Annotated in this window: 54 protein-coding genes and 1 pseudogene (2 of these 55 running past the window's edge); 18 read left to right on the top strand and 37 right to left on the bottom strand. The window is 61.7% G+C overall.

Annotated features, from left to right (window positions below):
- Together HX898_RS24030 and HX898_RS24025 are read left to right on the top strand one after the other, a co-directional pair.
- On the top strand, positions 1 to 674 hold the 3' portion of the coding sequence (locus HX898_RS24030; RefSeq protein ID WP_138390129.1) for an LLM class flavin-dependent oxidoreductase. The gene continues 397 nt to the left of window position 1, outside the view; the window shows 674 of its 1,071 coding nt (coding positions 398–1,071); its start codon lies beyond the left edge, outside the window; it ends in the stop codon at positions 672 to 674.
- 503 nt (positions 675 to 1,177) lie between these two features.
- The gene (locus tag HX898_RS24025; RefSeq protein ID WP_138390130.1) at positions 1,178 to 3,139 is read left to right on the top strand and encodes a methyl-accepting chemotaxis protein; all 1,962 of its coding nucleotides are present in this window, start codon (positions 1,178 to 1,180) and stop codon (positions 3,137 to 3,139) included.
- A 148-nt stretch (positions 3,140 to 3,287) separates the two neighbouring features.
- On the opposite strand, the gene mctP is transcribed toward HX898_RS24025, so the two are convergent.
- From mctP to HX898_RS24000, 5 genes and pseudogenes are all read right to left on the bottom strand, one after another.
- Positions 3,288 to 4,763 carry a sodium:solute symporter family monocarboxylate transporter gene (mctP, locus tag HX898_RS24020; RefSeq protein WP_138390131.1) on the bottom strand — a complete coding sequence of 492 codons (1,476 nt, stop codon included), beginning with the start codon at positions 4,761 to 4,763 and terminating at the stop codon, positions 3,288 to 3,290.
- Positions 4,753 to 4,950: a DUF3311 domain-containing protein gene (locus tag HX898_RS24015; protein WP_003555492.1), complete on the bottom strand. Its 198-nt coding sequence runs from the start codon at positions 4,948 to 4,950 to the stop codon at positions 4,753 to 4,755. Before HX898_RS24015 ends, mctP begins: the two co-directional genes overlap by 11 nt.
- Positions 4,951 to 5,221: 271 nt before the next feature.
- Positions 5,222 to 5,866, bottom strand: coding sequence for a two-component system response regulator MctR (gene mctR, locus HX898_RS24010; RefSeq protein ID WP_138390132.1), 645 nt, complete (start codon positions 5,864 to 5,866; stop codon positions 5,222 to 5,224).
- A pseudogene (gene mctS / locus HX898_RS24005) lies at positions 5,863 to 7,249 on the bottom strand (sensor histidine kinase MctS). The gene mctR and the pseudogene mctS overlap by 4 nt, the downstream one beginning before the upstream one ends.
- Before the next feature lie 121 nt (positions 7,250 to 7,370).
- A complete protein-coding gene (locus HX898_RS24000; protein WP_003555489.1) occupies positions 7,371 to 7,835 on the bottom strand; it encodes an Lrp/AsnC family transcriptional regulator in 465 nt (154 codons plus the stop codon).
- A gap of 163 nt (positions 7,836 to 7,998) precedes the next feature.
- On the opposite strand from HX898_RS24000, the gene HX898_RS23995 reads away from it, so the two are divergent.
- The 5 genes from HX898_RS23995 to HX898_RS23975 all read left to right on the top strand — a co-directional run bounded on the left by HX898_RS23995 (position 7,999) and on the right by HX898_RS23975 (position 12,070).
- Positions 7,999 to 8,778: an ATP-binding cassette domain-containing protein gene (locus tag HX898_RS23995; RefSeq protein ID WP_138390134.1), complete on the top strand. Its 780-nt coding sequence runs from the start codon at positions 7,999 to 8,001 to the stop codon at positions 8,776 to 8,778.
- Between the two features lie 47 nt (positions 8,779 to 8,825).
- Positions 8,826 to 9,599, top strand: coding sequence for a transporter substrate-binding domain-containing protein (locus tag HX898_RS23990; RefSeq protein ID WP_180195946.1), 774 nt, complete (start codon positions 8,826 to 8,828; stop codon positions 9,597 to 9,599).
- A 12-nt stretch (positions 9,600 to 9,611) separates the two neighbouring features.
- Complete coding sequence (locus HX898_RS23985) at positions 9,612 to 10,337, top strand: ABC transporter permease subunit (RefSeq protein WP_033184140.1); 726 nt, start codon at positions 9,612 to 9,614, stop codon at positions 10,335 to 10,337.
- Between the two features lie 12 nt (positions 10,338 to 10,349).
- Positions 10,350 to 11,039: an ABC transporter permease gene (locus HX898_RS23980; protein ID WP_138334703.1), complete on the top strand. Its 690-nt coding sequence runs from the start codon at positions 10,350 to 10,352 to the stop codon at positions 11,037 to 11,039.
- 122 nt (positions 11,040 to 11,161) lie between these two features.
- Positions 11,162 to 12,070, top strand: a complete 909-nt coding sequence (locus HX898_RS23975) for a homocysteine S-methyltransferase family protein (protein WP_180195945.1) — start codon at positions 11,162 to 11,164, stop codon at positions 12,068 to 12,070.
- A 29-nt stretch (positions 12,071 to 12,099) separates the two neighbouring features.
- On the opposite strand, the gene HX898_RS23970 is transcribed toward HX898_RS23975, so the two are convergent.
- Entirely contained in the window at positions 12,100 to 12,534 is a 435-nt protein-coding gene (locus HX898_RS23970) for a helix-turn-helix domain-containing protein (protein ID WP_171600046.1), read from the bottom strand.
- Positions 12,535 to 12,735: 201 nt separating this feature from the next.
- Here HX898_RS23970 and HX898_RS23965 point away from each other — a divergent pair, with 201 nt between their 5' ends.
- Positions 12,736 to 14,550 (top strand): chloride channel protein, encoded by a 1,815-nt coding sequence (locus tag HX898_RS23965; RefSeq protein WP_180195944.1) that lies wholly within the window; start codon positions 12,736 to 12,738, stop codon positions 14,548 to 14,550.
- Positions 14,551 to 14,640: 90 nt separating this feature from the next.
- Here the strand turns inward: HX898_RS23965 and HX898_RS23960 are convergent, their stop codons facing one another.
- The 5 genes from HX898_RS23960 to HX898_RS23940 all read right to left on the bottom strand — a co-directional run bounded on the left by HX898_RS23960 (position 14,641) and on the right by HX898_RS23940 (position 19,849).
- Positions 14,641 to 15,411: an ABC transporter ATP-binding protein gene (locus HX898_RS23960; protein WP_138334707.1), complete on the bottom strand. Its 771-nt coding sequence runs from the start codon at positions 15,409 to 15,411 to the stop codon at positions 14,641 to 14,643.
- Positions 15,412 to 15,420: 9 nt separating this feature from the next.
- Positions 15,421 to 16,404: an ABC transporter substrate-binding protein gene (locus tag HX898_RS23955; RefSeq protein WP_113544853.1), complete on the bottom strand. Its 984-nt coding sequence runs from the start codon at positions 16,402 to 16,404 to the stop codon at positions 15,421 to 15,423.
- Between the two features lie 40 nt (positions 16,405 to 16,444).
- Positions 16,445 to 17,296 (bottom strand): ABC transporter permease, encoded by an 852-nt coding sequence (locus tag HX898_RS23950; protein WP_130721200.1) that lies wholly within the window; start codon positions 17,294 to 17,296, stop codon positions 16,445 to 16,447.
- A 10-nt stretch (positions 17,297 to 17,306) separates the two neighbouring features.
- Positions 17,307 to 18,659: an LLM class flavin-dependent oxidoreductase gene (locus HX898_RS23945; RefSeq protein ID WP_180195943.1), complete on the bottom strand. Its 1,353-nt coding sequence runs from the start codon at positions 18,657 to 18,659 to the stop codon at positions 17,307 to 17,309.
- 404 nt (positions 18,660 to 19,063) lie between these two features.
- On the bottom strand, positions 19,064 to 19,849 hold the full coding sequence (locus HX898_RS23940) for an IclR family transcriptional regulator (RefSeq protein ID WP_012760654.1): 786 nt from the start codon (positions 19,847 to 19,849) through the stop codon (positions 19,064 to 19,066).
- 218 nt (positions 19,850 to 20,067) lie between these two features.
- Between HX898_RS23940 and HX898_RS23935 the strand changes: the two genes are divergently transcribed.
- Genes HX898_RS23935 through HX898_RS23900 form a run of 8 tightly spaced genes read left to right on the top strand, consistent with a single transcriptional unit; the run spans position 20,068 to position 28,259 of the window.
- A complete protein-coding gene (locus HX898_RS23935) occupies positions 20,068 to 21,141 on the top strand; it encodes an ABC transporter substrate-binding protein (RefSeq protein WP_032999069.1) in 1,074 nt (357 codons plus the stop codon).
- 23 nt (positions 21,142 to 21,164) lie between these two features.
- Entirely contained in the window at positions 21,165 to 22,679 is a 1,515-nt protein-coding gene (locus HX898_RS23930; RefSeq protein WP_180195942.1) for a sugar ABC transporter ATP-binding protein, read from the top strand.
- Entirely contained in the window at positions 22,676 to 23,638 is a 963-nt protein-coding gene (locus HX898_RS23925; protein WP_180195941.1) for an ABC transporter permease, read from the top strand. The genes HX898_RS23930 and HX898_RS23925 overlap by 4 nt, the downstream gene beginning before the upstream one ends.
- A complete protein-coding gene (locus HX898_RS23920) occupies positions 23,635 to 24,576 on the top strand; it encodes an ABC transporter permease (protein ID WP_180195940.1) in 942 nt (313 codons plus the stop codon). Before HX898_RS23925 ends, HX898_RS23920 begins: the two co-directional genes overlap by 4 nt.
- The gene (locus HX898_RS23915) at positions 24,573 to 25,529 is read left to right on the top strand and encodes an amidohydrolase family protein (RefSeq protein WP_180195939.1); all 957 of its coding nucleotides are present in this window, start codon (positions 24,573 to 24,575) and stop codon (positions 25,527 to 25,529) included. The genes HX898_RS23920 and HX898_RS23915 overlap by 4 nt, the downstream gene beginning before the upstream one ends.
- Positions 25,522 to 26,832, top strand: coding sequence for an alanine racemase (locus HX898_RS23910; protein WP_180195938.1), 1,311 nt, complete (start codon positions 25,522 to 25,524; stop codon positions 26,830 to 26,832). The genes HX898_RS23915 and HX898_RS23910 overlap by 8 nt, the downstream gene beginning before the upstream one ends.
- A gap of 37 nt (positions 26,833 to 26,869) precedes the next feature.
- Entirely contained in the window at positions 26,870 to 27,214 is a 345-nt protein-coding gene (locus HX898_RS23905) for a RidA family protein (RefSeq protein WP_028755790.1), read from the top strand.
- A 31-nt stretch (positions 27,215 to 27,245) separates the two neighbouring features.
- Positions 27,246 to 28,259: a succinylglutamate desuccinylase/aspartoacylase family protein gene (locus HX898_RS23900; RefSeq protein WP_180195937.1), complete on the top strand. Its 1,014-nt coding sequence runs from the start codon at positions 27,246 to 27,248 to the stop codon at positions 28,257 to 28,259.
- Positions 28,260 to 28,274: 15 nt separating this feature from the next.
- Here the strand turns inward: HX898_RS23900 and HX898_RS23895 are convergent, their stop codons facing one another.
- From HX898_RS23895 to HX898_RS23855, 9 genes are all read right to left on the bottom strand, one after another.
- Positions 28,275 to 29,459 carry a hypothetical protein gene (locus HX898_RS23895; protein WP_180195936.1) on the bottom strand — a complete coding sequence of 395 codons (1,185 nt, stop codon included), beginning with the start codon at positions 29,457 to 29,459 and terminating at the stop codon, positions 28,275 to 28,277.
- 110 nt (positions 29,460 to 29,569) lie between these two features.
- A complete protein-coding gene (iolD, locus tag HX898_RS23890; protein WP_180195935.1) occupies positions 29,570 to 31,405 on the bottom strand; it encodes a 3D-(3,5/4)-trihydroxycyclohexane-1,2-dione acylhydrolase (decyclizing) in 1,836 nt (611 codons plus the stop codon).
- Entirely contained in the window at positions 31,402 to 33,315 is a 1,914-nt protein-coding gene (gene iolC / locus HX898_RS23885; RefSeq protein ID WP_180195934.1) for a 5-dehydro-2-deoxygluconokinase, read from the bottom strand. Before iolC ends, iolD begins: the two co-directional genes overlap by 4 nt.
- Before the next feature lie 122 nt (positions 33,316 to 33,437).
- Positions 33,438 to 34,379, bottom strand: coding sequence for a sugar phosphate isomerase/epimerase (locus HX898_RS23880; RefSeq protein WP_138334721.1), 942 nt, complete (start codon positions 34,377 to 34,379; stop codon positions 33,438 to 33,440).
- A 79-nt stretch (positions 34,380 to 34,458) separates the two neighbouring features.
- Positions 34,459 to 35,631 (bottom strand): Gfo/Idh/MocA family oxidoreductase, encoded by a 1,173-nt coding sequence (locus tag HX898_RS23875; protein WP_138334722.1) that lies wholly within the window; start codon positions 35,629 to 35,631, stop codon positions 34,459 to 34,461.
- A gap of 119 nt (positions 35,632 to 35,750) precedes the next feature.
- Positions 35,751 to 36,656: a sugar phosphate isomerase/epimerase gene (locus HX898_RS23870; protein WP_138334723.1), complete on the bottom strand. Its 906-nt coding sequence runs from the start codon at positions 36,654 to 36,656 to the stop codon at positions 35,751 to 35,753.
- Positions 36,657 to 36,748: 92 nt separating this feature from the next.
- Positions 36,749 to 37,561 (bottom strand): ATP-binding cassette domain-containing protein, encoded by an 813-nt coding sequence (locus HX898_RS23865; RefSeq protein WP_018449063.1) that lies wholly within the window; start codon positions 37,559 to 37,561, stop codon positions 36,749 to 36,751.
- A 10-nt stretch (positions 37,562 to 37,571) separates the two neighbouring features.
- Positions 37,572 to 38,570, bottom strand: a complete 999-nt coding sequence (locus tag HX898_RS23860) for an ABC transporter permease (protein WP_028755777.1) — start codon at positions 38,568 to 38,570, stop codon at positions 37,572 to 37,574.
- Between the two features lie 111 nt (positions 38,571 to 38,681).
- Entirely contained in the window at positions 38,682 to 39,656 is a 975-nt protein-coding gene (locus tag HX898_RS23855; RefSeq protein WP_138334724.1) for a substrate-binding domain-containing protein, read from the bottom strand.
- Between the two features lie 163 nt (positions 39,657 to 39,819).
- On the opposite strand from HX898_RS23855, the gene HX898_RS23850 reads away from it, so the two are divergent.
- Entirely contained in the window at positions 39,820 to 40,857 is a 1,038-nt protein-coding gene (locus HX898_RS23850; protein WP_171600096.1) for a LacI family DNA-binding transcriptional regulator, read from the top strand.
- An 84-nt stretch (positions 40,858 to 40,941) separates the two neighbouring features.
- On the opposite strand, the gene HX898_RS23845 is transcribed toward HX898_RS23850, so the two are convergent.
- From HX898_RS23845 to HX898_RS23820, 6 genes are all read right to left on the bottom strand, one after another.
- Positions 40,942 to 41,616 (bottom strand): 4-carboxy-4-hydroxy-2-oxoadipate aldolase/oxaloacetate decarboxylase, encoded by a 675-nt coding sequence (locus HX898_RS23845; protein WP_028755774.1) that lies wholly within the window; start codon positions 41,614 to 41,616, stop codon positions 40,942 to 40,944.
- Between the two features lie 84 nt (positions 41,617 to 41,700).
- Positions 41,701 to 42,537, bottom strand: coding sequence for an ABC transporter substrate-binding protein (locus HX898_RS23840; RefSeq protein WP_047620532.1), 837 nt, complete (start codon positions 42,535 to 42,537; stop codon positions 41,701 to 41,703).
- A 31-nt stretch (positions 42,538 to 42,568) separates the two neighbouring features.
- The gene (locus HX898_RS23835) at positions 42,569 to 43,333 is read right to left on the bottom strand and encodes an amino acid ABC transporter ATP-binding protein (protein ID WP_138334725.1); all 765 of its coding nucleotides are present in this window, start codon (positions 43,331 to 43,333) and stop codon (positions 42,569 to 42,571) included.
- Entirely contained in the window at positions 43,330 to 44,088 is a 759-nt protein-coding gene (locus HX898_RS23830) for an amino acid ABC transporter permease (protein ID WP_138334726.1), read from the bottom strand. The genes HX898_RS23835 and HX898_RS23830 overlap by 4 nt, the downstream gene beginning before the upstream one ends.
- The gene (locus HX898_RS23825; RefSeq protein WP_180195933.1) at positions 44,085 to 44,792 is read right to left on the bottom strand and encodes an amino acid ABC transporter permease; all 708 of its coding nucleotides are present in this window, start codon (positions 44,790 to 44,792) and stop codon (positions 44,085 to 44,087) included. The genes HX898_RS23830 and HX898_RS23825 overlap by 4 nt, the downstream gene beginning before the upstream one ends.
- Entirely contained in the window at positions 44,789 to 45,568 is a 780-nt protein-coding gene (locus tag HX898_RS23820; protein WP_180195932.1) for an SDR family oxidoreductase, read from the bottom strand. The genes HX898_RS23825 and HX898_RS23820 overlap by 4 nt, the downstream gene beginning before the upstream one ends.
- A 246-nt stretch (positions 45,569 to 45,814) precedes the next feature.
- Between HX898_RS23820 and nac the strand changes: the two genes are divergently transcribed.
- Positions 45,815 to 46,720, top strand: a complete 906-nt coding sequence (nac, locus tag HX898_RS23815; protein WP_042954472.1) for a nitrogen assimilation transcriptional regulator NAC — start codon at positions 45,815 to 45,817, stop codon at positions 46,718 to 46,720.
- A gap of 13 nt (positions 46,721 to 46,733) precedes the next feature.
- Here the strand turns inward: nac and HX898_RS23810 are convergent, their stop codons facing one another.
- The 11 genes from HX898_RS23810 to HX898_RS23765 form a co-directional block, all read right to left on the bottom strand.
- Positions 46,734 to 47,936, bottom strand: a complete 1,203-nt coding sequence (locus tag HX898_RS23810; protein ID WP_180195931.1) for a pyridoxal phosphate-dependent aminotransferase — start codon at positions 47,934 to 47,936, stop codon at positions 46,734 to 46,736.
- Positions 47,937 to 47,997: 61 nt separating this feature from the next.
- The gene (locus HX898_RS23805) at positions 47,998 to 48,765 is read right to left on the bottom strand and encodes a 5-oxoprolinase subunit PxpA (RefSeq protein WP_180195930.1); all 768 of its coding nucleotides are present in this window, start codon (positions 48,763 to 48,765) and stop codon (positions 47,998 to 48,000) included.
- 37 nt (positions 48,766 to 48,802) lie between these two features.
- Entirely contained in the window at positions 48,803 to 49,798 is a 996-nt protein-coding gene (locus HX898_RS23800) for a biotin-dependent carboxyltransferase family protein (protein WP_138334732.1), read from the bottom strand.
- Positions 49,795 to 50,502, bottom strand: a complete 708-nt coding sequence (gene pxpB, locus HX898_RS23795) for a 5-oxoprolinase subunit PxpB (protein ID WP_138334526.1) — start codon at positions 50,500 to 50,502, stop codon at positions 49,795 to 49,797. The genes HX898_RS23800 and pxpB overlap by 4 nt, the downstream gene beginning before the upstream one ends.
- On the bottom strand, positions 50,499 to 50,921 hold the full coding sequence (locus tag HX898_RS23790) for an acetyl-CoA carboxylase (RefSeq protein ID WP_180195929.1): 423 nt from the start codon (positions 50,919 to 50,921) through the stop codon (positions 50,499 to 50,501). The genes pxpB and HX898_RS23790 overlap by 4 nt, the downstream gene beginning before the upstream one ends.
- The gene (locus HX898_RS23785; protein ID WP_138334528.1) at positions 50,918 to 52,303 is read right to left on the bottom strand and encodes an acetyl-CoA carboxylase biotin carboxylase subunit; all 1,386 of its coding nucleotides are present in this window, start codon (positions 52,301 to 52,303) and stop codon (positions 50,918 to 50,920) included. Before HX898_RS23785 ends, HX898_RS23790 begins: the two co-directional genes overlap by 4 nt.
- Complete coding sequence (locus HX898_RS23780; RefSeq protein WP_138334529.1) at positions 52,303 to 52,743, bottom strand: biotin/lipoyl-containing protein; 441 nt, start codon at positions 52,741 to 52,743, stop codon at positions 52,303 to 52,305. Before HX898_RS23780 ends, HX898_RS23785 begins: the two co-directional genes overlap by 1 nt.
- A 484-nt stretch (positions 52,744 to 53,227) precedes the next feature.
- On the bottom strand, positions 53,228 to 53,602 hold the full coding sequence (locus HX898_RS23775; protein ID WP_138334530.1) for a hypothetical protein: 375 nt from the start codon (positions 53,600 to 53,602) through the stop codon (positions 53,228 to 53,230).
- A 30-nt stretch (positions 53,603 to 53,632) separates the two neighbouring features.
- Positions 53,633 to 54,238 carry a hypothetical protein gene (locus HX898_RS33050; protein WP_138334531.1) on the bottom strand — a complete coding sequence of 202 codons (606 nt, stop codon included), beginning with the start codon at positions 54,236 to 54,238 and terminating at the stop codon, positions 53,633 to 53,635.
- Between the two features lie 8 nt (positions 54,239 to 54,246).
- The gene (locus HX898_RS23770; protein WP_138334532.1) at positions 54,247 to 55,578 is read right to left on the bottom strand and encodes a hypothetical protein; all 1,332 of its coding nucleotides are present in this window, start codon (positions 55,576 to 55,578) and stop codon (positions 54,247 to 54,249) included.
- A gap of 116 nt (positions 55,579 to 55,694) precedes the next feature.
- Positions 55,695 to 56,612, bottom strand: the 3' end of a protein-coding gene (locus HX898_RS23765; RefSeq protein WP_138334533.1) for an adenylate/guanylate cyclase domain-containing protein. The gene runs 957 nt beyond the window's last position; only the last 918 of its 1,875 coding nucleotides appear in the window; its start codon lies beyond the right edge, outside the window — the gene reads right to left on this strand; the stop codon is at positions 55,695 to 55,697.

Here is a 56,612-nt window from a genome sequence, read left to right as displayed (position 1 = left end):
CCAAGGAGTTCATGCGGTTGGTCCGCAGATTGTGGACCGAAGAAAACGTCACATCCACCGGCGAGAACTTCCGCGTCGCTGAATCCACCGTGGTGCCGCGCATCCAGGTTCGCGGCGACCGTCGGCACCCCAAATTCTATTTCGGCGGTGCCTCGGAGGCGGCCGAACGGGTGGCCGCGACCGAGGCCGATGTCCAACTTTTCTGGGGCGAGCCGCTCGATGGTGTTCGGGAACGGATCGCGCGGCTCAAGGCGTTGAGCCGGGAACTGGACCGCGATCTCCCGCCGCTGGAATTCGGCCTGCGGATCACGACGCTGGTCCGCGACACCACCGAACAGGCCTGGACCGACGCCGAGGCGAAGGTCGCCGAGATGGCGAGAAGCAAGGGCACCGGCTGGCACGATCACCAGCGCGCGCTCGCCGTCGGCCAGCAGCGGCTGCTTGATCTGCATGAGCGCGGCGACGTCCTCGACGACAACCTCTATACCGCGCCGGGCAAGTTCGGCGGTGGCGGCGCCGGCACCACCTGGCTGGTCGGATCGGCGGAAGACGTCGCCCGCTCGCTGCGCAAATATCAGGATCTCGGCATCACCCACTTCGTGCTGTCCGACACGCCCTATCTCTCCGAAATCAAGCGGCAGGGCGATCAGCTTCTTCCGCTGCTGCGCGGCTGAAGCCGGAGCAACGGCGCTCCGGTACCGCAGCTGCAATTCATGCCGATTGCCGAGATCGTTCAGAGCGTCGCGCAGTTCACGGGCAAGCCGCAAAACCTTGCTATGCGGGGGAGGTTGGTGATTTCGCAACCATCGGGAGAGCGCTCGTCGAATTGTCCATCCGAAAAGCGCAAATGCTATCCAGATATGGCGATATAGCAAGCTCCGTCGGCTCCGTTTACACTCTCTAAAATATATTCCTCTAATTTTTTTTAGATATCGGGACGACGTTCTTTAGGTTCGTCACCTCCGCCATGATAGCGGGCCAGGCACCCGAATTTCGCATGAAATCGGCTTTTATTGCTTTGACGGATGTCCCGTATCTCGAGCGCGATTCCGGGCACAGGGGTACCCGTCGGATGCACTCGGAGACACCGAGGCGCTGCATTCGAACGAGATATGACAAGCAATCCTGGCTGCCGAGACATCCTTCCAACAAACCTCACCGCGAGGGGAGAGTGCATATGAAGAATATCATGAGTTTCGGGGTTGTGGCCCGCCTGGCGCTTGGCTTCAGCGTTCTCCTTTTGCTGATGGTTGGCTTGACCATCTATTCGACGGACAAAGTTGCGCAGATCAACGATAAGCTTGGAACCATCAACGACGTCAACAGCGTTAAGCAGCGGTTTGCCATCAACTATCGTGGCAGCGTGCATGATCGGGCGATCGCCATCCGCGACGTCACTCTGGTGACATCGACCGATGAACGGAAGACCGCCGAGGCATTGATCGAAAAGCTGGCGGCCTCTTACGCCGAGAATGAAAAGCGCATGGCGGATATGGTTGCTTCTCCGGCCGGCGCGACGGAACAGGAAAAGACCATTCTCGGTGAGATTGCAGACATCCAGGCGAAGACCAATCCTCTGGTCGCCCAGATCATTGCGCTGCAGGAGAAGGGCGACGGCGAGGCGGCCCGCAAGATCCTGCTCGAACAGGCTCGGCCGGCCTTCGTTGCCTGGCTTGGCGCCATCAACAAATTCATCGACTATCAGGAAGCGCTGAACAAATCTATTGGCGGCGAGGTGCGCAGCACGGCAAGCGGCTTCAAGCCATTGGCCCTGACCGCGCTTGGCATTGCGGCTGTTCTTTCACTCGTTGCCGCCGCCGTGACCGCACGCACGATCGTCGGCCCGCTGGCAAAACTTCAGCTTTCGCTGAAAGCGATGGCCGACGGCAATCTCGACGGCGATCGCCGCCTCGAAGCGCGGGGCGACGAGATCGGCAAGCTTGCACGGGCGGTGGCAGGGCTGCGCGACGCAATTTCGGCAAAGGCCGAACGGGAAGCCGACGCAGAGGCGAAGAGAGCCGTGTCGGAGCGGCATCGGCTCGAGCAGGATGCAGATGAACGCCGCACCCTTGCCGAGCAGACGGACAAGGCTGTCGGCCAGCTTGGCGATGCGCTGCAGGCGCTGGCTGACGGCGATCTTACACAGCAGATCGGCACTCCGTTCATTCCGTCTCTGGAAAAGCTCAGAGCCGACTTCAATTCTGCAGTCGAAAAGCTCCGTGCCGCCATGCAGAAGGTTGCCCAGAACGCCAGCGCCATCGCGGGCGGTGCACAGGAGATCCGCTCCGCCTCGGACGATCTCGCCAAGCGGACCGAACAGCAGGCAGCCTCCGTCGAGGAAACCGCCGCTGCTCTGGAAGAGATTACGACCACCGTTGCCGACTCGAGCAACAAGGCTCAGGAAGCCGGCCAGCTCGTTCGCAAGACGAAGGAGAGTGCGGAGCGCTCGGGCAGCGTCGTTCGGGATGCGGTCGACGCCATGGGCAAGATCGAATCCTCCGCCACCGAAATCGGCAGCATCATCGGCGTCATCGATGAAATCGCGTTCCAGACCAATCTGCTGGCGCTGAATGCCGGCGTCGAAGCCGCCCGTGCCGGTGAGGCAGGCAAGGGCTTTGCAGTCGTCGCTCAGGAAGTGCGCGAGTTGGCGCAACGTTCCGCCAAGGCGGCAAAAGAAATCAAGGAACTGATCAACGCTTCGAATGGCCACGTCAAAAGCGGTGTGGCCCTGGTTGGCGAGACCGGAAAGGCGCTGAAGGAGATTGCCGAGCAGGTGCAGCAGGTCGACGGCAATGTGGGGGCCATCGTCGGCGCTTCGCAAGAGCAGGCGACGGGACTGAAAGAAATCAATACCGCCGTCAACAGGATGGATCAGGGGACGCAGCAGAACGCCGCCATGGTGGAAGAAGCGACAGCGGCCGCTCATAACCTTGCCAAGGAAGCCGACGCGCTGTTCCAGCTTCTGGGCCAGTTCAACATTGGCGGAGTGGTGGCACCGAAGCGCACATCGCAGCCCGCTGCCGCGGCGCCACATGCTCAACCGGCGTCCTCGCCTGCGCGTCAGATGATTGCCAAGGTGGGTAAGTCGTTCCAGACGAACGGGAATGCGGCATTGGCCGGCGATTGGGAAGAGTTTTAAGTCGCCCGGATCTCTTTCCGGCTGACACTGGAAAGCAAAGCCATATGATTCTTGCGAAGGGCAGCATTTGCTGCCCTTCGCATTTTCGGATCAAAGAAGGTGAGCATGATGTTGTCCGAAAACTGCTCACACTTTTCGGCATCATGCTCTAGGCCCGGGCCGGAGCCTTGGCCGGAAGCAAGGCGTTGACCACGACCGCAACGGCGATGTTGGCCGCAAGCGCCAGCAGTCCCGTATAGACGGTGAAGGGTTCGCCGCCGAGGCTGATCAGATGCAGAGGCTTCCAACCGGCATCCCAGACGAGGAAAGTGCCGCCGCCGAAGCCGACGAACCAGCCGGCAAGCAGAGCGGGTGCACGGAACCAGTTGGTGTACAGGCCGAAGACCAGGGCCGGAAGCGTCTGCAGGATCCAGATGCCACCGAGCAGCTGCAGGTCGAGGGCGAATTGTGTCGGCAGGAAGATGATGACGAGAAGCGCGCCAACCTTCACCACGAGCGAGGTGATCTTTGCGACCTTCGCCTCGCCCGCGTCACTGACCTTGGGATCGACATAGGCTTTCCAGAAATTGCGGGTGAAGAGATTGGCGGCGCCGATGCTCATCACCGCTGCCGGAACCAGCGCGCCGATGGCGATCGCCGCAAAGGCAAAGCCGGAGAACCAGCCTGAAAACAGCGTCTTGAACAGCGTCGGAACAACGTCATTGGCGCTGTCGAGCTTCAGGTTGGCGGCATGCCCCATATAGCCGAGCAGCGCCAGAAGGCCGAGCAGCAGCGTATAGGCGGGCAACATGATCGCATTCTTGCGGATCGTCTTGCCGCTGTTGGAGGCAAAGATGCCGGTCAGCGTATGCGGATACATGAAAGCCGCGAGCGCCGAACCCAAAGCGAGTGTTGCATAGGCGACATACTGATTGCCGCCGAGCAGCAGGTTGCCGGAACCCTTGGCCTGGAAGGCCGCATCGGCCGAGGCGAAGACATTGGCGTAACCCCCGAGTTTCGACGGGATCAGTGCGACGGCCGCAATCACGACGATATAGATCATGATGTCCTTGACGAAGGCGATCAGCGCCGGCGCGCGCAGGCCCGCGGAATAAGTGTAGAGCGCCAGCACGATGAAGGCGATCGCCAGCGGCAGTTCGCCATGCAGCCCGAGGGCCTTCAGCACCGCGGTCATGCCGACCAGCTGGAGGGCAATATAGGGCATGGTGGCAATGACTCCGGTTGCCGCCACGGCGAGTTCGAGACCGCGCGATCCGTACTGACCGTGGACGACGTCGCCAGCCGTCACATAGCCGAAATCCTTGGCGCGTTTCCACAGCACAGGCATGACCATGAAGACAAAGGGATAGACGACGATGGTGTAGGGCAGCGCGAAGAAGCCGTAGGCGCCGACCGTGTAGACCAGCGCCGGGACGGCGATCACCGTGTAGGCGGTATAGAAATCGCCGCCGACCAGGAACCAGGTGATCCAGGTGCCGAAGTTGCGTCCGCCGAGGCCCCATTCATCGATATGGGCCAGTGTCTCGGGCTTGCGCCAGCGACTGGCGACGAAGCCCATGACGGTAACGAGCACGAAAAAGAAGATGAAGACGGCAAGCGCCGTGCCGTTGATGTCAGTCGTCATGGCGAGTGCTCCGATAGGCGATCCAGGTCAGCGCTGCGGTGATCGGCACCCAGAGAAGCTGATACCAATAGAAGAAGGGAAAGCCGAAAAGAGATGGCTCGCGGACATTGTAAAATGGTGGCCAGAGCAGACCTAGATAGGGAATGACAAGCAGCCAGAGCGCTGCCTTGCTACGTGGTTTTTCCATGTCGGGATACCTTTCAGGCGCCGCGTCGGCGGTCGCCATGTTCCAGTTGTCGGCGTGGAAGGCAGGTCTGTCAGCCGGCGGCCGCGGCAGGCCCGGCTCGGGTCGCTCGAGGTTTTCCGACCGATCGGAAGCTGATGTAACGCATGTGAATTCCTCCCAACGGCTCGCACTTGGCCAGCCGTGGATGGAGTCCTATGGCGGTGGTTTTGTTCTCACAAGATGGGCGCGGCGCTGAAATGCCGGGGCCTACCCAGAAGTGGGTAGACGCGATTTACCCGACTTTCGAGACGATGCCGTGATCGAGCGCATAGCGGATGAGGCCCGCTGTGGTGGCGATACCGAGCTTCTTCTTGAGGTTCTTGCGATGGGTTTCCGCCGTGGCGGAGGTGATCCCGAGCGTTTCGGCGATCTCCTTGTTGCTTCTGCCGGCAACGATCAGCCCGAGAATGTCGCGTTCGCGCGGGGTCAGGGGGTCGCTACCCTCCTCTGCCCGTTCGCCCATCAGCGCGTCGAAGACGCCGGACGAGAAATATGTCCCCCCGCCCGCCACGGTCTCGATGGCCGAGACGATCTCGTCGGTCGAAACGTCCTTCAGGATGTAACCGGCAGCGCCATGCATGACCGAGGAGGAAATATACTCGCGGCTGTTATGCATGGAGAGCATCACGACCCGCGCCTGGGGAAGTTCGTTCCTGAACAATTCGATCGCATCGATGCCGCTCAGCTTCGGCATGTTGATGTCCATCAGCACGACCTGCGGCAGGACCTGCCGGCCGATCTCGAGCCCCGTTTGCGCGAGGCCGGCCGTGCCGGCGACTTCGATATGGTCGAATGTTTCGAGCACGGCCTTCAACCCGTCCAGCACCAGCGGATGGTTGTCGATCAAGAGCACCCTGATTTTCGGGCGTTCCGTCATGCGGCTTCTGCCTGCTTGCCGGCGGGGAGATTGGCCGATTTCGGCATCATCGCCGTCAGCGTCGTGCCGGCCTCGCTGCTGTTGATCAGCAGCAGGCCGCGGAAGTGAGCCATCCGCTCCTGCATATTGCGCAGGCCGAGACCCGATCTGCCGGATAGGCCGTCCTTGGCGCCGTCGAAGCCAGTGCCATTGTCGGTGACCGTCATGCGGGCGCGGCCGTTGTCGCTCCAGAGCTTGACCGCAAGCTTGGAGGCGCTCGAGTGGCGTTCGACATTGTTGAACGCTTCCTGTGCGACACGATAAAGCGCGGTATTGGCTTCGGCCTTCAGCGTGTCGGTGAAGCTTGAGGCGTCGATCTTCGTCTCGATCCCCGTCCGCTCGGCAAAGTGATAGCAGAGTGCCTCCAGCGCGGCCGTCAGGCCGAGATCGTCGAGCACGCGCGGGCGCAGATCGTGCGACAGCCGTCTGATTTCCTTGATGGCGCCGTTCAGCGCCTCGACACCGCGATCGATGGTCAGTGCGGCATCGTCGACATTGGTCCTGACCTTGCGGCCGGCAAGATCCATCGCATAGCGCACGCCGACGAGATTCTGGGAAATGCCGTCATGCAACTCGCGGGCCAGCCGCGCGCGCTCTTCTTCCTGGGCATCGATGACCCGCTGCGTCAGCGCCTTGAGCCGGCTGTCGGCCATGCGGCGCTCATGGAACGTCAGCAGCATGCAGGTCGTGAAAACGACAAGCACCGAAGGTACGGCGATCAGCGCGACGATGATGAAGGTCCGTCTTATGTTGGCGCGCATTCCGGCGTTGGCGGCGGCACTTTGGGCAAAGACGTCGTCCAGGTAAACGCCGGTGCCGACGACCCAGTGCCATTTGTCGAGACTGACGACGAAGGAGAGCTTGTCGGCGATCTGTCCGGTCGATGGCTTCTGCCATTTGTACTGATGCAGGCCCCCCGCCCGCTCTTGCCGTGGCGATCAGTTCGGCAATGACCTTGTCGCCATCCGGATCGGTGAGGTCGAGCCAATTATGCCCATGGCGGAAACTCTGGCGCGGATGGACGATGTTGTTGCCGTCGTAATCGTAGACGAAGAAATATCCGTCCTTGCCGTAGTCGAGCGAAGTCAGGATCGCCGCCACCTTTTGCTTGGCGGCTTCGTCGTCGGCACCGGCATTGTCATAGATCGTCTGGATGGCGGACAGGGCAAGGTTGGTCAGATTGAGGATCTCGGCTTCCTTGGTCTTCAGCATGTTCTGCTCGAACGTGTCGATGCTGTTCTTGGCGAGGTTTGCCGATTGCCAGGTGATGAAGGTGGTGATCGCAAGGATCGAAATGACGAGCGGAACGATCGCCAATGCGATGATCTGGTGTCGTAACGTCAACGATCATTCCTCCCGAGAATTTGCGCCGGGAATTATGCCCTTTGTCAAATGCGAGTCCAGCGGCTTGTCGGTGCCCGATCTGTGACAGCCGGAACCAATGCCGGCGCGCATCGCGTGCGCGCTAATCCAGCGGAACGAACAGACCGAGCTTGACGTCCCGCAACACGACATTCGTGTGCATGCGGCGGATCTGCGGATTGTCAGCCATGATCAGCGCGGCGATGTCGTCATAATGCTCGACGTCGCGGGCGGTGACGATCGCGATCAGATCGACTGCGCCGGTGACATAATAGACCTGCTGTATGTGATCCTGCTTTTCCGCCCAGAGGCGGAACTTCGCCAACGCGTCGTAATTGTCCCGCTCGATCTCCATCCCGACGATGAACACCATTGCTGTTCCCGTCGCCTTGCGGTCGACGACGGCCACCTCTGCCTTGATGATGCCTTCCTCGCGCAGCCGCTTCAGCCGCCTCTGCACGGCCGAGACCGACAGTCCGATCCGTTCGGCGATCGTTTCGGCTTTCAGCTGGCAATCGCGCTGAACGATATCGAGAATGTCACGGTCAAAACGATCCAGCTGTTCCATTGTCCAATCCTAATTCTCGCCGCAGCAATTCGCGCATTCTGCCGTACTTGCCGCGCGAAGAAGAATATTTTGCATAAAATATGCATAATAGATGAAAACTGCGCGAAAAAACCGCGTTATTTTATCATTATCCTTCGCAAGCTCAATTCACCCGGAACCATGCATGCCAGATCAACCCTTTCCTGCTCTTCGTGTCGATGATCTCCATAAAAGCTTCGGCTCGCAACAGGTTCTCAAGGGTATCTCGACGCAGGCCGAAAAGTCTGACGTGATTTCGATCATCGGCTCGTCGGGCTCCGGCAAGAGCACCTTTCTCAGATGCATCAATTTCCTGGAAACGCCGGATCGCGGCCGCATTGCCGTGAACGGCGAGGAAATCGCGCTGAAGATGGGGCGGGGCGGCCGGCTGCAGCCGCGCAACTGGCGGCAGATCGAACGGATACGGATCGGACTGGGGATGGTCTTCCAGAGTTTCAATCTCTGGGCTCATCGTACAGTGCTGGAGAACGTCATCGAGGCGCCGGTGCACGTCATGGGCATTTCGCGGCGCGAAGCCATCGAAAAGGCCGAGGCCCTCCTCCACAAGGTCGGGCTCTTCGACAAGCGCGATGCCTATCCCGCTTTCCTCTCCGGCGGTCAGCAGCAACGCGCGGCGATTGCGAGAGCCCTCTGCGTCGACCCTGCCGTCATGCTGTTCGACGAGCCGACGTCGGCGCTCGATCCGGAGCTGGTCGGCGAGGTTCTGAAAGTCATCCGTGATCTCGCGGAAGAAGGCCGGACCATGCTGATAGTCACGCATGAAATGCGCTTCGCCCGCGATGTCTCCAGCCGTGTTTTGTTCCTGCATCAGGGACGGATCGAGGAGGAAGGTCCGCCGGAGCAGATATTCGGCGCGCCCGTCAGCGCCCGCTGCCGGGAATTCACCGGCCTCAGCGCCCATTGATGCACTCCGAACTCTCATCGCCAACACAAACCAGGAGAATCCTGCGAATGAAACTGCTCCCCACACTGTTTGCCGGCGCGGCACTCGTGCTTTCTGCCGTCACCGCACAGGCCGAGGTCCGCTTCGGTGTCATGAACGAATCCTATCCGCCCTTCTTCGCCAAGGATGCCTCCGGCCAATGGCAGGGATGGGAGATCGACCTGATGAACGCTGTGTGCGAGGAGATGAAAGAGAAATGCTCGATCGTCGAAATTTCCTGGGATGGTCTCATTCCGGCTCTCCAGAGCAAGAAGTTCGACGTGATCTGGTCGTCGATGTCGAACACCGCGGAACGCTCGAAGGTGATCGACTTCACCGATAAATATTACAACACGCCGAGCACCTTGATCGGCCCCAAGGACCAGAAGCCGGGCGCCACTGCCGAGGACGTGAAAGGCAAGACCATCGGCATCCAGGTGTCGACGATCCAGTCGGAATACTACAAGAAGTATTTCGCCGAGGCTGCCGAGGAAAAGACCTACCAAACGCTCGACGAAGCGTTCCAGGATCTCGCCTCCGGCCGTATCGACTATGTCTTCGGCGATTCACTGGCGCTCGACGCTTTCCTGAAAAGCGAAGGCGGCAAGGATTGCTGCGCCAAGATGGGCGACGTTGCCGACGACAAGGAGATTCTCGGCGCCGGCGTTTCGGGCGGCCTGCGCAAGGAAGACACAGAGCTGAAGGCCAAGCTGAACACGGCGATCGCTGCCGTCCGTGCCAGTGGCCAGTATGACGCCATCAATAAGAAATACTTCGATTTCGACATCTACGGCGCAAAGTAAGCAGCCGCAACGATGGCGACCACGCAACAAGGTATTCTGGACCTGCTGTCTCCCTATCCTCCGGGATGGGGCGGCGTTCTTTTGGCAGGTGCGGTCTCTACGGTTGCCATCTCGGCTTGCGCTTTCGCGATCGGCTTGCTGCTCGGCACGGGCGGCGCGCTGGGAAAGCTTTCGGGCAATCGCATCCTGCGCCTGCTGCTCGATCTCTATACCACGCTGATCCGCGCCGTTCCCGAGCTGATCCTGATCGTCGGGCTCTATTATGCCGGCACCGATGGCCTCAACCGGCTGCTCGCCGCGTTGGAGCTGCCGCCGGTCAATGTGAACGGCTTCGTCGCGGCCGTCGCCGTGCTCGGTTTCGTCCAGGGTGCCTACATGACGGAGGTGCTGCGAGGCGCGATCCTTGCCATTCCCGTCGGTCAGATCGAGGCCGCCAAGGCCTTCGGCATGGGGCCGGTGCTGAGGTTCCGCCGGGTCCTGCTGCCGGCGCTCCTGCCAAACGCGCTGCCGGGTCTTGCCAATCTGTGGATGTCGGTCACCAAGGACAGCGCGCTGGTGGCAGTCGTCGGCTACCAGGAACTGGCGCTCGCCACCCGTCTTGCCGGGGCAAGCACCAAGCATTACTTCGTCTTTTTCCTTGCTTCGGCCCTTCTCTATCTCGCCATCACGCTTGTTTCCAACGTCGTCTTCAAACTGATCGAGGGACGGGTACGGCGGGGGCAGCCGCGTCTTGCCTGAAGAAAGCGCCCCATGAATTTCACCTGGATCTCTTCCTACTGGCCGCTGCTTCTGACCGGCGCCTGGCAGACTGTTTGCCTGCTGGTGATCTCCGTGGTGTTCGGCTTCGTCCTCGCCATAGGCCTCGCCTTTGCGCAGGTCAGCGGCGGCAGACTGACGCGGCTGCTCGCCCGTGGCTACTGCACCTTCTTCCGCGGTACGCCGCTGCTGATACAGCTGTGGCTTCTTTACTACGGGGTGGGTTCGCTGCTGCCGATAGTCCCCGGCATCCGCCAGAGCCTGTTCTGGCCGATTCTGCGCGAGGGCTTCTTCTTCGCCGCCGTCAGTTTTACCCTGAACTACGCAGCCTATGAGGCAGAGGTGTTGCGCGGCGCGCTGCTTGCCGTTCCCAAGGGCGAGCTCGAAGCCGGCCGGGCCTTCGGCCTGTCGCCCGGGATGCTGATCCGTCGCATCTGGCTGCCGCGCGCCATTCGCATCGCCCTGCCGACGATTGCAGGAGAGATCGTCATGCAGCTCAAGGCGACGCCGCTCGCCTTTACGGTGACGGTGATGGATCTCTATGCCGTGGCCAACAAGGTTCGGCAGGACACGCTGCTCGTCTATGAACCGCTGCTGGTCGTCACCTTCTTCTATCTCGCCCTGACCGCCGTCATCGCCCGCGTCTTCCGACGTCTCGAAGCGCAGGTGCCGGTTCGCCGCTAGGCCGACGGGAAAAGAGACTGGTCATGAGTTCCTTCACGCACGAACCACGTACATCTCGCCCACCTTGTTATGCAAAAGCCCGCCGCCGCTGACGGCGCGACAGTATGAATGGAGACCTCTTCATGAGCACGATGCGAATTCTCGATGGCGGCATGAGCCGCGAACTGTTGCGGCTGGGCGCCGAGCTGAAACAACCGGAATGGTCGGCATTGGCGTTGATCAATGCGCCGGATATCGTCCGTAGGGTACACCAGGAATTCATCGTCGCTGGCTCTGAGGTCGTTACGACAAACAGCTATGCGCTCGTGCCCTTTCATATCGGCGAGGACCGGTTCTGGAAGGAGGGAGCGGCGCTGATCCGTCTCGCCGGTCGCCTGGCGCGCGAGGCGGCCGATGCGGCCACGGATCGCAAGGTGCTGGTTGCCGGCTCGCTGCCGCCGATCTTCGGCTCATACGAGCCGCAGAACTTTCAGCCTTCACGGGTGCAGGATTATCTCGATGTGCTTGTCGAAAACCTTTCTCCCTTCGTCGATATATGGCTCGGCGAGACATTGAGCCTGATTGCCGAGGCAGAGGCTGTCCGCAAGGCGGTGGCGACATCAGGCAAACCGTTCTGGATTTCGTTCACCTTGGCCGATGACGAGGCAGCCATAAGGGGCGGCGAACCGAAGCTGCGCTCCGAAGAAAGGGTCGAGGAGGCGGCATCCTGGGTGGCTTCATCGGGCGCCGAAGCCCTCTTGTTCAATTGCAGCAAGCCTGAGGTCATGCAGGCAGCGGTGGAGACGGCAGCGCGGGTGTTCCGGAAAATGGACGCGCGCATCGAAATTGGCGTCTATGCCAATGCCTTCGAAGGGGAGCAAGGCGAGGCAGCCGCCAATGAAGGCCTGCATGAGACCCGCAACGATCTGAATGACGATGCCTATTCGCGCTATGCCTGCTCCTGGGCTGAGGCCGGTGCGACGATCATCGGCGGCTGCTGCGGTATCGGCGCCGCCCATATCCATCGGCTCAAGAAGACGCTTTTGGGTTGAGGCGGCAAGGCGGTTACGCCGCCGCAATGCTATTCAGCTTTCGCCGCCGTATTCTGGAGCTCAAGGAGAAGGTCGATCAACTTCGGGGCCATCTCCCTGATTTCCGAAAGGTGGACGGCGCTCAGTCGCGTCAGAAGCGCATCCGCCTTGTCCGTCAGGAGAACCGTCTGGCGGCGCCTGTCGGCCGGATCGGCATGACGTTCGACCAGTCCGGCATCCGACAGCCGCCCGACAAGCTCGGTCGCCGTATGCGGCGCGATGATCAGCCGCTCGGCCAGCATGCCGATGGTCATGGCTTCGCCGCGTTGTCCCTTGATCGCCAAAAGGGCCTGATGCTGCTGCGGGGGCAATCCTTCCGACTGGGCGGCAGAGGCGCTGAAGTCCATGAACTGGCGAAGGGCGAATCGGAGGTCGGCGAGAGCTTCGTAATCCTCTTGCCTCAGCGGCGGCGCGGTCTTCTTCAAAGCACTTCTCCTCTGCCGCAACGGCTGCCAGGGTCGGCAGCCCATGCCGCCATCATCGAATAGATGGGCAGTCGCCAGCCGGTCAAGTGAGGCATCTTCATGGGACATTTTCGCCTTCATGCTTTCACCCATTGATTTATATCGTATCACGATATATTGACGCGCCTCAAGCGTATCCATTCCGGCGTAGCAGAGGCTTCCATGGCGCAGCATCCACCAAACAACCGGCCGCACGATTTCACCGGCGGTCTTTCCCGGCGCGAGGCCGGCGATTTCACCACCGACAGGCGGGTCCTCCTCCTGGTCGGCATGTCCATCATTGTCGGCACCGCCGGCGCGTTTGCCGCCTGGTGTCTCGTCAGCCTCATCGCGCTGGTGACGAATGTCATCTGGTTCGGGGAGATCGGCATCCAGCCCGCCTCTCTGGCTGCCATGCCACGCTCGCTGTGGGTGGTGCTGGTTCCGCCGCTGGGTGGACTTGTCATCGGACTGATGGCCCGTTTCGGGTCGGAGAAGATCCGCGGCCACGGCATTCCCGAGGCGATCGAGGCCATCCTGATCGGTGGCAGCCGGATGTCGCCGAAGGTCGCGGTCCTCAAGCCGCTGTCGTCGGCAATCTCTATCGGAACCGGCGGCCCGTTTGGCGCCGAGGGGCCGATCATCATGACCGGCGGTGCGATCGGATCGCTGTTCGCGCAATTCTTTCACATGAGCGCTGCCGAGCGGAAGACGCTGCTCGTCGCTGGTGCGGCCGCCGGCATGACGGCCATCTTCGGTTCGCCGATCGCCGCGGTCATGCTGGCGGTCGAACTGCTGTTGTTCGAATGGAAGCCGCGCAGCTTCATTCCGGTCGCCGTTGCCGCCTGCGTGTCGATCTGCTGGCGTCCGCTGCTGTTCGGTGTAGGCCCGCTGTTCCCGACCCACTTCCAGGTGGCCTTGCCCTGGTGGGGTATTTTTGCCTGCGCGGCGATGGGGATCATTTCCGGTCTGCAATCGGGATTGCTGACGACGCTGCTCTACCGGATCGAGGACCTGTTCGAAGCCTTGCCGATCCACTGGATGTGGTGGCCGGCACTCGGCGGTCTCGTCATCGGTCTCGGCGGCCTGATCGAACCGCGGGCAATGGGCGTCGGCTACGACATCATCGATGGCCTGCTCAACAACCGGCTGCTCGCCCCGGCGGTGATGTCGATCCTGCTGGTGAAGACCATCATCTGGCTGTTTGCCCTGTCGTCGGGCACCTCCGGTGGCGTCCTCGCGCCACTTCTCATCTTCGGCGGGGCTCTCGGATGGCTGGTCGGCCTTGTCATGCCGGGCAACGATCCCGGCTTCTGGGCGCTGCTCGGAATGGCGGCGATGATGGGCGGAACCATGCGTGCGCCGCTGACGGGAACCTTCTTTGCGATGGAAATCACTGGTGACGTCAGCACGCTCGTTCCGCTGCTTGCGGCAACCGTGGTGGCCTATGCCGTCACGGTCCTGCTGCTGCGCCGCTCGATCCTCACCGAGAAGATCGCCCGCCGCGGCCAGCACATCACCCGCGAATATGGCGTCGACCCGTTCGAACTGTCGCGCGCAAGGGAGATCATGATCAGCGATGTCGATACGCTTCCCGTCACCATGACTGTGGGAGAAGCGTGCGATTTCTTCGCCTCGCAGCAGAAAACGCACCGGATCTATCCGGTGGTCGATGCAGCAGGCAGGCTAGCCGGCGTCGTATCGAGAGCCGACGCTTTGCTCTGGCAGGGGAATCCGAACCTCGCCAGTCAGACGCTTGCGGAAAACGTGACGGATGATTCCGTTCCGGTGGGGCATCCCGATGATACGGTCGCGTTCATCGCCGATCTGATGCTGTCGACCGGCGACGGACGCATTCCGATCGTCGATCCGACCTCAGGGAAATTGTGCGGCCTGATCGCCCGCAAGGATCTGCTGCGGCTGCGCAGTTCCTACAGGTCGGCGGAACTGGATCGGCGTCCGTATCTCACCGCCGGCTCCAAGAGCAAGTCGCGGTAGCGGTCCGCGGGCGTCCTCCGCATCGCTACTGCTACTGCCGCGCGCCGCATGGATCAGGTCTCATGCGGCGCGCGCTGATGCTTGAAGACTTCAGTGCAGTCCGAACAGGTTCAGCAACTCCTCGCGGTGTCGAACGAATTCCGGTGCGCTGCGGTCGCGAGGACGGGGCAGATCGATTTCGATCAGACGCGGCTCGCCGCCCCTTTCCCGTGGCAGGATCAGGATCCTGTCGGCCAGGTAGATCGCCTCCTCGAGATCATGGGTAACGAGAATGGTCGTCACATCCTCATCGCGCCAGATCCGTGCGAGTTCCTGCTGCATGCCGATCTTGGTCATCGCGTCGAGCGCGCCGAGCGGTTCGTCGAGCAGCAGGATCTCGGGCTGGACGGCCAGAGCCCGGGCGATGCCGACGCGCTGGGCCATGCCGCCCGACAGCTGCCGGGGATAGGCAGCCTCGAACTGCTGCAGGCCGACGAGCTTGACATAATGGCGCGCCCGCCCCCTCGCCTGCTCACGCGACAGGCCGCTAGTTTCCAGCCCGAAGGAGACATTGTCGAGCACGGTCAGCCAGGGCAGAAGGCGCGGTTCCTGAAAGATGACGGCGCGCTCTGTGCCGACGCCTCGCACCGCCTTTCCATCGACGAGAACCTCTCCCGTGTCGGAATCCTCAAGACCTGCCAGAACTCTGAGCAGGGTCGTCTTGCCCGAGCCGCTGGCGCCGACGATGGCGAGGCTTTCGCCGGAGCGGACGTGGAGGTTGATATCCCTGAGAACCTGTAGAGGTGTCCCGTTCAACCTGTAGGATTTGGAAAGGTGACGGATCGTCACCTCCCCGCGACGCGTGTCCTCAGCGATGCTCATCATCATTCCTCAGTTGCTTGCCGGCTTGGCGTCGACGGTCAAGAGGATGTCCTTGGCGGCCAGCTGGCCCTGCTTCAGCTTGCCTTCGCGAACCAGGACGTCGATCCAGAACTGGATGTCGCGCTCGACCGGCAGGCCGCCGGCGCGCACCCCATAACCTCGGAAGTACTGTGCGATATCAGCGTTCTCACCACGCTCGCTGAGCGCCTTGGCCAGGATCTTCTTGGTTTCCTCCGGATGCTCGCGGGCGTAATCGAGAGCACGAGCCGACTGCTCGACGAATATCTTTGCAGCTTCAGGATGCTCGCGAGCGAAATCACGGCGCAAGACCACGAAGCCCCCGGCGATGTCTCCAAGCACGTCGGTATCGTCGAAAATCGGACGCAGGCCGCCATTCTTCAGCGCAGCTCCCTCGAAGGTCGTCTGCCAGTAGCCGAAGGCGGCAATATCGACCTGCTTGGAGCGCAGCACCTGCTCGAGCTGCGGCCCGGGAACGACAAGCTGATTGGCTGCGTCCGCCGGCAGGCCGACGGAATGCAAGGCTTCGCGGATGGTGTAGTCGAGATGCGCGCCGAGTGTATTGACCGCGATGCTCTTGCCGGCAATGTCCTTGATACTCTTGATCGGGCTGTCCTCCAGCACGTAGAAGGTCGACTGCACCTCGTTATTGATGCCGTTTGAGGGATAGGCCGCGACGAAGTCATTGCCGCCGATGATCGAATTCAGGACGGCGGAAGTTGCGGCGCTGCCGATCTCGACATCACCCGATGCCAGAGCGATCAAGGAGGCTGGGCCGCCCTGGGCGTAGCCGACATTTTCGAGCGTGATGCCCGTTCCGTCGAAATAGCCGAGTTCGGCAGCGAGTTCATGGGCGGCAAGACCACCCTGGCTGGCGAGATAGCGCAGCTTCACCGTATCGGCCGCCGCGGCGGGTGAGGTTAGGCCGAGAGCGATCACTGCCGGCAGGAGAAGGTGGCGGGGATGGAATGTCATCTGGTGGGACCTTTCGGAAGAGGAAAATCGGGAAAGCAGGTCAGCGGCTCGGCTGAGACCAGCGGCAGAGACGGCGCTGCAAGAGAACGAGCAAGGCATTGGCGGCAAGCCCGAGGAAGGCGAGCAGAAGGATCGCCGCAAACATCAGCGGGATCTGGAAATTGTACTGGGCATTCATCACCTGGAAGCCGATGCCCTTGTTGGCGCCGATCATCTCGGCGGCAATCAACAGCAGAAGCGCAGTCGTCGCCGAAAGACGCAGGCCGACAAAGATCGCCGGTACCGACGCCGGCAGGATGACGCGGCGGAAGATGGTCAGCGGTCCGGCGCCATAGGTCCGCGCCATCTCGATGAGCTTCTTGTCCACTTCCTTGACGCCGCCGATCGTGGCGAGCAGCACCGGAAACAGTGTGGCCCAGAAGATCACGAAGATCTTCGATGTTTCGCCGAGGCCGAGCAGCAGGATGAAGACCGGGTAGAGCGCCAGCGCCGAGGTCTGGCGGAAGAGCTGCAGGATCGGATCGAGCGCCTGTTCGACCGCACGAACCTGGCCCATGAACAGGCCGAGCGGAATGCCGATCACCACGGCAAAAGCGAAGGCGGTTCCGGATCGCTGCAGACTGATGGCGATATCATCGAGCAGCGCGCCGTTGGCAAGATTGGTCCAAAGAGCGGACAGGATAACGTCCAGGGGCGGGAAGATGGCGGGATTGACCCAGCCTCTGGTGCTCGACACCTGCCAGAACACGAGGAAGCCGATGAGAAGGCCGTAGCGCGGCAAAAGCGATGCGAGCACCCCGCGCAGATGCGAGGCGAGAGTGGAAATATTGCTTTCGCTGCTCTTCAGGCGGCCGAAGCTTCGCGGAAGAACCTGGTTGATTTCATAGGACATCGACCGCTCCTCACTCTGCTGCCTGGAGAGCTGCTTGTCCTGCAGCCCACCGATTGGTCGGGAAAGGCAGGCCGAGGTTTTCCCGAAGCGTCTTGCCCTCATAGGCCGTCCGGAACAGGCCGCGGCGCTGCAGTTCCGGGATGACCAGATCGACGAAATCGTCGAGCGCCGTCGGCAGCCAGGGCGGCAGAATGTTGAAGCCGTCGGCAGCTTCGTTCTCGAACCATTTCTGCAGCGTATCGCCGATCTGTTCGGGGGTTCCGACGATGGTGTAGTGACCGCGGGCGGAGGCGATCCACTGATAGAGCTGGCGGATGGTGAAGTTGTTTTCATCGGCGATCTGACGGATGAGGGCCGGTCGGCTCTTCATGCCTTCCGTCGGCGGCGCCGGCGGCAGAGGCCCGTCGAGGTCATAGCCGTGCAGGTCGAGCGTGCCGCCGGTCAGGCCATTGAGGAGGCCGATCCCGTCCTCTTCGACGATGAGCGAGGTCAGTCGGTCGTATTTCTCGCGTGCCTCCGCCTCGGTCCTGCCGACGAAAGCGGATACGCCGGGCATGACGAGGATATGATCGGGGTTTCGGCCGAGAGCGCGGGCGCGTGCCTTGATATCCCGATAGAACTCCTGGGCAGTTTCAATATGCTGATGGGCGGTGAAGATGACCTCGGCCGTTGCTGCGGCGAGCCCGCGTCCATCTTCGGACTGCCCTGCCTGGACGATGACGGGATGCCCCTGCGGCGATCGGGAGACGTTGAGCGGACCGCGCACGCTGAAGTGTTCGCCGCGATGATCGGTGTCGTGCAGTTTCGCCGGATCGAAGAACACGCCGGATTGCTTGTCCCGAATGAAGGCGTCGTCCTCGAAGCTTTCCCAGAGTTTGCGGACAACATCGACGTGCTCGGCGGCGCGGCGATATCGGTCTGCATGCGGAAGCTGCGTATCGCGGTTGAAGTTCTGCGCCGTTAGGTCGCCCGTCGTGGTGACGACATTCCAGCCGGCACGGCCCTCCGAGATCAGATCCAGCGAGGCGAATTTGCGGGCGGTTGTGTAAGGCTCTTCGTAGGTGGTCGAGGACGTGGCGATAAAGCCGAGATGGGTGGTGAAAGGCGCAAGGGCCGAGAACAACGTCACGGGTTCGAAGCCGGCCACGCGGGCGTTGCCGCCTTCACGCGCACCGCCGAAACCGACAGCCAGCCCGTCGGCGAGGAAATAAGCATCGAAGAGGCCACGCTCAGCTGTGAGGGCAAGACGTTTGTGAAACTCGAAACTGGTCGCGCCGTCGGCCGGCTGGTCGGGATGCCGCCATGACGCAACATGCTGTCCGCCACCGGGAAGAAATGCTCCAAGCCTGATTTTCCGTGTCATTTCGCGTCCTCTCCGGTTTCCGTCAACAGCCCGGTCTTCCCCAGGGCCAAGTATTAAATTGGCTGTTGGGTTGCTAAAATAAGTTCTCCATAGAATTTATAGAGAAACTGAATTTCATAGTTTCGGAGGAAGGGTGAATAGATTTCTCGGTTTGGCGTGAAATCGGAAATCAACGGTCGGGGCGACTATCCCGGGTATGCGGGCGCGGACCGGCAGGTGGGATCTGCGGGCGTGGCGAAGAGCCGGCTGAGACGACAAATAGGAATAGGTCTTCTTAGCGTCCTATGCCCGCCTGCAGCACCGCCGGAGCGAGCAGGATCCGGCTTGACGAGCATGCAACGGAATGGCGGCTTGCGCACGAACGTCCGTGCCACCTGAGATCAATGCCTCCATGTGCTCAGGCATCAGCCTCGTTTTGGCCGGGTCGGAGCGTGGTCGAGGCCGGCGGCGGCCTTTTTCAGGCAGTCGAGGTAGCGGTCGCGGTTGGCGATGCCATCGTCGCGTGGCGTGACGAGGCAGAGCGTTGCGGCTGCATGGCCTTCCTCGCCCCGCACCGGTACGGCAAAACAGTGGGTGAAGCTGTCGACGATGCTGTTGAAGGTGAAGAGACCTTCACGCTCGGCCTGGCGTACCTCGGCGATGAAGGTTTGCGGCTCGAGCCATTCGCCGTTCGGCAGGCGAAAATCCTGCGGCGGAATGAAGTTCAGGATGTCCTGATCCGACAGGTGTGCGACGAGCAGGCGGCCCGACGCCGTCCACGGGATCGGCACCGACTGCCCGACATCCGTCGAAATGCGGAAGGGGCGCGCGCCTTCGCGCATGCGGACGACGGTGTATCTGTTTCCATCCAGCATGCAGAACTGCGCCGTTTCCCGCGTCTCGTCGGCAAGCTGTTCCAGCGCCGCCTCGCATTCGCGGGTGAAGTCGAAATGGTTCTCATAGGCTGCGCCGAGGAAATACAGTTTGCGGCCGAGATAGACACGCCCCTCGCCGCCGGTGAATTCCAGGATGCCATTCTGCAGCAGCAGGTTGACGAGCTCGTAAACCGATGAGCGCGGCGCACCGATCTGCGCGGCGATTTCATTCGGCTTCAGGGCCTGCCGTTTCTGGCGCAGGAAATCGAGGATCTCGAAAGCGCGGTCGAGCCCTCGGGCGCGTTTGCCGGCTGCTTCGTCCTGAACTGCATCCATTGCTATCGATCCCTTTTTGTCCGGCCAAGCTTTTCAAGCCGTCTGCCGCATCTGTCAATCGATCCCGTCATTCGTCGCGAATGAAATTTTTGCACCCCTCTTGCGAGGCAAAAAAATCGGCATAAGATCACCTCGTCCGGTATATAGATCACATGTACGATATATTGGACATTGATGGCAAGCCGTTAACGCTGCCGCACACAAAAAAGGGGATCGACATGAAGAATCTTGAAAACGGCATTTCCGCTTCGCTGCGCCGCCGCCTTCTTGCGGGCGCTGCCGCAGCTGCGGCACTCCTCGTCTTTTCGGCCGGTACGGCCTCGGCCGCCGCCAATTGCATCAAGGGTGACAGGAAGGCGCCCTATACGATTGGCTGGGCGAACATCTATTCGGTGCCGACCTGGATGAAGCAGACCGAAGGCACCATCACGGCTGAAGTGGAGGAGCTGAAGAAGGCGGGCCTGGTGAAGGACCTGATGATCACGGACGCGCAGGGCAACGCCCAGACGCAGATCCAGCATATCCAGTCGATGATCGACGCCAATGTCGACGCCATCGTCGTGATCGCCGGTTCCTCCAACGCGCTCGACCGCGTCATTTCAGATGCCTGCGACAAGGGCATCGCCGTCGTGAACTTCGACAGCCTTGTTAACACCGACAAGGTGACGGCGAAGATCAACACCGATTCCAACGAATGGGGCGCGACCGCTGCCAAGTGGATGGTCAGCCAGCTCGGCGGCAAGGGCAAGATCATCATCATGAACGGCCCGGCCGGCATTTCGGTGAGCGATGACCGCCGCAAGGGCGCCCAGCCGGTCCTCGATGCCAATCCCGGTCTCCAGGTGATCACCGAGACGAACACGGAATATAACGTCGCCCCGGCACAGGAAGCGATGACCAGCCTGCTCTTCGCCAACCCCGAAATCGACGGCGTGCTGTCGCTCGGCGGCGCACTATCGGCTGGCTCGGTGCTGGCCTTCGAGCGCCAGGGCCGCGACCAGGTGCCGACGACAGGCGAAAACGCCAGGCAGTTCCTGGAACTCTGGAAGGAGAAGGGACTGAAGGGCTGGGCGACCATGCAGCCCAACTGGCTCGGCGCGCTTTCCGTTTACACCGCCGTGCAGGCGCTGGAAGGCAAGGACGTTCCGGCCTTCGTCAAGGTGCCGCTGCCTGTCATCGACGACAGCACGATCGGCAGCTATCTCGCCCGCGCCGACAAGTTCCCGGCTGACGGCTATATCTACTCGGACTACGACAAGGCGCTCTTCGACAAGCTGCTTGCCACCAAGTAATCCCCGCGTTGAGGAAAGCCGTCATGACGGAAGAAAGACCCCTGCTGGAAGCCCGGCAGGTGTTCAGGGGATTTTTCGGCAATCCCGTTTTGAAGGGCGTCGATATCGCCCTTCTGCCGGGCAGGGTTCACGCCCTGCTCGGCGAAAACGGCGCCGGTAAGTCCACGCTGATCAACCTCCTGTCCGGCGCTCTCCAGCCGGACTGCGGCTCCATCCTCGTCGACGGCAAGCCCGTCGGGCGTTTCAGCCCGGCGGCTGCGCGCGCGGCCGGTATTGCCGTTGTTCAGCAGGAGCTGAGCCTGACGGCCAGTCTCTCGATTGCCGAAAACATCGGGCTCGGCGCCTTTCCGCGCCGGTTCGGTCTCATCGATTACAGAGCGCTTCATCGCGGCGTTCGGGACGTTTGCGACATGGTGGGGCTCACCGAGCCGCTCGACATGCCGGTCGCCGACCTCGCGCTTGGCCGCCGTCAGATGGTGGAGATCGCCAAGGCGCTGTTCCGCAAGCCACGCGTGCTGATCCTGGACGAGCCGACTTCGTCGCTTTCGGCGCACGAAGCCGGCATCCTTGCCCGCCTGATCGAGACGCTGAGGGACCGCGGCACGGCACTCCTCTATATTTCCCATCGCCTCAATGAGGTGCAGGCGCTCTGCTCGCATGTCACGGTGCTGAAGGACGGCTTGGTCACCACCGACCAGTCGCTGTCCGGCATCGACGGCGAGGGCCTGGTGCGCCTGATGGTCGGCCGCGAGACCGGCGACCTGTTCCCGCCGCGCTCGGTCACGGCACCCGGCGCGATGCGCATCAGCGTCGAAGGTTTTTCCGCCGGCATGGTGCGTGACATCGGCTTCTCCGCCCGTGCCGGCGAGATCGTCGGCATCGGCGGGCTCGTGGGACAAGGGCAGGAAGACCTGCTGCTCGGCCTTTACGGCGCGATTCCAGCCTCGGCCGGTCGGGCGGAGGTATCCGGCAAACCCGCCCTGCCCGCTGATGTCGGCGAAGCGAATGCCGCCGGCATCGTCTATGTCCCAGCCGACCGCAAGCATGAGGGGCTGGTGCTGCCCCACTCCATCGCATCCAATCTCATCCTGCCCTCGCTCGGACGGCTCGCCCGCAAGGGCTTACGCGACCGGCCGGCGGAAAACGGCCTCGTCGCCGATCTCGCGCGCCGGCTGACGATCAAGGGCGACACGGCCCGCGCGGTGCAGGCGCTTTCCGGCGGCAACCAGCAGAAGGTGGCGCTCGCCAAATGGCTGCCGCTCGATCCCTCCGTTCTGCTCCTCAACGATCCGACGCGCGGCGTCGACATTGAGACCAAGCGAGAAATCTATCTCATGCTCCGCGCTTTTGCCGCCGAGGGGCGGCTCGTCATTCTGGCCAGTTCCGATACGCCGGAGCTCGTGCATCTCTGCGACCGTGTCGTGGTTCTGCGCGAGGGACGCGTCGCAGCGTCGCTGTCGCAGGATGAAATCAGCGAAGGAGCGATCGTCGGCGCGGCCATGGGCATCACCACCACGACGCAGGGAGAGGCGGCATGAGCACAAGTTCGTCATCCCGGCTCTACGGCTCGATCCAGCTCCGCCGCAACCGCGGCCTTGCCGGCCTCTATCTGGTCGTTGCCGCCTTTCTCATCCTCTATGCGCTGCTCTTTCCCGGCATCCTTTCCATCACCGGCTTCTCCAAGTTCACGCAGAACTGGTTCCCGCTCGCGCTCGTCACTATGGCGCAGGCGCTGCTCATGCTGAACGGCGGCATCACGCTGGCAATCGGCCCGCTCGTCAGTCTTGGAGCGGTGATCGCCGCGACGACGATGGAAGGCGTGCTCGGCGTGCCGGGCGGCATTCTTGCGGTCTCCCTCGCCGGTCTTTCGATCGGCGCCGTCATCGGCATCATCGTCACCTATCTGAGGCTTCCCGCAATTATCGTCACGCTCGCCGGCTCCTTCATCATCGGCGGGGTCGCGCTCATCCTGCTGCCGCGGCCGGGCGGGTTCATTCCCGACTGGCTATCGACGATGCTGGCCGGCCACACGCCCGTCGCCTTCCTGCTGCTCATCGTGATCCTCCTGCTCTGGAAGGCCTTTCTCGCAACGCCGCTCGGCCTCGGCATCTACGCGGCCGGCGACAATCCGGTCGGCGCATTCCGCTCCGGCGTCCCGGTCGAACGGGTGAAGGTCGCAGCCTTCGCGCTGTCCGGTCTTCTTGCAGCCTTGACCGGTCTCTTCGTCGCCGCGCAGACCGGGTCGGGTGATCCCGTGATCGGCACACCCTTCACGCTGAACTCGATCGCCGCCGCCGTGCTCGGCGGCGTGGGTTTCCTCGGCGGCAAAGGCACGATGCGCGGCGCGATCTGCGGCAGCCTGCTGCTCTCGGTGATGATCAACGTCATGTTCTTCCTGGGCTTCCCGCCGGTTGCCCAATATGTCGCGCAAGGGCTGATCATCGTCGGCGCGGTCGCCGTGCCGGAACTTCTCGGCCAATGGAGGGCAAGGCGATGAACATGATCAGATCCGCGTTCCGCAGCCCGCCGCTGCTGACTTTCCTTCTGGTCGCGCTCGTCTGGATCGTCGCAAGCGTCTCGCTGCGTGGTTTCGGCGCCTATGGCCACCTGCGCTACCTGCTCGAACTCGCCGCGGTGATCGGCATTGCCGCCGCCGGCCAGACGCTCGTTATCCTGATGGGCGGCATCGATCTGTCCGTCGGCGCGGTCATAACAGTCACGGCGATCCTGCTGCCGCTTATTTCGCCCGCCTGGGACCCGACCGGCCTTGCCGGCATCGCGGCCGCCCTTGCCATCGCCACCGGCATCGGCCTGATGAACGGCGCCGGGGCTGCCTATCTTCGCGTGCCGCCGATCATCATGACGCTTGCCATGGCGACCTTCCTGCAGGGGCTACTCGTCATCGTCGCCGGCGGCAGCGCGGTCACCGTCAGCAACCCGGCGGTGATTCTGCTCGGGCAGGCACGGCCGCTCGGCATTCCCTCGGGCATCATTCTGTGGCTCGTCGTCTCGATCGTCGTCCTGCTGCTCGTCCACCGCATGCCGATCGGCGCGCGTTTCCTGGCGCTTGGGGCGAACCCGCTGGCGGCCCGGCTTTCCGGCGTCAGCGTCACGCGCAACACGCTGATCGTCCATACCCTGTCGGGCTTTTTCGCAGGGCTCGCCGGCATTCTCGTGCTCGGCATGAACCGGCAAGGTTATGTCGGCATCGGCGACCCCTATCTGCTGACCTCGATCGCCGCCGTGGTGCTCGGCGGCACCTCCATCCTCGGCGGCCGCGGCACCTATGCCGGGACCATTCCAGGGGCGATCCTGCTTGTGACGACGACGGCGCTGATCACCGTCGTCAATGCATCCCCCGGCTGGCGGTCGATCATGTTCGGCAGCTTGATCCTCGCACTTTTGCTCGTTTCCGGCCGGGAGGCGCGCAGATGACGGAGCTCTATGACGGGCCGGTGATCGACCCGCACCATCACCTCTGGGACCTTAAGCTGGAACGTCATCCCTGGCTGCAGAAGGCGCGGGCATCAGGCGAGGAGATGGTTTTCGGAAGCCTCGCAACGATCCTGCGCGACTATGGCATCGACGATTATCGCGCCGATGCTGCCCACCAGAATGTGGTTGCAACCGTGCATGTGGAGGCCGGCTGGTCCGTTGCCTATCCGCTGGAAGAGAGCCGCTGGCTGGATGGTCTCGACCGCAGCTCCGGCGTGGCGCACCGTTATGTCGCGCGCGTGCCCCTCGACGGGCCGGACGCCATGCGCCTGCTCGAGGCGGAAGCGGAAAATCCCAATATCGTCGGCATCCGCGATATCGTCAGCTGGCATCCGGACGCGGCGAAGAGTTTTGCTCCGCGCGCAGAACGCATGAGCGATCCCGCCTGGCGGGCGGGGCTAGCGCACGCTACGCGGCTCGGGCTGGTCTTCGATCTGATGCTCTATCCCTGGCAGATGAGCGAGGCACTCGACCTGGTGCGCGCTTTTCCGCAAACGCTTTTCGTGCTCAACCACGCCGGCAGCCCGGCCGATCGGACGGCAGATGGCATGGCGCTCTGGCGCCGCGGTCTGCGGGAGCTCGGCAACGAGCCGAACGTGCGCCTGAAGATCTCCGACCTCGTCGCTTACGACAACCAATGGACGATCAAAAGCTTGCAGCCGGTGATCGAGCATTGCCTCGATTGTTTTGGCCCGGCCCGCGCCATGTTCGCGAGCGACTTTCCGGTTGCGGGCCTGCATGCCTCTTTCGACGAGGTCTACCAGGTTTTCCGAGCGGTCGCCTCAAAGCTCTCTTACGACGAGCAGCGCGCCCTGTTCTTTGCCACCGCCAATGACACATACCGGCTCGGCATCGCCGACTTGGCCGACATCAGCAGGGGTCGCCATGTCTGATCTTCATACCGCGACGGAAAACGTGCTGATCGACGAACGGGTGCGCGGCTTTCCGCCGGGCAATCCGCCGCTCCCGCTGGATGCAATCGGCAAGCAGGGATGGAAGCCCTATGACGGCAGGATGGCCCTGCCGCTGATCTCGCTCGACCGGCAGGCTTTCTCCGACAATGCCGAACTGATGATGATCTATGTGAAGAGCCATGGTGCCGACATCGCGCCGCACGCCAAGACGCCGATGTCGACGGCGCTGTCGGAGGCGCTTCTGGCAGCAGGCGCCTGGGGCACGACGGTCGCCGATATCCGTCAGGCGGCCGTTCTGCTCAAGGCCGGACAGCGCCGGCTGATCCTCGCCAACGAGATCGGCGGGGCCGCCGCTGCCCGCCGGCTCGCGGCCCTGCTTGCCGACTATCCCGATGCGGAACTCCATGTCTTCGTGGATTCGATGGCGCTGGTCGATGCTCTTCGCTCCGCATGGCAGGAGCGTGTCGATCTGCCGCCCCTCGGCCTGCTGGTGGAGTTCGGCGCCGGCCGCGCCGGTGCCCGCAGCGCCGCCGCCGCCGAGGCAATTCTCGAGGCGATCCTTGCCGTGGAGACTCCGACCTTCCGGCTGACCGGCATCGCCGCCTATGAGGGAGCGGCGGCGACCGCCGACGCGGAAGAGACGATGCGTCGCATCGACTCGTTGATGGCGGTGACATCCGATTTCCTGCCGAAGCTGCGCGCCCGCATCGGCGACGAGCGACCGCTCCTCGTCACGGCCGGCGGCTCGGTCTTTTTCGACCTTGTGGTTGCCAGGCTTTCAGCCGCCGTTGCGGCCGATCCCGCCTGCCGGCTGGTGCTGCGCAGCGGCGCAATCTTCTTCCACGATCACGGCATCTACGAGCGCGGCCTTGCCGGCCTCGATGCACGCGGCGGCTTGCGCATCGGCGGCGAGATGGTTTCGGCGGCCGCAGGTTTCCGTCCGGCGCTGCGGGTCTGGGCCGAGGTGCTATCGCGGCCGGAGCCGCGGCTGGCGATCTGCGGCATGGGCATGCGCGACGTGGCGATGGACCAAGGCCTGCCGCGGCCGCTGGCGCTCTATCGCAATGGGGTGTATCTCGCCGATCTCATGGGCGCCGACGTCTTTCGCCTCAACGATCAGCACGCCTTCGTGGCCCTTGCCGATGGCAGCGACGTCATGGTGGGCGACGTTATCGAGTACGGCATCTCGCATCCCTGCACCTGCCTCGACCGGCATGCCATCCTTTACGGCCTCGATCCGGACCATTCGGTGACAACAGCCTATCTGACCAGCTTCGGCTGACCTCTCCCTCCAAAAGCAAGAAAAGGAAAACCCGCTTATGATCCAGCGTTATCAGAAAGGTTCGCGTATGAGCCAAGCCGTCAGCTACGGCGGCCTCGTCTATATTGCCGGCCAGGTCGCGGAAAATCGCAAGGCGGGCATCGAGGATCAGACCCGCGACGTGCTCGGCAAGATCGACGCCCTTTTAAAAGAAGCCGGTATCGATCGCTCGCGCCTCATCGCCGTCAATGTCTTCCTGCCGGCGATCGTTGATTTCGAGGCGATGAACAGCGTCTATGACAGCTGGATCGACATCGAAAACCCGCCGGCCCGCGCCTGCACCGAAGCTCGTCTTGCCGATCCCGATCTGCGTGTCGAAATGACCGCGATCGCCGCCCTTTGACGGCATTGCAACTGCCCGCACTGGAGACATCATGCATAGCGGTCTCGTCAATCCGATCGACTTTTCGCGCGAGGGCCGGCAGGCCGGCCACCTCGCCATTCCCTATTCGATAGACCGGTCGCCCTATTATCAGATCCGCATTCCGATCCTTCGCCTGAAAAATGGCGAGGGGCCGTCTTTGCTGCTGATGGCCGGCAACCATGGCGACGAATATGAAGGCGAACTCCAGCTCGGCCGGCTGATGCGGCTGCTTGATGTCGCCGACATCCGCGGCGCCGTCACCATCCTGCCGATGGCGAACCTGCCGGCGGTGATGGCGGCCAAGCGCTGCTCGCCCTTCGACGGCGGCAATCTCAATCGGGCGTTTCCGGGCGATCCCACCGGCTCGCCAACGGCTCGCCTCGCGCACTTCCTCGAACACGAGCTCTTTCCTCGCCATGACGTCGTGCTCGACCTGCATTCGGGCGGCACCTCCATGGCCCACCTGCCCTGCACGCTGATCGAGCGGCAGGCCGATACCGTCCGCTTCGAACGGTCCGTTTCGCTGATGCGCGCCATGGGGGCGGCGCATGCCTTCATCGCCGACAACGGGCCGACGGCGCCGACATCGATGGGGGCTGCGGCAAGGGCCGGGACCGTCGGTCTTTCCGGCGAGTTCGGCGGCGGCGGCACCGTAACGCCTGAGACAATGGCCTTCACGGCGGCGGCAATCGACCGGCTGCTCGTCACACTCGGCATCGTTGAGCGTCCGGTCCTGTCGCGCATGCCGCTCACCGAGCCCGGGCCGTTGCAGCTGCTTTCGCTATCCCGCCACAGCCAGGGCATCTATGCGAACAATAGAGGCTGGTTCGAGCCGGCCGTGGCACTCGGCGCCACTGTTGCCGCCGGTGAGCTTGCCGGATGGTATCATGATCTGGAACGCCTGGAGCAGCCGGAGGAAGAGCTGCGCTTTGCCGAGAGCGGTATTGTCATTTCCCACAGGCTGCACTGCGACAGCCAGGCCGGCGACTGCCTGATCCAGGTCGCCGAACCCATCGCATCCTGAGGGACGCTGATCTGTTCAAGTGATTGCGTCGACTGCTGCCTTGACCCAGTCGAGGCGCTTTGCCGGTATGAGGCCATAATTGTAGAAGTTCACACCGTCAGCGCCGGCATCGACGGCGGCCTTGGTGCGTGCCGCCAGGATCTCAGGCCCGCCAACCTCCGGATAGAAGACGCGCAGGCCCACCCCGAGGAACTTGCCCGGTCCGATTGCCGCCCGGCCGGTCCGGATGACATCGCCGACGGCATCCGGCTCCATGTCGTAGCAGCAGAGGATCGCCCCGTCGCAGAGCTTGCCGGCGGCGGCGAGATCGACGCCGCCGAGCCAGCCGTCCTTCAAATCGATGAGCACGATGCGACTTGCCGGATCGGCTGCCGCCTTGATCTCGCCGATCAGGCTGGTCACCGGTTCGCTGCGCCAAGTGAGATAGGCATGCAAATCAGGCTGGTCACGAAAGGCGTCGATGCCGGCTGCCGGGAAATCCGGGAATTGCCGTTCCGGGACAGCTCGTTCACAAAGTTCGGCGATGAAGCGCGCGACCGACCGGCGTGCGCCTTCGACCGGCACACCGGCTTTCTCGGCGCGCGCCGTGCAATGGTCGCAGAAGCAGAGCGACAGCAGGAAATCGTCTTCGGCGTTCAGGCCGACGCCGTCTTTTTCGTGATGATATTCATGCGCGAATCCCATGAAGTTCGGGCTCTCGAGTTCCACCATATCGGGCCGGTAGTTGGTCGTGATGTCGCGGACAAGGGTAACGGCATAGTCCCGCGCCGCCGGGCTGGAGGGGCAAAGATTGTAATAGTTGGGATTGCCGAAGGCGTTCCGCGTCACGTGATCGGGATGCAGCATGCCGAGGCGGGTATTGTGCAGGCAGACCGTCCAGCAGGAGACCTTGAGGCCTGTCGCCTCGCGCCCCTTGGTGAGCGCTTCCAGCATGTCGCCGCGCTTAGTGACATTCCCAGCCATCAGCGGCCGGATCAACTTGTCCTGCCACAGGCTTTCATCCGGCCGGAAGTAGACCGTCCCATCCTCGGGGAAATAGGCCTTCTGCTGCGGGCTCCGCGGCTGCAGGAACCGGCCGGCATGATAGGAGGTCGCCAGGCTGACCGTCGTCAGGCCCGCACGATCGCTAAGGTCGGCGGTGAGTGCTGTGAGCCCTTGGTCCTGGATATCCCAGGGGTAAGTCCACATGGAAAGATGCATGGCGTGCTCCCGTCAAATCTGTCCATTTTATAGAACACGTGTCCATAATAGTGTCCAGACTGATCTTTGAGCGCGGGCGTCCGCAGACGCCCGCCGGGAGCACCTGTCCTTCAGTCAAACGCACGTTGATTGTGAGCATTCTCGTTGTAACGCGCGCGGGCCTGCTCGAGCCGCTCCGGCCCGCCGACCTGCGGAACGGCAACGTCCCACCAATGGCCACCGGCGTCGGTTCCGGGAACCGCATCGGTGTCGATCACCAGAACGCTCGGAATGTTCCGTTCCCGCGCCGCCACGATGCGTGTCTCAAGCTCGGCGATGGACCCTATCTTTTCGGCATGCGCGCCCATCGAGGCGGCATGCGCGACAAAATCGATCTCGGGCTGCACGTCGACATTGCAGTCCTTGTACATGTTGTTGAACGCGGCGCCGCCGCACTCGATCTGAAGACGGTTGATGCAGCCGTAACCGCGGTTGTCGGTCAACACGACGGTGAACGGCACCCGCCGCATGACGGCGGTTGCGAGTTCCGAATTGGCCATCATGTAGGAGCCGTCGCCGACGAAGCAGATGACCTCCTTGTCGGGGCGGGCGAGCTTGATGCCCATGGCGCCCGCCACTTCGTACCCCATGCAGGAGAAACCATATTCCATGTGGTATCCGCCCTTGGCCGATTGCCACAGCACCTGCAATGCGCCCGGCATGGTGCCGGCCGCGCACATGACCACGGATTTTTCCGTCGCCACCCGCTGCACGGCGCCGATGACCTGCGCATCGGTGGGCAGGTTTCCAGGCCCGTCCGCTTCCGGCGCCGCCGTCACGCGCTCGACCGTTTGGTGCCAGCCGGTCCTGCTCCCGGCGTCGATGCCAGGCCCACGATACGCCTCGAGCGCGGCGGACAGGCGCGCCAGCGTGACCCTGGCATCGCCGACGCAGGGCAATGCCGAATGCTTGGTTGCATCATATCCGGCAAGGTTGATCGAAGCGAGCCGGCGCGAGGGATTGCGGAAGAGAGCCCAGCTGCCTGTGGTGAAATCCTGGAAGCGCGTGCCGATGCCGAGCACGAGGTCCGCCTCGGCGCAAAGCGCATTGGCCGACGCCGATCCGGTCACACCCGGCGACCCGAAATTCAGCGGGTGCTCCCAGCTGTTGGCGCCCTTCCCGGCTTGCGTTTCGACAAACGGGATATGGTGCTTCTCCGCGAATGCGGCGAGTTCGGCCTCGGCCTGCGAATAGATGACGCCGCCACCGGAAATGATGACTGGCTTGCGCGCAGCCCGGAGCGCATCGGCAAGATCTGCGACCTCGCGCGGATCCGGTTCGGGACGGCGGATGCGCCACGCCTTCGGTTCGAAAAAGGCTTCCGGGTAGTCGTAGTGCTCTGCTTGCACATCCTGGCAGAAGGCGAGCGTAACGGGGCCGCAGCTGCCGGGATCGGTCATGACGGCCAGGGCGCGGGGCAGGCAAGTCAGGAGATGCTCGGGACGGGCGATCCGGTCGAAATAGGCCGAGACCGGCCGGAAGCAGTCATTGGCGCTGACCGTTCCGTCATTCATATCCTCGATCTGCTGCAACACCGGCTCGGGGCGGCGATTGGCGAACACGTCGCCGGGTATGAAAAGAACCGGCAATCTGTTGACATGGGCAAGTGCGCAGGCCGTGATCATATTGGTGGCGCCCGGGCCGATCGACGATGTCACGGCCTGGGCGCGCCGGCGCTTCAGTGTCTTCGCATAGGCGATCGCCGCATGCGCCATGGTCTGTTCGTTCTGGCCCCGCCATGTGGGAAGGGCGTCGCCGATCCCATGCAGCGCCTCTCCGATGCCGGCGACGTTGCCGTGACCGAAGATCGCCCAGACGCCTTCGATGAAGCGCTCGCCATCCTCGGTCATCTGGACCGAGAGCCATTTCATCATGGCCTGCGCGGCTGTCTGTCGTATCGTTGTCATTCTGCTGCCTCCTGCACGCGCGCCCGCGCGCCGTCCCAGACCGTGCAAAGCCGGGAATATCGTTTCGCCATTTCCTCGACGGCCTCTTCATCACTGATCGAGCCCTCGAACCAGCCTCGGGCGACCGAGCCGAAGATCGTCCGGCCGACGGCAAATCCCTTGACGAGCGGGAAGCGCGCGGCAACCTCGAAGCTTGCCTTCAACGCATCCTCGGGCGCATCCAAGCCGAGGACGACAATCCCTCTTGTATGGCGATCGTTTTCCTCGATGGCGGCGCAGACCCGCGCCCATGCTTCAGGTTCGTCCAGCGGCTCGAGCTTCCACCAGTCGGGATAAATGCCTTCGGCATAGAAGCGGCGGATCAGTGTCGCGGTCGTATCCGCGGTGACCCTGGCGACCTTGGAGGGGATGACCTCGAGCAGGAATTCCAGCCTGTTGCGGCGCGACGCCACGTAAAGCCGCCGCACTTCCGCCAGTTGCCGGTCCCAGGTCGCGTCATCGTCGTCCGGGTGGCAGAAGCAGAGCACCTTGACGACGTTCTCGCGCGCCCATTCCAAAAGTCCTCCGCAATCGGGACCGAGCGACGGCTCCAGGCTAAGCGGCCGAGACCCCGGCCATTCGCAGGGTCTGCCGATCCAGAGACCGGTGCCGGAGGCGGCGTGGAGCGCGCGCCGGCCGATACGGTCGTCGCAGAGGATCCCGTAGCCGGATCGCCCCTTCTGCACTTTCAGGGCTGCCTGAAGGCAAAGCTCCTTGAAGGCTCCGCCCTTCGACGGCGTGTAACCCGTCATATTTTCGAGCTGCATCCGGTGATCGAAGGCGAAGACGCGCATCTCGGACCAGTCGCCATGCCGGTTGGTCGACCAGTGTATCTGCTCCAGCGCGGCATCATTGCGCAGGTCAGGACGCGTCATGCCGCGCTTAAGGAAGAAATTCAGCTCCTGAAGTGACGGATAGGCCGGCGTGCAGCCGTGGCGGGAGACGGCAAAAGCGCCGCAGGCATTGGCGTATCGGAGCGCGGTCGGCCAATCTTCGCCGTCAAGCCAACCTTTCAGCAGTCCGGCGAAAAAGCCGTCTCCGGCGCCGAGAACGTTGAAGACTTCGACCGGGAAACCTTCGCCCGAAATGCCCTCGTCCAGATTGTCCGGTATCGCATCTTCGAATGCGACCGCTCCCTTGGCGCCGCGTTTGCAGACGAGCGTTGCCGCAGTCACGGCGCGCACGGCGCGCAGGGCCGCCACGGTATCCGTCGTCCCGCCGGCGATGTGGAATTCTTCCTCTGTCCCGACGATCAGATCGAACAGATGAAGCGTCGTCTGGAGCTTTTTGGTCACCTGCCCGCTTGCCACATAGCGGCTTTCCCCCTCGCCATGGCCGGCCACACCCCAAAGATTTGGACGATAGTCGATGTCGAGAGCCGTCTTGGCGCCATGCTTGCGCGCAAAGCCGAGCGCCTTCAGCACGGCCGCTTCCGTGCGCGGATGGGAGAGGTGTGTTCCCGTCACCAGCACCGAACGGGCGCTGGAAACGAAAGCCTCGTCTATATCCTTCTCGCAAAGCGCCATGTCGGCGCAATTTTCCCGGTAGAATATCAACGGGAAACGTTCTTCGTCCCGGATCCCGAGAATGACGAGTGCCGTCAGCCGTTCGGGATCCGTCACGACGCCCCTGCCATCGACGCCATGCCGGGCAAGCTCCTCGCGGATGAACCGGCCCATATGCTCATCGCCCACCCGGGAGATCAGTGCCGATTTGAGGCCCAGTCGCGCCGTGCCGCAGGCAATGTTCGTCGGACTGCCGCCGATATATTTTTCGAAGGATCCCATATCCTCCAGCCGTCCTCCGACCTGTGCCCCATAGAGGTCGACGCCGGCTCGCCCGATGGTGATCACGTCCAATGTCTTGGTCATGTCGGTTTCCTCGCAATAGTATTAAATTCGGTCATGGTGATCGGGTTGGGCATCGTCGGCCTCTTCACAGGAAGCTACGAATGCAAGAGAGAGCGCGGGCGAACATCGCCCGCGCCTGTCCATCAGCGGCTGATTGTTGCCTGCAGCGCATCGATGGAGGACTGGATGCCGGCATCCGTCGACATGGTGAAGTCTTCCATCTCGAGGCTGACCCAATCGTTGTAGCCGACCATGCGCACCACGGAGAAGAACTCCTTCCACCATTGCAGGTCATGGCCGGCACCGACGGCGACATAGTTCCAGCTGCGGTTGGCGACGTCGGTGACGTCCTTTAGCTCGAGCAAGCCGTTGACGTCGGCGAGGCCGCGCTCGATGCGGGTATCCTTGCCATGGCAATGATGGATGGCATCGCCCAGAGCACGGGCGGAGGCGATCGGATCGGCGCCCTTCCAGAACAGATGGCTGGGGTCGAGGTTCATGCCGACGGACGGGCCGACCGCGTTGCGCAGGCGGAACAGGGTTTCCGGGTTCCAGACCAGCATTGCCGAGAAGTTTTCGAGCGCATATCTCTCGACACCGACCTCCTTCGCGAGCTTCACCAGGTCGTGCCAGAGGGGAAAGGCGCGGTCTTCCCACTGGTAGCGGTCACGCTCCGGCATTTCGTCGGGCCAGCTCTTGGTATAGACGAGCCAATTGGGCACGCTGTCGCCGGGGGCGGCTTCCGGCAGGCCGGACATCGTCACGATCGTCTTGACGCCGATTTCGCCGGCAAGACGGATCGTCTGCTCCATCTCCTTGCGGTGACGCTTGCCCATCTCGCCCGGATCGAGCGGATTTGCCGAGCAATTGAGGGCGGCAATCTCCAGGCCGCGGGCTTCGATTTCCTTGAGCCTGGCTTTCAGGAGCCCCTTGTCGGCAAGCAATTCGTCGGCCCGGAAATGCGGCGCGCGCGACCAGCCGCCGCCGGTCATCTCGATGCCCTCGACACCGAGTTTGATGCATTTATCGAGCATGTCGGTGAAAGAAAGGTTGCCCATGACATCGGTGCAGATTGAAAGTTTCATCTCGTAGTCTTTCTAAAGAGAGGATTGGGGACGCGCCTTGGGAGGAGGATGGAGGAGATCCGACGCGCCCCCTGGTGGATCACTTGAACTCGACCCAGGCCGAACCTGCATCCGCCGAGCGGACGCAGTTTTCCAGCCAGCGCACGCCTTCGGTGCCGGCTTCGATGCCGGGATAATGATGGCCCCTGAGGAAGGCCTCGTCGCCGCGGCGTTTTGCGTCGATCGCCTGGGCGATCCAGAGGTAGATGTTCGCCCAGCTGTCGCCGAGGCCTTCGGTGTGCAGCGCGCCCATGCGGTCGGCCGCGAGGCTTTCCTCTTCGAGGTAGGGCATGCCGTGGTGCAGGGTGCGGTTCGGCTCGCCCTGCACTTCGTAAATCAGCTGGTCGGGATGGGCATCGGACCATTCGATCGAGGCCTTGGAACCGACGAAACGGTAGCGCTGCGAACCCATATTGCCGGCATTGACCGACGACACCCAGAGACGGCCGCGGGCGCCGTTGTCGTAATGCATGAGAACGGTCGCATGGTCTTCGAGCGGCGCGCGGGTCGGAATGAAGGCCTTGCGGTCGCAGAGCAGCTTTTCGATCTTGAGATGCGGCAGCACGACTTCGGAGAGATAGTAGAGGTGCGTGCCGATATCGCCGAGAACGAAGGTCGGGCCGGCGGTCTTGGGATTGGTGCGCCATTTCACCGCTTCGCCGGCGCCGACATCGTCGCCCGCGTTGAAGCCGTGGCTATATTGCATGTCGACGATTCTTATATCGCCGAGCATGCCCTTCTTGACCATCGCCGCCATCTGATGAACCAGCGGATGGCCGGTGAAGCCGTAGGTGACGCCGACGATCAGGCCCTTCTCTTCGGCGAGCCTCGCGACCTCGTCGCATTCGGCGACGGTGAAGAACAGCGGCTTTTCGCAGATCACGTGAAGACCGGCTTCCAGGCATGCCTTGGTGATATCGTAGTGGGTGAAGTTCGGCGTGGCGATCGAGACGACCTCGACTCCGTCCTCACGCCCGGCCTCCTTGGCGATCAGCTCTTTATAATCGCCATAGCATCTGTCCGCAGCGACGCCGATCTTCGCGCCGAAGTCGCGTCCGCGCTCGGCGTCGAGATCGAAGGCTCCGCAGATGAGCCGGTAGGTGCCGTCCCGCTGGGCGCCGGTTCTATGCTTGTAGCCCACCTGCCCGGTACGGCCGCCGCCGACCATGCCCCAGCGTAGCGGGCGCTCGATGGATCTTTCTCCGTTGATCATCTTCTGTCCTTCCAGGAATGATGTCTGTGATGTTTAAGCGTTCCGGGCAGAACCCCCGGTCGCGGTCGCTCGCGCCAATCGCTTGGCTGCATCGCGAACCGCTAGAGGGGCATCGCGCGTTATTTCGCGGTCCAGTACTTGTCGACGAAGCGCTGCATTTCGGCGCGCATGAATTTGCCGGAGTGGTCGGCCTTGTCCTCCCAGGCGAAAACGCATGCGGTCATGATGCCGTCGAACCCGATCTCCGCCAGCGTGCTGAAGAAATCTTCCCAGGGAACCTCGCCCTGGCCGATGTTCAGGTGCTGATGCACCCTGGCCTGCGTGCCCGGAGGGTTGAGGATGTAGCGGAGCCCCGAAGAGGCCTTGTGATTGAAGGTGTCGCCGACATGGACATGGGCGAGCACGTCCTTTGCTTCCCGGAGCATCGCCTTGGTATCATCGCCAAAATAGAAGGTATGCGGCGCGCAATAGAGGAACTTGACGTTCTTCGAGTTGACCGTCCTGATGATATCGAGAGCCGGCTGCAGGGTTTCGCACCAATCCTCGGGATGCGGTTCGACGTGCAGGTTTATGCCTTCCTTTTCAAAGATCGGCACCAACTCTTCCATCGAGCGCCACCAGGCGTCTTCGCAGGCCTCGATCATGGAACCGGTATGGCAGCAGTAGCACGAACCCTTGTCCGGGTGGGGGCCGCGGCCGAATTCCGAGTTCATCGTGTCGACGCCGAGTTCGACACTGATCTCGATGGCGCGCTTCCAGTGCTTGACGGCAGCTTGCCGCTCATTTTCATCGTTCGAGGCCCACCGATACATCGGCAGGATCGAGGCAACGCCGACATTGGCATCGGAAAGCGCTTTCTTGAATGCCTTGGCGCGGGCCGGAAACACGCGCGGCGCCTTGAACCACTCGAGGAAATCGGCCCGCGGGCTGAGCTCTATCCACTCGTATCCGAGTTCAGCCACTTTCGAGGGCAATTCTTCGAGTGAGAGGTGGCGATGCATAAAGGGATCGATTGCAATCTTCATGGCTGTTACCCGTCCGATGATTGTGCTGGGCCATCCCGCCGGGGTAGGCGAGCTCTTTAGAGTTTCTGGAGTTCATCCGCGGCGGCGGTCGATCAGACCGGCGGGGGATGTCCGCTATGCGCCGTCGAGTACGCCTCGATCTCGGCTTCGAGTTCGGCCATGGCCTCGCCTCCTGCCATCAGGTCGGTAATCTCTTCGCGCGTCTTTTCGCCCTTGCGGAAATCGGCCGCCTTTGCACCCTTGATGAGCACCGCGAAGTGGTCTCCCACCGTCATGGCGTGAATGACGTTGTGAGTGATGAAAATGACGGCGAGGCCGCGACGGCGCGCTTCCAGGACGATACGCAGCACATGCGCCGCCTCCTTGACGCCGAGAGCGGCGGTTGGCTCGTCGAGGATCAGCACCCGGGCGCCGAAGTGGACGGCTCGGGCGATTGCCAGGGATTGCCGCTCCCCGCCCGACAGACCGCCGATCAGGCGATCGCCATCGTCGATGCGGGTGATGCCGAACTCGCGCACGGCCTTGACCGCGATTTCATTTGCGGCTTTGCGGTCGTAGATTTTGAACGGGCCGAAGCCCTTGGTCAGCTCCCGCCCCACGAAGAACGAACGGCCGATGCTCATCAGCGGAAAGGTGCCGCCGAACTGATGAACCGTTGCGATGCCGAGGTCTGCGGCTTCGCGCGGATTCTGGAAGACGATCGGCCGACCTTCGAACTTCACCGCGCCGCTCGTCGGCTTGTAGACACCGGCAAAGGTCTTGATCAGGGTGGATTTTCCCGCACCGTTGTCACCCAGCAGGCAAAGCACTTCACCGGGATGAACGCTCAATGTGATGTCGTAGAGCACATCGATCGGGCCGAAGGACTTGTTGACGTTTTCAAGTTCAAGAATTGGGCCAGCCATGTCTCAGCTCTCACTTCTTCTTCTTGGGTGAATAGGTCAGCGCCATCTGGCGGAACGTATTGTTCATGAGGACGGCAACGAGCAGCATCACGCCGATGATCAGGCTCGACCAATTGCGGTCGAAGGTCGTGAAGTAGATGCCTTGGTTGACGACGGCGAAGGTGATCGTGCCGAAGAAGATCCCGATCACCGACCCGAACCCTCCGGTCAGCAGCACACCTCCGACGACGACCGAGATGATCGAGTTGAAGATGAATGTCATTCCGCCCGAAACCTGCGCGGAATTGAACAGGATGGCCTGACACATGCCGACGAAGGAGGCGCTCATCGCCGAGAGGACGAAGAGGACCATCGTCAGACGGGTCGTCGGAATGCCGGCATTACGGGCACTGACCTTGTCTCCGCCCATCGCGAAAATCCAGTTCCCGTAGGGCGAAAAATGAATGAAGAAGATGAAGATCGCGGTGATGGCCACCCACCACAGAATGATCACCTGAAACGATCCGCCCAGGAATTGCCCGAACAGGAACTTTGCCCAGGGGTCGGCCGTCAGCGCCACGCTCGTGGTGCCGGTTACGAGAACCGAGGTGCCAAGCATCAGGCCCTGTACCGCAAACAGGGTGCCGAGCGTTACGATCAGCGAAGGCACGGCCGTGTGCACGACGAGGTAGCCGTTGACCAGCCCGACGATGAGGCCGAAGGCAAGCGCACCGAACATTCCCACCCATATGGGAAGATCGTAGTAGCCCGAGAGGACCGCGACCGTCATGGAGCCGGCGGGGATCATCGCGCCAATCGAAATGTCGAGATCGCCTGCGATCATCAAAAGTCCGATGGGAAGAGCGATAATGCCGAGATTGGCGGCGACGTTGAGCCAGCTTGCGGCGCCGGCGGGCTCCAGGAACTTGGTGCTGCCGAATACGACGAAGAACAGGAGGACGCCGACAAGTCCGAGGAATGCACCCGCCTCGGGACGGCGCAACAGGTTGCCGAATGAAAGATTGTTCATATGCCTATCCCAGTTTGGGCGTGAATCTCCAGGCGCGCGGACGCGGTGGTCCGCACGCTCGATAAACTTCGACCCGCGGATATCCCGCGGGCCGGAGCCCGTTTCGAACGATCAGCGAGCGCCTTCCTTGACGCCGGCCAGGGTGGCGTCGATGTTCGACGCATCGACGATGCCCGGGCCTGTCAGCACCGGTGCGGTCGGCAGGTTGGTGCCGTAGTCGATATGCGCGGCGAGAAGCGAGACCCCCAGCAGCGACTGCAGGTAAGGTTGCTGGTCGATTGCAAAGGTCTGCGAACCATCCTTGATGCGGGCAAGCCCCGAGGCATTCAGGTCGAAGGTGCCATGCGCGACCTTGCCGCCCTTGTTCGCCTGAACGATCCCGCTTGCAGCCGCATCGGCGTCGGAAGCGCCGACATTGAGGACGCCGTCGATGGTGTCGTCCTGGAGCAGTGTCGCCTTGACGGCCTCGGCGATTGCCGTCTGATCGCCGAAGCTGGTCGCCGGCAATGGCAGCTGCTTGCCAGTGCCGCCCTTTCCGGTGATGCCGTCGATGACGCCCTTGCAACGGGCCTCCTGGTTTGCCGCACCCGGGAGCGTATTGACGCAAATGACATTTTTCGCACCCTTGGACGCGAAATATTCGCCGCCTGCCTTGCCGGCCGTGTATTCATCCGAGCCGACATAGTTGATCGCGCCAAGCTCACGAGCTTTGTCGATGCTGCCGGCATTCATGAGAATGACTTTGATGCCCGCGGCGACGGCAGCCTTGATGGCCTCGTCCTCGGCCTCGGGCACCCAGTCGGGCACCACGATGCCGGTCACGCCCTGGCTGATGGCCGTGCGGACGAGCTGGGCGGCGTCAGGCCCGAGATTGTCATAGGTCTGCAGCTGCAGATAGCTGACGGAGCCGCCGTTCTTCTCGACGACGAGCCGGGCGTCATCGACGCCTTTCTTGATACGGCTCCAGAATTCGTCATCGGTCTTGCCGCCGACGACAGCAATATTCGCTGCCATGACAGAAGAAGCGCCAAGAACGAAAACAGCGCCAGCCAGCAGCCCGCGTACGGCGCGCATTGAAAAACTCATGTGATTTCCTCCCAAAAAGGCGGTCGAGAGTAACAATTCCTCAAAGCAAGGCTCCCAACTCGCTGGAATATTTGTATCAACCGACCGCTGAAAATGGAATGCTTATTGCGTTTTGATGAAATTAATGTATCATTTCATTTCATCCAAAAATGGAATGAAATATATCATGAAGAGACCGACCATTGCCGATCTTGCCCAGGCGTCCGGCGTCAGCATCGCCACGGTCAACCGCATCCTCGGAGGTACCGGCGCAGTGCGTGCGGAAACGATCGAGAGGGTGCAAAATGCCGCGGAAGAGATTGGATTTTATGGCCGCGGCGTGATCGAGGACCGCCGGCAGCGGCTCCAGCCGAATTATCGTTTCGGCTTTCTTCTCCAGCAGTCGAGCCGTGAGCTCTACCGGCTGTTCGGCTCCAAGATCACGGAGGCGGCCGCGAGACGCCAGCACGAGAAAGTCGTGGCTGTGGTCGATTTCGTCGATGTCCTCGAGCCACAAAATATTGCCGATCGTCTCGAAGCGCTTGGCAAACGCTGTGATGCAGTTGCTGTCATTGCTGGCGACCACCCGTTGATCGGGCAGACCATCCAATCCCTCAAGGAGAGGGGAAAGCCTGTCGTTGCATACATAACCGATCAGTCCGCCCGGGATCGCGCCGGCTTCGTCGGCACCGACAACTGGAAACTCGGGCGGACCGCCGCATGGTTTCTGGCTCAGACCACGCCGATGCCGGGCCGGATCGCCGTCTTCATCGGCAATCATCGTTATCAGTGCCAAGATGTCTCCGATGCGAGCTTTCGATCCTATATGCGCGAGCATGCACCCCATCTTCAGGTGGATGACAGCAGACCGACACATGAGGAGCCGCAGGAAGCCTACCGGATCGTCAGCCAGCTGCTCTCCGAACTCGATGACCTCAGAGGCATTTTCATTGTCGGAGGGGGGATTTCCGGTGTGCTGCGCGCTCTTCGCGAAGCCCCTGTCGAAAAGCGAGATAAGGTCAGGGTCGTCTGCCGCGACATCGGCCCGGAAACGCGCAAGGGCTTGACGGAAGGCCTGATCATGGCGGCATTGTGCCATCCGCTCGATCAGATATCGGACGAATTGATCGCCACGATGATCGCCGCGCTGGAACACCGCGACAGCACAACCATCCTTCAGCGCGTGGTTCCCTTCGAAACGATTACGCCCGAAAGCGTTTGAACCGCCCGGTTTGCATAAGGCGGCTGGCCGAAAAGGCCAGCCGCCTTATAAAGTGGCAGGGCTGATAGCCATTGCGCTGTCGCGTCAGATGTCGACGACGAGGCCCTTGGCTTTCAGCACCGGTTCGAGATTGCTGACCTCGATGACCGATTTGCCCTGCTTATATGCCGCGATATAGCCGGCCTCGGCATCTTCGCGGGCCTGTGACAGCCTGGCGACTTCCTGCGCTTCCTGGCGGCGCACGATCACCAGGCCGTCGGCATCGCCGGCGATGATGTCGCCGGGATGAATGATTTCGCCGCCGACGATGATCGTGTCGTTCACCGCCGCGATGGTTTCCTTCACTGTCCCCTTGATGCAGACGCTGAGCGAGAAGACCGGAAAGCCAAGCTCCCTCAGTTGCAGCGTATCGCGCACACCGGTGTCGGTCACGAGACCGCCGATGCCCTTTGCCAGGCAGGCATTGGCGAGGACGTCCCCGAAGGATCCGGCCTCTTCGTATTCGCCCGCCGATACGACGATGATATCGCCCGGCTTTGCGTAATTGATGGCGAGTTGCAGCATGATGTTGTCACGCGGCGCGCACTTCACTGTGAAGGCCGGACCGCAGAGTTTCATGCGGTAGTCGACGGGCTTCAGACGGGAGGAAAGCGCTCCGCGGCGCCCTTGGGCTTCATGGATCGTCGCTGGCGAAAATTTGGAAACGGCGTCGATATCGGCTTTGCTTGGCCGTTCGGCAATATCTTTAATATGGATCATGGATGCCTCCCATTTTTGGCTGACGGCGGGCATGTCCCGCCGTCTGATTTCGTTTGGATATCGTCATCGGAAGACACCGAGGTCTTAAGGGATCGGGTCGAACTTCAGCTCCGAGAGCGATACGACCTTGTCGGTGCGCGTCATCTTGTATTCGGTATCCGGGCCGAGCCACTTGTCCCAGATCTTGTTAATCTCGCCCGATGTGTCGAGCTTGCGAAGGATCTCGTTGATCTTGGCGGTCAGCGCCGGCTGATCCTTGGCCATGCCGATGCCGATCGGCTGATACAGCATCGGCTCCTCGATCATCCGCATTGGCTTGCCCTTGCTCTTCGATTCATTGACGAACTTGGTCGTCGTCATGGTGTTGGCCACCATGCCGCGGGCCTTGCCCTGCTGAACGGCGAGATAGGCCGAGGCGGTATCCTGGAAGGTCAGCGGGTCGGATTTGTTGAGCTTGATCGACATCTCGGAGGTCGAACCCTTGGTCGAAGCGATGCGCTGGCCTGCGTAGTCGGCCTTCTTCTTGCCGGCATCGTCCGCCGGCACGATCAGCATTTCCTTGGCGAGATAATAGGGATCGCTGAACTGGATCTGCTCAGCACGGCTCAGAGTATAGGCAAGGTTGGCAACGGTGATGTCGACCCGGCCGAGCTTGACCTCGGGCACGCGCGCCTCGACCGAAACCGGCTTGATCTCAGCCTTGACGCCCAATTCCTTGGCGATCGCGCCGCAGAGATCGACATCGAAACCGGCCATTTCGCGGGTCTTCGGATCGGGTGATGCGAAGGGAGGAACGTCGGCGAACGTCGCGCAGCGCAGGGTTTTCGCCGAGATGATGTTGTCGAGCTGATCGGCTTTTGCGGGCACAGCGGCCGCCATGCCGGCAAATGCGACGGTGAGGGTTAGGCATTTCCAGTTCATTGCTGTTCTCCTTTGTTTTTGGTGGTTGGTATCAATGCCTGAGATCAGCGAGGAAACGCTGCGCCCGGGGATGGCGTGGATTGTTGAAGAATTCCTCGGGGGGCGCCATTTCGAGGATCTGGCCGGCATCGATGAACCAGACCCGATCCGCGACGTCGCGCGCGAAACCCATTTCGTGGGTGACGCAGAGCATGGTCATGCCTTCGGATGCCAGGCTCTTCATGACGGCCAGCACTTCGCCGACCATTTCAGGATCGAGCGCGCTGGTCGGCTCGTCGAACAGCATCACCGGCGGTTCCATGGCAAGGGCGCGGGCGATTGCCACCCGTTGCTGCTGGCCGCCCGAGAGTTGCCCGGGATAGGCCCGCGCCTTGTCGGCAAGGCCGACCCGATCGAGAAGCTTGAGGGCCTTGTCCTCTGCAACGTCAGGCGCCACGCCTTTCACCCGGATCGGCGACATCGAGACGTTTTCGACCACCGAAAGGTGCGGAAACAGGTTGAAGTTCTGAAATACGAAGCCGATCCGGCTGCGCAACGCGTTGAGTTCCTTCGCCCGCATGGCGGCGTGAATGTTTTGCCCGTCGAGCGTGATTGATCCGCTGTTGATCTCCTCGAGGCGATTGATTGTGCGGATCAGCGTCGATTTTCCCGAACCGGACGGCCCGCAGATGACCACGACTTCGCCGCGTGTCACCTGCGCATCGATGTCCTTCAGGACCGGATAGTCGCCGTAGCTCTTGCAGACTTGCGAAAGCCGGATCGTCTGCAATTCCTGTGCTGAAACTGACATGGTCATGGCTGCTCCGATATGATTTTCGATGGCGCGACCAAGGCGGCGGAAGGAAGGTTGGAAAGTCCCGCACGCCGCCGCGTGATGCTCCGCTCGAGGCGATTTGCGAAGTAGGTGAGCGTCCAGCAGATGGCGAAGTAGACGATCGCCAGAATGAGGAAGACCTGGAAAGGCTGCGTCAGGAGCTGGTTGTTGACCTGGCTTGCGGCAAAGGTCAGGTCCGGCACATTGATCACGTAGCCGAGCGTCGTGTCCTTGATCGTCGAGACGAAGGTGGAGATGATGCTGGGGATCATGTTGTAGAGTGCCTGCGGCAGGATGATGAAGCGCATCGCACCTAAATAGCCGTGACCAAGCGCACGTCCGGCGTCCATCTGGCCCGGTCCGAGCGCGACGATGCCGGCACGCACGACTTCGCTCAGAAATGCGCTCTGATAGACCACGAGCGTCGTCAGCATGGTGACGAAGCTCGGCACGTCGGCGCCGGTCAAGAGCGGAACCAGGAAATAGCTCCACAGGATGAGCATCAAGAGCGGCACGCCCCGGGTGAAATAGACGAGTGCGGTGACCGGCCAGCGCAGCAGCGGCGACTTGGAGAGCCGCGCCAATGCGAACAGGATGCTGACCGGAAAGGCGAGAGCGATGCTGAGCGCCGACAGGATCAGCGTGTTGGCGAGCCCGCCGAGCGGTCCGTTCGGATATTGGCCGATCAAGAGCAGAAGCCAGTAGTCTTGGACGATGGCGATCATGTCATGGATCATGCGCGCGCACTCCTGGCAGGATCGGTGCGCATCGACAGATAGGCGCCGATGCTCATGATCACGAGCGAGAAGAAAAGGTAGAGAACCGTGCCGATCAGGTAGATCTCGAAGGTCCGGAAACTGAGGTTCTCGATTTCCTTGACGGCATGGGTCAGTTCCGAGGCGCCGATGACGACGGCGAGACTGCTGTTCTTGAACAGGGAGACGCTATGATTGATGAGCGGCGGCAGGGCGTTGCGCACGCCCTGCGGCATGATGACGAAACGCATCGCCGAGATATAACCGTGGCCAAGCGCGCGGGCTGCCTGCATCTGGCCGGGGCTGACTGAGCGCACGCCGGAACGAAGATCTTCGCTGAAATAGGCCGCCTGGCAAAGCCCGAGCCCGATCACCGCGAAGATGGCCTCGGCATTATGGACGGCCAGCCATTCGGCTACTTCGCTTGGCATCAGGGTGAAAATCCCGAAGTACCACAGCATGAGCTGAACCAGGGTGGGGACGTTCCTGTGGTAAGAGACGTAAGTGGCAACTAACGGATCGCCGAAACGAAAGGGTGACAAACGCAAAGCCAGCAGCAGAAGTGCCAGCGCCATCGCCATAGACCACGAGCCGGCATAGATGATGAAGGTCATCTCGATGCCATGCAGCAGCATGGCGGTGTATTCCGGATTTCCGAGGATTGCCGAAAGGTCGAAGCCGCTCACGGGTTTGGCTCCCCGGATTGATCCGGCTTCGCCGCAGGTTGGGGCTTTGCGGTCTGCAGGCCGCCCATGACCTGCAGCGTCGGCGTGATCTCCATGTGTCCGATGTTGACGGCGACGGGGGCTGCTATGGCGAAGGCAATCGCGTCGGCGATATCGGCCGCCTGCGGCAGTTCGAAGCCGTCGATGAACCGTTCGCGGATGCTGGGGTCATCACCGTGCACGTGATTGAAAATGTCAGTGGCGACCCGGCCGGGGCAGATTTCCGTGACCCGTACCCGCTTGCCGAAAGCGTCGATGCGCAGCTGGTTGGACAGCATGCTCACCCCTGCCTTGGTGGCGTGATAGGATGAGTTGCCGCCGAAATTGTAGGCGCCGGCGATCGACGAAATGTTGATGACATGCCCGCGGTCGCGCGCCACCATACCGGGCACGACCAGCCGGCAGATGTGCAGGACCGCCCGGAGATTGACGTCGACAATGAGATCGATATCGCCCTCGTCGGCTTCCAGGAACTTCTTCGGCCGGTCGACACCGGCATTGTTGACGAGAATATCGAACTCCACCCGACGCGTGAGCTCGGCCATGGCCTGACGGTCGGTTACGTCGATGACGTGGGCGATGCAGCCCGTCCGCGCGGCCAGCTGCTGCAGCGCTTCGGCACTGCGGGCAACCGCATGGACCTCGATGTTCTCCCGGCGGAACCGCTCCACCACGGCTGCGCCGATACCGGAAGATGCGCCGGTCACCAGTGCGGTCTTGTAGTCGGAGAATGGCATTGTCGTTCCCTTGTTGTTGATCGAGACAGTAGCGAAGCTTTAACCCCTTGCCTAAGACCGATTATCTCTGGAGCAATAAGCAACGGTTATGGAGCTGAGACGGCTGCCGAAGAAGAGAAACAGGTGATGTCGGCATCATCTCGCGGTATCGGTCCCTCGGGCTGTCAGCGACCGCGTCGCGTTGCAAAAGCATTGCGCGTCTGCAAACATGTAAGCCGTGCACATCAGAACGGTACCCCGATCCTCATGGACATCAGACGCCTCAAATCTTTCATCGTGATCGTCGACAGCGGCAGCATCACGCGAGCGGCGGACCTTTTGCATATCGCCCAGCCGGCCCTCAGCCAGCAGCTTGCAGCGCTGGAGGAGCATTTCGGCCACAAGCTGCTGATCCGCAGCCAGCAGGGCGTCAGCATGACCGATGCGGGGCATGCGGTGTACCGCCATGCGCAGATCATCCTTCGGCAGATGGAGCAGGCGCAAGCCGATGCATCGGCAGCCGGCAATTCGCTTGCCGGGCGTGTGTCCGTCGGCCTCGTGCCGTTCAGCAGTGCGGCCACGCTGTCGGTCGACCTGCTGGCGGAGACCCGCAAACGCCATCCCGGTATTCTATTGCACCTGACCGAAAGTGTCGGCCAGACCTATAGCCAGATGATCATGAACGGCCGGCTGGAGATGGCGCTTCTCCACGGAACCGGACCGATCAAGGGCGTCCGGTTCGAACCGATCCTCAGCGAAGAGTTTTTCCTTGTCGCGCATCGCGACTTTGCCATCGAAGCGGATGCGAAACCCGTTCCGGTCAATGCGCTCGACGGAATACCGCTGCTGTTGCCGCCGGCCTATAATTTCGTCCGCCGCGCGGTCGATACCGCCTTCACCCGCACCCGCACCAATCTGAAGGTCGTGGCGGAAGTCGAAATCGTCCGCACGCTGGCCCGCGCGGTGGGCAGCGGCCTCGGCGCGACGATCATGCCGAAAGCCATCGCCGATCGCATCGTATCGGAATCGAGCGAGCCGCTGATCTGCCGGCTCGTCTCGCCGCGGATCGAAGAAACCCTGTCGCTGTGCGTTTCCGACCAGAATCCCTTGTCGGAACCGGCTCTAGCCGTCCGCGACATCCTTCTTGAATTGACGGCGCGGCTGAAAAGCTGAAACGCGTTGGCGATCAGCGCATATCCCTGCAGAACTGGGCAATGCGCGCACAGCCTTCGCCGAGCATTTCCATGCTGGTCGCATAGGAAATGCGGAAGAAGGGGCTCATTCCGTAAGCCGCCCCTTGCACGGTCGCGACATGATGCTCGTCGACGAGCGCCATGACGAAATCGACGTCGGTCTCGATCTTTCGCCCGCCCTTGCTGGTCTTGCCGATCAGCCCTGAGATATTGGGGTAGATGTAGAAGGCGCCTTCGGGCCTATGGCAGCGCAGCCCTTCCACCTCAGACAATCTGTCGAGAACGAAGTCGCGTCTTTCCTTGTAGATCGCGGCACGCTCCTTCAAGAGATCCTGAGGACCATCGAGCGCCGCGGTCGCCGCAGCCTGGGTCAGCGTCGCGATGCCGCCGCCATTCTGGCCGTTGACGTTGCTGACGGCAGAGATCAGCTCTTTCGGCCCGGCACAAAAGCCGAGCCGCCAGCCTGTCATAGCGTAAGCCTTGGAGACGCCGTTCATCGTCAGGACGCGATCATAGAGCCTGGGCTCGACTTCGGCGATCGTGCAGAACTGGAAGTCGTCATAGACCAGGTGTTCATAGATATCGTCGGTCATGATCCAGACATTGGGATGACGCAGCATGACCTCGGCGATGGCAGCCATCTCCGCCCGGGAGCAGGCGGCTCCGGTCGGATTGTTCGGGAAATTCAGGAAGAGCCACTTGGTGCGCGGCGTGATCGCCGCCTCCAGATCTTCCGGACACAGCTTGAAGCCGGCCTGCTCGTGGCAGGGGACGGCGACCGGGACGCCACCGGCGAATTTGACGATATCCGCATAGCTGACCCAGGAGGGCGTGGGAATGATGACCTCGTCGCCCGGATTGCAGGTTGCCAGCATGGCATTGAAGATCACCTGCTTGCCGCCGCCCGAGACGACGATCTGGCTGGCATCATAGTCGAGATTGTTGTCCCGCTTGAACTTCTTGATGATGGCGGCCTTCAGCGCCGGTGTGCCGTCCATCGGAGGATATTTCGTATCGCCCGCAAGAGCGGCCGCATGAGCGGCCTCGATCGCGTGCGCCGGAGTGGGGAAATCCGGCTCGCCGGACGAGAGGCTGACAACTTTGATGCCTTTGGCGGCCAGTTCCCTGGCGCGCTGGGTCATGGCGGCGGATGCGGAGATGGAGACGTTTTTCAGGCGGTCAGCGATGACGGACATCGACATGGTCCTTCGATGAGAGATGGGAACGGGAAACCGCCCGCGGGCGATCGGGATTGTATCAGTCGGCGAGTTCGGCGGCAGGAGCGAGCGTCGCGCCCGTGGCTTCGATCTCGCCACGGACGATGCCGGCAAGCTCCAGGGCGCCGGGTGTGTCGCTGTGGACGAGAATGGAGCGGGCCGGCATCGCGATCACAGCTCCGTCGATCGTCTTAACGGTTCCGTCGAGGAGGAATTGTCGCACGCGCGCACGCACCGAGGCTTCGTCCTTGATGACGGCGCCGGCGAGTCCGCGCGCGACAAGTCTGCCCTCGGCGTCATAGGCCCGGTCGGCAAGGAAAAGCGCCAGCGTCTTCAAACCTACGCGTTTGGCCGCCTGCTGAATCTCGCTGCCATGGGTCACGAAGACGACGAGACCAGCATCGACCGTGGCGATCGCATCCATCATCAGATCGGCCAGCACAGGATCGCGGTTGACCATATTGCCCATGGCCGCATGGAAGCTGATATGGGAGACAGTGACACCCTCGGCTTTGGCGATCGCCATCAATGCGCCGAGCTGATAGAGCATCTGCTGGCGAAGCTCATCGGCCGGAAACGGTATCTCGCGCCGGCCGAAACCCGGCCGGTCGGGCAAACCGGGATGCGCGCCGATGCCGACGCCGTTCAGCTTCGCAAGCCGGACCATGCGTCCCATCGTATCCGGGTCGCCGCCATGGAAACCGCAGGCGATGTTGGCCGACGAGACAAGTTTCATCATCGCTTCGTCGTCGCACAGCCGGTAGGGACCGAATCCTTCGCCCATGTCGGAATTCAGATCGATCTTCATCAGTTCCTCCTTTTGACGGCCTTTTCGGCGACACGCATTAGGCCATCGCCTTCAAGGCGCGCTTGACCATCCGGGATGTCTGCCTGACGTCCTCGACATAGCCGGCGACAGCCTGTTCCACCTTGCGCGCCTCGGCATGCGTCGAGCGAACGAAGTTCAGGCGGGCGCCGATGCGGGCTTGGCCGAGCCGCCAGAGATCGCACTCGATCACGCCGGCGATCTTCGGATATCCGCCGGCGGTGTTGGCATCGCTCATCTGCACGATCGGTTCGCCGCCGGGCGGAACCTGGATCACGCCGGGCACGACACCGTGGGAGCGCATCTCGATGGACGCAGTCGGCGTGATGGGCTCGCCTGATAAGCGGTAGCCCGTCCGGTCGCTTCGGGAGGAAATCCTCCAGGTCTGGCTCCAGAAGGCTTCGCCATCGCCGGCGAAAAGATCATGCTCGCCGGCAGGCAGGGCGCGGATCGGCAGCGTGCCGTCGACAGCAGCCGGGAAGACATCGCGCAGCGCCACGGATGGTTCGACGACGGCGAGACCAGGGGCCGGAAGCATGACCAACTCTGCGTCCTCGCCGACCGCGATCCGATCGCCCTTCGCCAAAGGCCGGCCGGCATTGCCGCCGAAACCGCCGCGAAGCGACGTGCTTTGCGAACCCATGACAACGGGGATATCCAGCCCGCCTCCGAGCGAAATATAGGAGCGCGCCAGCCGCGGGGGCTGCTTCAGTTCGAGAACCTGTCCGGGCTCCGCGAGGTAGGCGCACCAGGAAAGCAGTTCCGATCCATTGAGATGAGGATTGCCGTCTGCACCGGTAACGGCAAACACCATGCGCCGCTCGAAACGCAGACTGAACGGGAAGGTCTGCACCTCTATCGCGGCCGCATTTTCGTCATTGCCGACGAGAATGTTGCCGATCCGGACCGCAAGCGGATCCATGGCGCCGCTCGCCGATACGCCGATGTCGCGATAGCCGGGGCGGCCAAGATCCTGCACTGTGTTGAACGGGCCGCTTTCGATGATCTCGATCATAGCTCAATCCCTGCCGGCAGGAACCGCACCGTATCTCCCGGCGCCATCATGGCGGGAGTCGGCGACGTAGGGTCGAACATCTCAAGTGTCGCGAAGCCGATGGAATTCCAGCCATTCGGACCTGTGAGCATGGCGACGCCAGTCTGCATGCCGCCGATGGTCAAGCAGCCCTTCGGCATCTTCAGCGAAGGTACGGTCTTTCGCGGCATGTAGATGCGCGGATCGAGACCATGCAGATAACCGAAACCGGGAGCGCTGCCCAAGGCGAAGACACGGTAAGTCGCTTCATGATGGATGCGGACGACCTGGCGGTCGCTCAAGCCCGAGAGATCGCAAAGGGCTGGAAGATCCGTCGCATATTCGCCGCCATAATGGACGGGGATCTCGATGGTCTTGCCCTTGAGATCGATGCTGCGGGCATTCTCCCATGCCTCCAGCAGCCGAGCGACCACCGCATCAGGATCCTCGGGCGTCTCCTTGAGGATCACCAGCAGATTGGTCATGCCCGGAATGTTTTCCGCAAGGTCCGCCCAACCTTTCACGGTCTGGGACAGAGCCCAGATCCGCCGCTGCGCGATGAGATCGAAGTCGCCTGGCGCCTCGAGCAGGAAGGATCTGGCGCCGATCGAGGAAACCCGCGCCAGGCTTTTGGTGGCCGGAACGATCTCGCGTTGCGATGCATGTCTGTTCGTCGTGACGATCATGACTGGAGCTCGATTTCGAACAGAGGGTCACCGAAGCCGACCAGCGCACCGGGCTCGGCGAGCAGCCTGGTCAAAATGCCGGAACGGCCGGCGCGAAGGGGAAGCAGGATATGCCCTACCCCGACAAAGCCGACGATATCCGCGTCGGATACCGAGCGCGGCAGATTTTGCGGCGCGGCGGAGGTCGGATGCTCGACACAGAAGCGGCCGGCCATCGGCGCCTTCACGACGGCGGACGCGGAGCCGGGAGTGCGCGGCATCGCTCCGGTCGAGCTGATCCGGGCGCCGCCTTTTCCGGCGACGACGATACGAAGCTGTCCGCCCGGCCGGGAGATTTCAAGACCGTTCACGCCCGCGGCCGTCAACGCCTCGGTGAGCAATGCGATGGTCGCCGGATCGCTGAAATCGATCGCGCTCATGCCGCCCTCCGCAGCTTCAGCCATTGTTCGAGATAATGGATATCCGTCTCGCCGCGCGCGAATGTGCCATCCTCGAACAGAGCGCGCAGGAAGGGGATATTGGTGGAAATCCCCTCGACCTCAGTGCCGGCAAGCGCTTCGCGCATTCTTGCCATCGCTTCGGCCCGCGTCGGCGCATGGACGATCAGCTTGGCGATCAGAGAATCGTAATAGGGCGAGACCTTGTAGCCGGCATGAATATGCGTATCGACGCGGATGCCCGGGCCAGCGGGCAACGCCAAATGGGTGACAACACCCGCCGACGGCAGGAAGGTTTCCGGATCCTCGGCGTTGATGCGGCATTCGAAGGAATGGCCATCGCATGTCACATCGCCTTGGATGAGATCGAGAACGTGACCCTGAGCCGCCCTTATCTGCGCCTGGACGATATCGACACCGCTGGTCATCTCGGTGACGGGATGCTCGACCTGAAGTCGCGTGTTCATCTCGATGAAATAGAAAGCGCCATCCTCATAGAGGAATTCGAAGGTTCCGACGCCCCGGTAGCCGATCTGAAGGCAGGCCTGTACGCAAGCCAGACCGACCGGCTGGATGATGTCGGGCGCGATTCCCGCTGCCGGCGCTTCCTCCACCACTTTCTGATGGCGGCGCTGCATCGAGCAATCCCGGTGGCCCAGCCACACGGCATTGCCGTGATCGTCGCAAATGACCTGTATCTCGATGTGGCGCGGATGCTCTAAGAATTTCTCCATGTAGAGCGAGGGTGAGCCGAAGGCCTTGCGGGCCTCCTCCCGCGTCAGCGCAATTGCTTCATGCAGCAAATCGGCCTTTGGCACGACACGCATGCCGCGTCCGCCGCCGCCCCCGGCCGCCTTGATGATGACGGGGTATCCGATTTCCAGCGCTACACGCTCGATCGTGGCGGAGTCATCGGGCAGCGCGGTGTCCGGACCGGGAACGCAGGGGACGCCGGCTGCCATCATCGCCCGCTTTGCCGAGATCTTGTCGCCCATGATCGCAATCGAGGAAGATGTCGGACCAATGAAGATCAGCCCCGCCTTTTCGGCGGCGTCGGCGAAGGCGGCGTTTTCCGATAGAAAACCGTAACCCGGATGGATGGCGCCCGCACCGGCGAGACGCGCCGCCAGAAGGATGGCATCCTGATTGAGATAGCTCTTGGCAGCACTCGACGGACCAATGCAGAGAAAGCTGTCGGCGGTGCTGCCGTAAGGCGCTTCCCTGTCCGCCTCGGAGCAGATGGCGACCGTCTTCAGGCCGAGCTCGCGGCAGGCGCGCTGGATCCGGGCTGCGATCTCGCCGCGGTTGGCGATCAGGACGGTATCGAAGCGGCCGGTCGCGGATTGTTCAGGTGTTTCCGGCATTAGGCAATCTCCGCCAGCAGATCGCCGGTCTCGACCTCGCCGTCGTCGATTTCGGTGAGGTGTGTAATGCGCCCTGCCCGCGGTGCGGCGATCGCGTTGAAGACCTTCATTGCCTCGATGATGAAAAGCGTCTGCCCCTCCACCACCTTGTCACCGATCGTGACGAATGGCGGTTCCCCAGGCGCCGGGGTCCGATGCAGAACGCCGAAGACCGGCGCCTTCACCGCATAGGTTTTCTCACGCCTCGAAGGCGTATCGGCGCCGGCATCCTGGGCAAGGCTTGTCGTCGATCCTGGCTTTTGCGCGGGCTCGGCAGCAGCCTCCTGATCCGGAGACGTACGGAAAATCCGAACCGTCATGTCCTTTTCGGTTACGGTCAGCTCGGTAATGTTCGATCGTCCGACAAAGTCGATCAGCGTCTTGATCTTCGAGAGGTCCATATGCGTGCTCGGAATTTCAAAATTCCACCGCGCGGACCTGACATTTCAAGTCGCTCGGTGTTGTGATTTTTCGTAGCACGATGCGTCGGTTGATGGGGTCAGACGAAGTTTTGATGGAGTGCAATCCGCACTTTGCGGGGACAATTCCTGAACACTTGCGAAGTCCCTCGACGGCGACCGGCGGCCGCTGGAATCCCCTGCGAGAACAGATCGTTTTGGCGAGATCCGCTCTTGATGGGATTCGAACCCGCAACCGCACTCGTTTCTCGGTCGGACGCTTCTGCAAATCACTTATAATTTTACCGGCGAGATGAAATAGAATCCATGGAAGAGCAAAGCGCTTTTGGAAGCGGGGCTGCCGTACGCCATGATCCACGCGTTACCTCGCGTGCCCCTCCGTCGCAGGTCGGTGGGCCGGAAGCGCTGGACGACGGCGGTTAAGGCCGGCGGACCTTATCCCGCAATCGACAAAGCGATCTCGAAGTCAGACAAGTTTGAAAGTTTTTCGCGCACCTTCAAACTTACCATTCATATCATCCAGTTTTACAGCAACCCAAAACTCTGTTTTTTCATCGAACGGGCCAGCGTCAAGCTCTGGTTTAACAATTAACGACAAAACTCTATCTGTGCTCGTGGCAGAATCGTCAGTATCTATTTTGATTTTATAAGTTTCTTTCTTGTCGCTGGCACTTGGGTTTGAAACATCATCACTACCGTCTTCTTTGGTAGATATATATACATATATCTTATTGCTGAAGCCGGAGCCTATGATTTTAAATGGCGTTCGAACAAGTAATGGAGCAACTACAGTCGCTGGCTCGAGGCGCTCGATTTTAACTTTAGGGTTCACGGTGGGCATATTATCCTCCCTAGTCCGCTTTATATTAGATTAGTCGTTATCGCCCGATCTGCGAGGGATGAACCCGCCTGATCTGGACATTACACCACCAGAGCGGGACAGGGCACCGCCCGATCTGGACATTGCGCCGCTCGTCATCCCTCGGGGATCAGCAGAAACCTCGGCCGACAGCAGGATTTGCTCAAGGGTTCCTGTTTCGGCATCGAGTCTCATTGAGACATCACCTTTGTCATAAATCCAGACCCTCATGTCCTTAGCCAGAGCTCCGAATTGAGAACCAAGGCCGGTTCGTGCACTCGAACCAGGCGACCGATACAATCTGTCATACTCGATATCACCGTCCACGTTCCTCGGGGGCGGATCGTCTGGATCGGCCCCAGGACCGTGGACAACGAAGATGGCTGGTCGACCAAGTTCAATGAATGCTCCCTCAAAGGAGAAAGCAAAGATCCGCGCCAGAACCGCATCGGTCGCACCAAGCTGGTCCCTCAGAAAATTATTTCTCCCTGCTATTGGTACGCTTAGATTCTGGTAAATGGGTCCGCCTCTGAGAATCAGATCACTCAGTGGGCGCCCGAAGAGATGTATCGCTGATATGCCGAGTAAGGTTTCATTGTCTGCCACGTCTCCCTCCATCTAACTGATTATTGACCGTTCATTGATCTCGACAGCAAAACTTTCTCGCGATAGTTCATCTTCGGAAACTCCAGATAATCTATCGGCAACAACGTGCGCGCAGAGAGGACATGACTGTGATCCTCGCCACCTTTAATATGCGCGCCGGCGTGCAGCTCGCCGATCGCCCGTCGCCTGAAGTTTCTGCTGATGATCCGTGCGAATTGGCCGGCACTTTCATTACGATCAATCGCAAGCATCGTCCTCGCGACATCGCCGTAGTCCAGAAAGTCGGGAGCAAGAGCCCACAAGGTTTCCGCCAGATACGTCCCAACGATATCGCGCGAGTCGAGCAGTGCTTCGACAAAACCATCTGAGTTCCGCGCGAAGGCGCGGTCGAAAGCATGCTGCACGGGCGCCTCGGCAGCCGGATCGAACTCGGCAATATCTGCGAGGTCTTCGACGGCACGCGAGATCAAGCCGCGCACCACCAGGCTCTCATGGAAGATATCGACGAGGATGTCGAATATCGCGCCGGTGAGCGGTTGCGAGAGCTCATGCTCGTCCTTCCACCCATGTGCGAAGTCGGCCATCGTCCTTTTGTTGTTTGCCGACCGTATCTGGCGATGTGGCGAAAATTCCGAGAAGCGCGCTAGGCGATTTGCCCGGTAAAGGTTGCCGCGTGTCTCCGTGAGAACATTGTCGATCACGGACGGAAAATGCATGGCCGCGATCAGCGACACGCAGTCGGAGAAGGCCTCCTGGAAGCCAAGATATTCGGGGTACTCGGTTCCCGGGCGCGGCACGCCCAGTACGCTGAAGATGATTGCGTGCCCCACCTCATGAGCGATGACGTCAAAATCCAGGCTAAACGGAAGGACGCGCCCGTCGTTTTCGAACTGGCTCCCAACTTCGAGGAAACCATAGCCGTATTGAGCGTTGTCCCATCGCTGCAGGATCGAGATTTCCAGACGGTCATAATGATCGCGAAAATGCCAGGTGAGCGGCTGACCGAGATAGCGCTCCCACACATCCAGTGTGAATCGCACGCAACCAAAAACATGTGCGGCTTCAAAGCCAGCCATCGAAGGTCGGAGATAGTCGAAATTGCCGCACCCATCGGGGTTGGCCGGCTCGAGGATTTTCCCGGTCCAGGGCGGCAGATACATGTACGGCGTTCCGAGCGGTCCGCGGTTCGCACCGTAAGGACCGGTCTTGCCAACCGGCTCCACAACGAACATCCGATCGTCGGCCGGCCCAGCTGTCAGGCTGCCCAGCGGAGACGACACTTCGACAATCTCGGGACTGGACCAATCATCTTCAAATGGAGGCTGTACAAAAAGTCTGAACCGGGCGCCCATCCGCTCCCCCTCAAAAGACTTTTATGGTTGCCAGTTTAAGTTGACCTTCGGCGCTCGCGAGAATTTTAGCAAGTAATGAAATAGTATTAGGGTCGGCTTGCCAAATGTACCGGGCGTTATTCAGACGGCTCAACCAACCTCGAATAGCGCGGGTGACTGCGAATGGAATCGAGGTCGGAATCGTTCTTGAACCACAGCCGCATCTCGATGCCGACTTGAGGCATCCAGACCTCAAGCAAATCTATCGCTCTGTCGATTTCGCCAAGCAGTGCATAGGTGCAGGCGGCATTGTACTGGATGTTTATGTCGTTGGGATCCGTCGCCAGCGCGCGCGCCAACCATTCCAGCGCCATGTCGCGGACCCCGAGAAAGGCCAGCGCCGTCGCTCCCAGGCAGGCAACATTGGCATTTTCCGGATGGAGCCGCAGTTCCTCCTCCGCCCTTTTCAACGCGATCCGCGCATAGCTGCGGGCCTTGTCTATTTGCCCGAGCGAACGAAAGACGTTCACGAGCATGATCGGCGCACCATAATCGGCAGGCTTGATTTCCATTGCGCGCTGAAAGTGCGTAGCCGCCAGTTCGAACTGACCGTCGGTGACGCAAAATTCGGCATAGTACCGGTTCGCCTCGTGGCAGTTGGCGTCCAGCGACAAAGCCTGCTCGAATGCTGAAACCGCCTCAGCGCGATTGCCGGCCACCGCCAACGCAAACCCCCTGGCTGCATGTGCCTCCGCCAGATTGGGATCGATAACGAGCGCCGTCGCCGTGTTCGCGAGAATGGCCTCCACGGGGATTTCCGCGCCGAACTGAGACCGTAGACGCGCATCGCAAACCGCGATGCCGGCATAGGCGCGGGCATAGCCCGGATCCAATTCGATGGCTCTGGCGAAACTCTGCCTGGCCATCAAATGGTTCGAGCGCGAGGCAATATGGTAGTATTCGCGCCCCCTGAGGAAATGTGTATAGGCTTCAACGCTTCCTGTCGGCGCCTGCTCGATAGCTTTCTTCTCCTCCGGAAGCAGCTTGACCTTAAG

This window comes from Rhizobium sp. WYCCWR 11128, assembly GCF_013416305.1.
GTDB classification, from domain to species: Bacteria; Pseudomonadota; Alphaproteobacteria; order Rhizobiales; family Rhizobiaceae; genus Rhizobium; species Rhizobium indicum.
Note: the sequence above shows the minus strand (reverse complement) of the source record. Positions and strands in the feature narration are given on the sequence as shown.

Coding starts and splice junctions, on each gene's coding strand:
- HX898_RS24025 (WP_138390130.1), top strand. CDS start 1,178: ATGAAGAATATCATGAGTTTCGGGGTTGTGGCCCGCCTGGCGCTTGGC.
- mctP (WP_138390131.1), bottom strand. CDS start 4,763: ATGACGACTGACATCAACGGCACGGCGCTTGCCGTCTTCATCTTCTTT.
- HX898_RS24015 (WP_003555492.1), bottom strand. CDS start 4,950: ATGGAAAAACCACGTAGCAAGGCAGCGCTCTGGCTGCTTGTCATTCCC.
- mctR (WP_138390132.1), bottom strand. CDS start 5,866: ATGACGGAACGCCCGAAAATCAGGGTGCTCTTGATCGACAACCATCCG.
- HX898_RS24000 (WP_003555489.1), bottom strand. CDS start 7,835: ATGGAACAGCTGGATCGTTTTGACCGTGACATTCTCGATATCGTTCAG.
- HX898_RS23995 (WP_138390134.1), top strand. CDS start 7,999: ATGCCAGATCAACCCTTTCCTGCTCTTCGTGTCGATGATCTCCATAAA.
- HX898_RS23990 (WP_180195946.1), top strand. CDS start 8,826: ATGAAACTGCTCCCCACACTGTTTGCCGGCGCGGCACTCGTGCTTTCT.
- HX898_RS23985 (WP_033184140.1), top strand. CDS start 9,612: ATGGCGACCACGCAACAAGGTATTCTGGACCTGCTGTCTCCCTATCCT.
- HX898_RS23980 (WP_138334703.1), top strand. CDS start 10,350: ATGAATTTCACCTGGATCTCTTCCTACTGGCCGCTGCTTCTGACCGGC.
- HX898_RS23975 (WP_180195945.1), top strand. CDS start 11,162: ATGAGCACGATGCGAATTCTCGATGGCGGCATGAGCCGCGAACTGTTG.
- HX898_RS23965 (WP_180195944.1), top strand. CDS start 12,736: ATGGCGCAGCATCCACCAAACAACCGGCCGCACGATTTCACCGGCGGT.
- HX898_RS23960 (WP_138334707.1), bottom strand. CDS start 15,411: ATGAGCATCGCTGAGGACACGCGTCGCGGGGAGGTGACGATCCGTCAC.
- HX898_RS23955 (WP_113544853.1), bottom strand. CDS start 16,404: ATGACATTCCATCCCCGCCACCTTCTCCTGCCGGCAGTGATCGCTCTC.
- HX898_RS23950 (WP_130721200.1), bottom strand. CDS start 17,296: ATGTCCTATGAAATCAACCAGGTTCTTCCGCGAAGCTTCGGCCGCCTG.
- HX898_RS23945 (WP_180195943.1), bottom strand. CDS start 18,659: ATGACACGGAAAATCAGGCTTGGAGCATTTCTTCCCGGTGGCGGACAG.
- HX898_RS23940 (WP_012760654.1), bottom strand. CDS start 19,849: ATGGATGCAGTTCAGGACGAAGCAGCCGGCAAACGCGCCCGAGGGCTC.
- HX898_RS23935 (WP_032999069.1), top strand. CDS start 20,068: ATGAAGAATCTTGAAAACGGCATTTCCGCTTCGCTGCGCCGCCGCCTT.
- HX898_RS23930 (WP_180195942.1), top strand. CDS start 21,165: ATGACGGAAGAAAGACCCCTGCTGGAAGCCCGGCAGGTGTTCAGGGGA.
- HX898_RS23925 (WP_180195941.1), top strand. CDS start 22,676: ATGAGCACAAGTTCGTCATCCCGGCTCTACGGCTCGATCCAGCTCCGC.
- HX898_RS23920 (WP_180195940.1), top strand. CDS start 23,635: ATGAACATGATCAGATCCGCGTTCCGCAGCCCGCCGCTGCTGACTTTC.
- HX898_RS23915 (WP_180195939.1), top strand. CDS start 24,573: ATGACGGAGCTCTATGACGGGCCGGTGATCGACCCGCACCATCACCTC.
- HX898_RS23910 (WP_180195938.1), top strand. CDS start 25,522: ATGTCTGATCTTCATACCGCGACGGAAAACGTGCTGATCGACGAACGG.
- HX898_RS23905 (WP_028755790.1), top strand. CDS start 26,870: ATGATCCAGCGTTATCAGAAAGGTTCGCGTATGAGCCAAGCCGTCAGC.
- HX898_RS23900 (WP_180195937.1), top strand. CDS start 27,246: ATGCATAGCGGTCTCGTCAATCCGATCGACTTTTCGCGCGAGGGCCGG.
- HX898_RS23895 (WP_180195936.1), bottom strand. CDS start 29,459: ATGCATCTTTCCATGTGGACTTACCCCTGGGATATCCAGGACCAAGGG.
- iolD (WP_180195935.1), bottom strand. CDS start 31,405: ATGACAACGATACGACAGACAGCCGCGCAGGCCATGATGAAATGGCTC.
- iolC (WP_180195934.1), bottom strand. CDS start 33,315: ATGACCAAGACATTGGACGTGATCACCATCGGGCGAGCCGGCGTCGAC.
- HX898_RS23880 (WP_138334721.1), bottom strand. CDS start 34,379: ATGAAACTTTCAATCTGCACCGATGTCATGGGCAACCTTTCTTTCACC.
- HX898_RS23875 (WP_138334722.1), bottom strand. CDS start 35,631: ATGATCAACGGAGAAAGATCCATCGAGCGCCCGCTACGCTGGGGCATG.
- HX898_RS23870 (WP_138334723.1), bottom strand. CDS start 36,656: ATGAAGATTGCAATCGATCCCTTTATGCATCGCCACCTCTCACTCGAA.
- HX898_RS23865 (WP_018449063.1), bottom strand. CDS start 37,561: ATGGCTGGCCCAATTCTTGAACTTGAAAACGTCAACAAGTCCTTCGGC.
- HX898_RS23860 (WP_028755777.1), bottom strand. CDS start 38,570: ATGAACAATCTTTCATTCGGCAACCTGTTGCGCCGTCCCGAGGCGGGT.
- HX898_RS23855 (WP_138334724.1), bottom strand. CDS start 39,656: ATGAGTTTTTCAATGCGCGCCGTACGCGGGCTGCTGGCTGGCGCTGTT.
- HX898_RS23845 (WP_028755774.1), bottom strand. CDS start 41,616: ATGATCCATATTAAAGATATTGCCGAACGGCCAAGCAAAGCCGATATC.
- HX898_RS23840 (WP_047620532.1), bottom strand. CDS start 42,537: ATGAACTGGAAATGCCTAACCCTCACCGTCGCATTTGCCGGCATGGCG.
- HX898_RS23835 (WP_138334725.1), bottom strand. CDS start 43,333: ATGACCATGTCAGTTTCAGCACAGGAATTGCAGACGATCCGGCTTTCG.
- HX898_RS23830 (WP_138334726.1), bottom strand. CDS start 44,088: ATGATCCATGACATGATCGCCATCGTCCAAGACTACTGGCTTCTGCTC.
- HX898_RS23820 (WP_180195932.1), bottom strand. CDS start 45,568: ATGCCATTCTCCGACTACAAGACCGCACTGGTGACCGGCGCATCTTCC.
- nac (WP_042954472.1), top strand. CDS start 45,815: ATGGACATCAGACGCCTCAAATCTTTCATCGTGATCGTCGACAGCGGC.
- HX898_RS23810 (WP_180195931.1), bottom strand. CDS start 47,936: ATGTCCGTCATCGCTGACCGCCTGAAAAACGTCTCCATCTCCGCATCC.
- HX898_RS23805 (WP_180195930.1), bottom strand. CDS start 48,765: ATGAAGATCGATCTGAATTCCGACATGGGCGAAGGATTCGGTCCCTAC.
- HX898_RS23800 (WP_138334732.1), bottom strand. CDS start 49,798: ATGATCGAGATCATCGAAAGCGGCCCGTTCAACACAGTGCAGGATCTT.
- pxpB (WP_138334526.1), bottom strand. CDS start 50,502: ATGATCGTCACGACGAACAGACATGCATCGCAACGCGAGATCGTTCCG.
- HX898_RS23790 (WP_180195929.1), bottom strand. CDS start 50,921: ATGAGCGCGATCGATTTCAGCGATCCGGCGACCATCGCATTGCTCACC.
- HX898_RS23785 (WP_138334528.1), bottom strand. CDS start 52,303: ATGCCGGAAACACCTGAACAATCCGCGACCGGCCGCTTCGATACCGTC.
- HX898_RS23780 (WP_138334529.1), bottom strand. CDS start 52,743: ATGGACCTCTCGAAGATCAAGACGCTGATCGACTTTGTCGGACGATCG.
- HX898_RS23775 (WP_138334530.1), bottom strand. CDS start 53,602: ATGCCCACCGTGAACCCTAAAGTTAAAATCGAGCGCCTCGAGCCAGCG.
- HX898_RS33050 (WP_138334531.1), bottom strand. CDS start 54,238: ATGGAGGGAGACGTGGCAGACAATGAAACCTTACTCGGCATATCAGCG.
- HX898_RS23770 (WP_138334532.1), bottom strand. CDS start 55,578: ATGGGCGCCCGGTTCAGACTTTTTGTACAGCCTCCATTTGAAGATGAT.